This window comes from Winogradskyella poriferorum, from assembly GCF_036553625.1.
Taxonomy (GTDB): Bacteria; Bacteroidota; Bacteroidia; order Flavobacteriales; family Flavobacteriaceae; genus Winogradskyella; species Winogradskyella poriferorum.
Map to the genome: position 1 here is coordinate 57,672 of NZ_JAZHOU010000002.1, position 57,671 is coordinate 115,342.

Here is a 57,671-nt window from a genome sequence, read left to right on the forward strand (position 1 = left end):
TTTGAACAAGCAAAACAGTTTACTGCAGCTACAGAAGTAACGTCTTTGGCAGTTACTAAGTTAGACGGAACTGCAAAAGGTGGTGTTGTTATTGGTATTAGCGATCAATTTAAAATTCCTGTAAAGTATATTGGAGTAGGCGAAGGTATTGAGGATTTGCAAGTATTTAATAAATACGAGTTTGTAGATTCGTTTTTTAAGTAGATTTTCTGCAAAAAAGTGGTATTTTCATAAAAATGAATTTTTACTCACTTTTAAATATAGAGCATACTTCAAATCTTGATATACCAAGTGCTAAAAAAATTGAGCTTATTCTAAATGAAATTCTAAGTCCGCAACTAAACCAATTAGGTTATAGTAATAAGTCAAAGAAGTACATCTGGCAAACGGAATACAATCCTGCTGGAATTAAAAAAATAATTCAATTTACTTATAGAGGTACAACAGGAAACTTTTTTGTTGGAACCAATTTTAGATTCATTCCTTTCATTACTCAGAACAAGAAGTTGGCTTTTTATAACCATAAACTTCATGCGTTAGAGAGCAGTTCCTATTTTGATGATATGCCTATATCCTTGTGGAATGAAACATTTTTTAGAAAAAGCTTAAAGAAATATTTAGATAAAAATTTACCGAGAATATTAACTTTTTTAAATAATCTTGAAACCTTGGAGTCTAATATTGGTTTAGTTGAAAGACAGTTGAATAGTGGTAAATTTCATTATGCAATTCAAGATCCAAATCTTAAATATGTCTTAGCCTATCTGTATAATGAACAAGGAAATATAGATGATTCAAAAAAAATGAAAACATTGTTTTTAAAAGAGTTTACTGATTTTGACAGTCAAATTTTTAAAAATTGACTAAAGCCAATTCAGTATTTAATTAAGTTCGCTTGAAGTAAGGAAACAATTAATGAAAAATAAAACTCAAACAGATTCCAATAAAGTTTCCAGAATCATCACCATAATAAACTTAATTGTTTCTTCGATAATTGTATTAGGCGGACTTCGGAATATTTTGACAAATGCTTTAAATGCATATAATCATAAGCTAATTCCTAACTACTTATTTTTCTATTCCTCGTTTGTACCATTTATAAGCACTACATTTTTTACAATAATATTTTTATGTTCAATTCGCATATTGCGAAATAAAACATATACCATACAAAAAGCCACTTTTTTACTAGGATTTATAGTTCTTTACACAATTTTTGCAAGTAATATCTTTGAATTTTTGATGTATATCAATCCTTTTGGGTCATAATTGTTTTCGTATTTTTATAAAAAATACAGACTATGCGCTACATCCTATCACTATTAGTTTTATTATTAATTTTCTCTTGTAAAGATGAAAAGGCTCGAGAAGCCAGAGAGCCAATTTCAAAATCAGAAACAGTAGAAACTACAAAAGCAACTGATGATGATTCAGGATTAAGTGCCATTTCTACTAAAGATTTCAGAGAGTTTAAAGTTTTGGATTCAAAAAATCTAACTAAAGCTGAAATTTGGGCAGAAATCAATCCACAGATGGAAGACTTTACAGAGTCTGACTATAATCGCTTAAAGCCTTATATCTTAGAAAGAGATATACCAACGCTTCAAAAAAATATTGCAATTGGAGATCTTAATTATGAAAAATTAGTAAAATTTTATTTATACCGAATAAGAAAATTTGATAGAGAAAATCCGTTATCATTAAATTCCGTAATTTCTATTAATCCAGAAGTAATTCAACAAGCTAAGATAGCAGACAAAACTAATTTCATTCAAGATCCGCATCCTATTTTTGGCATGCCAATACTTTTAAAAGATAATATTAATGCTAAAGGTATGGCAACAACGGCAGGAGCAGTAGCTTTAAAAGATAATGTTACTGATGATGCGTTTATTGTGAAGCAATTAAAATCAAAAGGTGCTTTAATCTTAGGTAAAGCAAACCTAAGTGAGTGGGCTTATTTCTTTTGTGGAGAATGTCCTAGTGGGTATTCTGCGATTGGTGGCCAAACCTTAAATCCTTATGGAAGACGCACAATAGACACTGGTGGCTCAAGTTCTGGTAGTGGAGTAGCTGCTTCTGCAAATTTTGCGGCAGCAACCATTGGTAGCGAAACCGCAGGTTCTATATTGTCTCCAGCAAGTCAGAATTCGGTAGTTGGCTTAAAACCTACCATTGGTTTGGTAAGTCGTAGTGGAATTGTGCCAATTTCTTCAACTTTAGATACAGCAGGTCCAATCACCAGAACGGTTACAGACAACGCTATAGTTTTAGATGCAATATATGGTGAAGACAAGTCTGATTCTAAATCAATCTATGCGTTATGGGAGCCAGGATTTTATACCAAAGATTTAAAGATTGCAATTGTAAGAGGTAAACGCTTTGGTGCTCCAAAACGCTTGTTGGAAGATTCTTTGTATACAAAGGCTTTAGACGTTTTAAGACAGCAAGGAGCTGAAATTGTTGAGATAGATGAAGAGCAATTAGGTTTGCCAAACTTTATAAACCTTCTTAATCTCGATATGAAAAAGGATTTACCAGCTTATGTGGATGCTCATGCCAATAAAAATATTCCAATTAGAACAATTTCTGATGTCATAGAATTCAATCTAAAAGATTCTATTAAAATCATGCCTTATGGACAAAGTTTATTTAAAGGTATTGTTGCTGATAAAGGTAATTCTGAATACTTAGTAAGAATTAAAGACACTTTAAGTCGAAATGGTAAACAATATTTTAACTTACCAATGCAAAAACACAATCTAGATGGCTTTTTATCTATAAATAATTATCATGCGGCATTTGCTGCTGTGGCAGAATATCCTGCTATTACAGTTCCAATGGGTTATACGGATAAAGGTGTGCCAAAAGGTTTAACGTTTATAGCTAAACGACTTCAGGAAAAACAATTGTTAGAATGGGCTTATGTCTATGAGCAAGCATCTAAAGCGCGAGTTGCACCAAAAAAGTATAATTAATTGGTTAAGGCATTAATCTTTTCCCACAATTCATTATCAAAATTTGAGAGTGCAAAGTTTTCATCATCTGCAGCATCTCCCATTCTTATAATTACCAATTTTTTACTTGGTACTACATAAATTTTTTGATCATTTTTTCCAAGTGCAGCGTACATATCTTCAGGTGCATTGGGAATAAGTTCATCAGGAAATTGAATTTGAGATTGTGGTAATCTGTAAGAAGATTTTCCGTTTAACCACCACATATAACCATAAGATAGATTAAGATTTTGAGATGTGTTAACGGCATCATTTAAAAAGCTTTCGGGTATTATTTGTTCACTTTCCCATTTTCCATCTGCATAGACTAACAATCCAAATCTAGCCATACTTCGTGTTGTACTCCAATAGACACTAAAATCACCTGTTTGAATCCATGCGCCAGACATACCAATTTTGTTCTTCAATTTATTATCAAAATAACTTGACCAATCCTGTCCGCTAGCTGTTGCAACAATATCTTGAAGTTTTACATAAACATTATGATAAGCCCAACGTGTGCCAGCATCAGCTAAGTATTGTAAATTTTCAGGTTCTACACCATCACCTGCGCTGTCATCCAAACCAGAAGACATTGATAATAAATGCTTGCAGGTAATCAGATTTTCTTTTTCTAAAGGTGCACTTGTCCATCCTGTGCCTAAATAATCAGAGGCTTTATCATTTATATCTAATAAACCTTCATTTTCAGCAATACCAGTCATAGCTGTAGTTAATGTTTTTCCTGCACTTGCGCAATACCATGGAGATGTACTAGAGTGGCCATCGAAATAAGCTTCAATCACTATTTTACCTTCGTGTAATACCATAAAGCTTTTAGTATTCTTGTTTTCTAGATAATCTAGAAGTGGCTGTAATTCTGTCTCATTCCAATCTAGTTCTGATATGGATTTTGTTTCCCAAGTATCAGAATTTAAAGGTGGAAAGTAAATAGCCTCATTTTGAGGATCAGAATCTTTGGGTGAGTCATCGTCGCTAGAGCAAGATACTATAGTTAATAAACCAAAAAATACAAGTACTATTTTTGGTAATTTCATGGTTAAGTTTTTATATAAGACACATAAATATACAAAAGGTTTAATTTCCGTTGTATCTTTGCAAACTGAATTTACGATAAGGCATGAGAACTAAAACACTGAAGAAGAATAGAATTAATGTTGTAACACTTGGTTGTAGTAAGAATGTTTACGACAGCGAAGTCTTAATGGGACAGCTTAAAGCTAGCGGTAAAGATGTAGTGCACGAGCAAGAAGGAAATGTTGTTGTTATAAATACCTGTGGTTTTATAAACAATGCCAAAGAAGAAAGTGTGAATACTATTTTGCATTACATGCAAGAAAAAGAAGAAGGCAATGTAGATAAAGTGTTTGTCACTGGTTGTTTGAGTGAGCGTTACAAGCCAGATTTGGAGAAGGAAATTCCAAACGTAGATCAGTATTTTGGTACAACAGAATTACCAGGTTTACTTAAAGCTTTGGGTGCAGATTATAAGCACGAATTAATAGGTGAGCGCTTAACCACAACACCAAAAAACTATGCCTATTTAAAAATTGCTGAAGGTTGTGATAGACCATGTAGTTTTTGTGCTATTCCTTTAATGAGAGGAAAACATAAAAGTACACCAATTGAAGATTTGGTTATTGAAGCAGAAAAATTAGCGGCTTCTGGTGTAAAGGAATTGATTATTATTGCACAAGATTTAACTTATTACGGACTCGATTTATATAAAAAAAGAAACCTTGCAGAATTACTTGAAAATCTTGTAAAAGTTGAAGGCATAGAATGGATACGCTTGCATTATGCATTCCCAACGGGTTTTCCGATGGATGTGTTAGATATAATGAAGCGTGAGTCTAAGATTTGTAATTATTTAGACATTCCGTTGCAACACATTTCAGATTCTATTTTAAAAAGTATGCGTCGTGGTACTACACAGGCCAAAACCACAAAACTTTTGAAAGATTTTAGAGCTAAAGTGCCTGAAATGACTATAAGAACAACCTTAATTGTTGGTTATCCTGGAGAAACAGAAGAGGATTTTCAAACTTTAAAACAGTGGGTAAAAGATATGCGCTTTGAGCGTTTGGGTTGCTTCACATACTCTCATGAGGAAAATACACATGCCTATAACCTTGAAGACGATGTGCCAGAAGATGTAAAACTTCAACGTGCTAATGAGATTATGGAAATTCAATCTCAGATTTCTTGGGAACTTAATCAGGCAAAAATAGGTAAAGAGTTTAAAGTGGTTATTGACAGAAAAGAAGGCAATTACTTTGTGGGCCGTACAGAATTTGATTCGCCAGATGTAGACAATGAGGTCTTAGTAGATGCTTCAAAAACCTATCTAAAAACAGGAGAATTTACTACAATAAAAGTAACAGAAGCTGAAGATTTTGACTTATATGGCGAGGTTGTTCTATAATTAATAACCAATTAACTATTTAGTTGGGAAACTATTAACGTAAGCAAAACTCTGCTCAAAATATTTGACCATTATAGGTTTGTTGTTCCATAGTGATTCTGGTGCTAAGACGTAATCCTTCATTTTTGCACCATAAGAATAGTAATGACCTGTGTCGTATTGTTCCATAAATTTAGTAGCTTCTTCTTTTGGTAGCCGAATACCAATTTCACCAGCCTTATTCAATAAGGTAAACATATAACCATTAGATGATGTGTAAATCATTTTTTTACCCTTTCGCTCAAAACCGTTACATGATTCTACAATAGTATCGTAAATCTTTAATGAGTCTTCCCAAGTCATTTTTAATTTCTTATTGTTCATTTTATTGAATTCGTCACTTCGAGTGATTCTGAGATTATCGAAATCAAAATATATTTTGATTGAAGATACTTAAGCAAAGCTTAAGGAATTGTATCGAGAAGCATTTAGTTAAGTTGTTCTCGATACAAATTTTTCTCATTCTAATCGAAAAATCCACTCGAACTGACGTCTGAAATTATATTGAATATACAATTTATATATGTTGATCTACTAAAATAGCATTGCCATCAGGGTCTAAAACTACAAAACTTGCAGGTCCTGTTGTAGATTCGTCGGCTTCGTTGGTAAAAGAAATTCCTTTAGATTTTAAATGTTTTTGAATATCACGAACATCATTATATTCTTCTAACGTGCTGGCATCTTGATCCCAACCAGGATTAAAGGTTAAAATATTATTTTCAAACATACCTTGAAACAAACCTATCAGCGTAGATTCATTTTTCATGATGAGGTAGTTTTTCTCTAAATCTCCTGCAAATACTTTAAATCCTAAAGTTTCATAAAATTCTTTTGAGACTTTGATATCTTTTACTGAAAGACTAACAGAGAACGCGCCTAGTTTCATGTTTTAATACTTTTATTCTAAATTTTCTTTACTTTCATTTAATAACACAGGCTTCCCAAAACCTAAAGCTTCTAATTTATCTAATTGTGTTTCTGCATCACCAACAATGAGGTAAATCATTTGGTTAGGCTTAATATAGCTTTCAATTAATGCTTTAACGTCTTCAACGGTCATGTTTTTTACTATAGCTTCACGTTGTTTAGCATAGTCATCAGATAGACCATAATTACTAATACTACTCAGCATATCTAATTTAGCACTAAGTGTCTCAAAGGCTCTTGCAGTACTTTTTATAGTGAAACCTTTAGTAACTTCTAAATCTTTTTCGTTATAGTTTTTACCATAATTCTCTAGAATTTCTTTTACTAATGCAGCAGATTCATAAGTTACATTACTTCGTACACCACTACTAATAACAAACTCTCCTTTATTTGCAGTACCATTAAATCGAGATCTTATTCCATATGTATAGCCTTTTCCTTCTCTTAACTCTTGTGTTAATTGTGACGCAAAACTACCACCTCCCAAACGGTAATTCATTACGGAAGCAGGATAATAATCTTTGTGTGTAGCTTTTAGTGCAGGATACCCAAAACGGATTACAGATTGTTTTGCTCCAGGCACATCATAAAAGTATACAGTTGATTTTTCAGGATATAATGGTAGGGCCAATTCAGGAATAGTAATGTCCTTTGGTTGCCAATTTGCATCAATTTTGCTTAAAGCATTAACAACATCAGCTTCTGAAATAGCACCTACAATATGAAAATTGGCAAGTTGCGGAGATAAGTTTTTATTGTAATAATCTTTTAAATCCATTATATCTATACTATTTACTGAAGCTTCAGTGCCATTGTTATTGTAAGCTAAAATATTATTATTACCATAAAGTAATTTTGAAAACTCATCAGAAGCTATTGAGTTAGGATTCGCTTTACTACGCTGAATACTGCTAATTGTACTCTGTTTTAAAAGTTCAAATTCTGTTTCGTCCCAGCGAGGTTCTAATAATATTTCAGTTACTAATTCTAGTGTTTTGTCAAAATGTTTAGAAAGTGTAGTGCCCGAAATGATAATATTTTCTTCTGTCGCATAGCTATAAATACTCGCTCCAATACTTTCTATTGCATTCTCTAACTCTTCTGTGGTTTTGTTTTTTGTGCCTTTTGTCATTAGTTCAGCCAAAAGGTTAGAAACACCAACTTTGTTTTTGTTTTCTAATAGTAAACCTCCAGCAATCTGAATTTCAAATTGAACAAGGGGAACCTCATTGTTTTCAATTCCGTATACTTTAATACCAGAGTCTAGATCTTTTTTCCAAACTGTTGGTATATTTAACTCAGGACTTGGGCCATAAGGTGGTTCTATACTTCTGTCGAAACTACTAGGTGTTTTTTCATAAGTAGCAGCTATGCTAGCATCAAAGGTTTCTTCAGCGCCTTCAATGATTTTTTCTTCTTTAATTGTAGCCAGTTGAGAGTTATCTAAAACTAAATTCTTTTGACCTTTAGGGACGAAGCTAGTTGCTACAAAATTCTTGTCTTTTATATATGTATTGTAAACTCTCATTACGTCTTCTGGTGTTACGGCAAGTATGTTTTTAACATCCTGATTAATAAAACCTGGGTCTCCTGTGAAAATCTCGTATTGTGCTAACTGAAACCCTTTGCCTAAAACACTAGATAAGCCTCGATAGAAATCTGTTTCTTGTCCGGCTTTAATTCTATTCAGGTCTTCTTCAGAAATACCATTTAGTTCAAAATCTTTTAATCCATCTTTTATTGCAGAAGCAACAGCGTTTAAGTCGGTTTGGTTAAATGCAGTTACAGTAAGCATTAGTTGTCCTGCTAATTCTGAGTTGTATTGATAAAATGATACATTATCAGTAAGTTTTTCATCATTAATCAGCACTTTGTTTAATGGTGCTTTTTTTCCATTTGATAAATAGTTGGTAAGTACACTTAATGCATAGGAATCCTTATCATATTCTGGTACACCTGGCCAAGTCATGGTGAGTCTTGGTGCTCTAGCAAAATTGTCTTCGTAGAATAAACGTTTTGAAGACTTTAAAGTTACAGGTTGTTTTTCTAATTTAGGAATAGCTTCACCTCTTGGAATTTCATCAAAATATTTTTTAACCCAGGCTTTTGTCTGTTCCACATCAATATCTCCAGCAATTGTTAATGTTACATTGTTTGGTACATACCAGCGTCTAAAAAATTCTTTAACGTCTTCTAAGGTTGCGTTTTGTAAATCTTCAAGAGAACCTATAACTTCCCAACTGTAAGGGTGACCTTCAGGATACAAATTACTATTGATAACAGCAAAATTATGACCATAAGGTTGATTGTCTACACGTTGACGTTTTTCGTTCTTAACGACTTGTTTTTCTTTTGCTAAAACAGGTTCTGTAACGGTGTTGATAAAGAAACCGAGTTTATCGGCTTCTGCCCAGATCATTTTTTCTAAAGCATCTTTTGGTACGGTTTGAAAATAATTGGTTCTATCTCTGTTTGTTGAACCATTAGCTCCAGAACCTCCAATACGAGCACTCATTTGGTCGAGTCCTCCTTTGCCTAAGTTTTCGGATTCTAAAAATAATAAGTGTTCAAAAAGGTGAGCAAAACCTGTTCTGCCTTCCTTTTCTCTTGCAGAACCTACATGTGCTGTTAACGCTACTGCTGCAACAGGATCTGATCGGTCTACATGAAGTATGACTTGTAAGCCGTTGTCTAAAGTGAATTTTTCAAAATCAACTTTAAATTCTGGTGTGGTTTCTTTGGTTTGGTTTTGTTTACAAGCTGATATAGCTATTAAAACGAATAAATTTAGAAATAAGGATTTAATTTGTTTCATAATGTATTTTGATTGATGATAATTATAATTCGTAAGCATTATTGTTCACAAAGAAAACGGAGTTCACCAAGAATAATTTTCCGTTTTCCCAAAAACTTCTAAATAAGGTATTATCCACAAAGTAGATGAAACTACCATTACCTTTGCGTTCTTCACCAAAAACTAAAGTGTTATCTAAATTGGCTAAAGCATCTTTACCAGCAAAACCAGAATAGACTTTAGTGTCAGATAAATGTCCAACGTTGTAGCCGCTACTCAATAAATCATAAGCAGAACTTCCTAGTTTTAAAGTAAAGTAGTCGTTGTTATAACCAAAAGCCATTGGGTGTGTGTTGTCTATTTTAGTTTTAAAAATAGCACCAGTAATAAGGTTATTGGTGTACTCGCGCTCGCGCTCAGCATAAGGTGTTAGATTGTCATTACTGCTATTGTTGTCTGACGATTTATATTTTAAACTAAAACCATCTTTGCCAGCAAAACTTCTAAGAGCTCCGTCGATGGCAATGACTTTTCCTCCAGCTTGTACCCAATCATTAATTTTCTTCATATTATTCTCATTAAGTACACTTCCATAATAGCCGTTTGGAATGATAAGAACATTGTATTTGTTGAGGTTGGTTCTGCTTAAATTGTCTGTATTGATAGACGTTAAAGGATAATGTAATTGCTGTTCAAAGAAATGCCAGATTTCACCATAACTCAAAGACGATGTGCCTTCTCCAGATAGTACGGCGACTTTTTGTTTGTTTACAAGTTTAATGTCTGGAGAGCCAATATCTGGAGTAGTTTGAGAAAATCCTGAGTTGATTTGAGTTAAGTGCTGTTTATGTTTCTGCTTGATTTGATTTAGAGTCCCAAGAAAATCTTCAAGGTGTTTATTATCTCCTTTTGTGATTATTAGAGAACCTCTATCAAATTTTTCACCATTAGAAGCAAATGGTTTTTCAGTAAATCTTACTTTAAAATCATGCTTTAGTAAATCTGCTAAAAACTGAGCGTCTTTTAATGAGTTCCATTTGCTTACGTAGCCATAAGCTTTGGATAATACAGTCTGCATTTTGCCTTCGTAAGTCTTAGTACTGCTGACTTTAGACGTGCTGGCAATGGCATCTAAACCGTAAGCATATGGTACAGACCAAGCCGTAATATCATAAGTTAGTGAGTCGTTTAATTTGGCGTTAGGCTCAAACAAAACTTTAACCATTTTGCCTTTTGGTTGATTGGTGTGAATTACTAGAGAATTGGCATCAACCGACATAGTGCCTTGTTTGCCAGTGGCATAATCATAACCTGAAACTTTCCCATTATTGGTATTTTCGTATTTAATGTCATGTTTGCTTAACAAGCTTTTAAGGTTGTTCAGTTTGTCTTGGTTGCCTTTCACTACATAGCTTTTATATTTTAAATCACTATTGTCAAAGAATTTTGCAAACTCAGTATTTAGTTGTTTTGCATTTTTTGAAGCAATTTCAACCGTTGAAAGTCCTGTAACTGTATGGTGCGTCAAACGCTCTACCAAAGTGAGTACATGACCTTCATCGTTTAAAATACCTAAGCCAGACATACCATGACCACCTTGTTCGTAGGTCATTCCAATGGCTCCCATATATGTAGGGTAGGTGTCACCATAACTTGGATAAAACAAATCGAAACGTTCTCTGGTAAAGAATAACCAACCTTCAGCATCAAAATACTTAGCGTGGTTTTTACCAATTTGAGTCTGAAAATCACGTTGCCAATCGCTAATAATTTCATGGAATGGTTCTGCAGCTGGTGCAAAATAATAGGGCTCATTAGGACCTTGCTCATGAAAATCGACATGAATATGAGGCATCCATTTATTATAAACTTTTAAACGTTCTTGAGTTTCAATTTGTGTTGCCCAAGCCCAATCTCTATTTAAATCAAATAAGTAATGGTTTGGTCGTCCTCCTGGCCAAGGTTCTTTGTGCTCACTCGCTTGCTGGTCAATGTCATAAGGCGTGCTTTTGGTTTCGTTATACCAGTTTACATAACGATCGCGACCATCTGGATTAATACCAGGATCTATAATAACTACAGTGTTTTCTAACAATTCTTTTCGTTCTGTGAGTAGTTTGTATAGTGTTAGCATAGCAGCTTCAGAACTCGACGCTTCGTTACCATGTACGTTGTAGCTTAGCCAAACAATAGCAACATCAGTGTTGGTTGGGTTGCCTTCTAAAAGTCCAGTATTTTTTAAGTTGTTCTCACGGATTGTTTCGAGGTTTTCTATGTTTTCTTCAGAAGAAATGTAAGCTAATACAAGTGCTCTGCGCTCATTTGTAGTTCCGTATTGTTCAACTTTTACATTATTTGGAACAGCCTCAGCAACCGTTTTAAAATAATCAACAACTTGATGGTGACGACTAAATTGTGTGCCAATTTTATACCCTAAAAATGCGCTAGGTGATTGAAGATTTTGAGCCGTTGTTAAGGTAAAGCAACCAAGAACGACCAATACGACTAAAAGAATTTTTTGCATTAAATACGATGTTTTTTGTTTGAAAGCTAGTAAAGATAGTTCGTGAAATTGAATTAACTAAAAATTAGCAGTTAAAAAATAGAAGTAGCTTATCTTTATGCCATAATTATGATTTTTATGCCAACTGACTGTATTCCGTTTAGAGCAACCGGATATTTCTCTGATTTTATTTGCGATTATTTAGATCAAAAACCTGAGCTTAAACCATTATATAATCGTTTCCCAACTTTAGAAAACTTTAAAGCACAGATTGAAGAAAAGCGCCATTCAGAACATGTTTCAGAATCTAGTCGAAAGGTGCTTTCTGAAACTTTGGTAAATCAATATGCTAATATTGAAGCTTCAGAATTAACCCTAAATAATATTGAAAGCTTAAAATCGGAGAATACATTTACCATTACAACAGGCCATCAGTTAAATTTGTTTACAGGACCTTTATATTTTCTGTATAAGATTATTTCAACTATAAATCTTACTGAAGAATTAAAATCAGAATATCCTGATTACAATTTTGTACCAGTATATTGGATGGCATCTGAAGATCATGATTTTGATGAAATCAATTACTTCAATTACAAAGGCAAAAAGATTCAGTGGAATTCGAATCAAACAGGTGCTGTTGGTCATTTTAATACAAAAGGATTAGAGGATGTATATGAGGTTGTTGCGGCAGAATTTGGGTCAGGGAAATTTGCTGAACAACTAAAAGTTTGGTTCAAAAATGCTTATCTCAATCACAATAATTTAGCAGATGCCACACGATACTTGACAAATGAGATTTTTGGTGACTATGGATTGGTAATTATTGATGCAGACGACAGAGAGTTGAAGCGTTTGTTTATACCACAAATGCAAAAAGAATTGGTTGAGCAACCAGCTTTTAAAACAGTTTCAGAAACCAATAAAACCTTGGAAGATTTAGGGTTGAAAATTCAAGTAAATCCTAGGGAGATTAACTTATTTTATATTCATGATGGTTTGCGTGAACGTATTGTTGAGATAGATGGTATGTTTTCGGTTTTGGATTCACAATTTCAGTGGACTAAAGAAGAATTGATAGCGCATCTGAATGAATATCCAGAACGTTTTTCGCCAAATGTAATAATGCGACCTTTATATCAGGAAGTGATTTTACCAAATTTATGTTACATAGGTGGCGGAGGAGAAATGATTTATTGGTTACAGATAAAATCTAATTTTGAAGCGCAAGATGTTACGTTTCCTATGTTGTTACTAAGAAATTCTGCTTTAGTAAAAACAAAAAAACAAGCTGAAAAATTGGAGAAACTCAATATTTCTGATGCTGATTTATTTTTGAAAAGAAGCACCTTTATAAATAAAAAGGTAAGACAGATTTCTAATATTGATATTGATTTTTCGGATCAGATAAAACATTTAGAACAGCAGTTTGAGGGTTTATTCAAATTGGCAGAACAAACAGATAAATCGTTTTTAGGTGCGGTAAAAGCTCAAGAAGTAAAGCAAATAAAAGGTTTGAAACATCTTGAAAAACGTTTGCTTAAAGCACAAAAGCGAAAGTTAAAAGATGAAATAGAACGCTGTACAGACTTACAAGAGCAATTATTTCCAGGACAAAGTCTACAAGAACGAAATACAAATTTCTCTGAGTTGTACTTAGAATTTGGTGATGATTTAATATCTGAATTGAAGAAAGCCATGCAACCACTTAAAAATGAATTCACGATAATTACTTTGTAAATAAGTCGTTAAAAAAATATCTAAAAAAGTTGACAACTCAAATCTTCAATGTGAGCGCATTTGTTATTTTTGCACATGCTACACAACAAAGTCCTTATTTTAGATTTCGGATCGCAGTACACACAGCTTATTGCGCGCCGCGTTAGAGAGTTGAATATCTATTGTGAAATTCATCCATTCAATAAAATTCCTTCAGATTCAGACAGCTTTAAGGCTGTAATTTTATCTGGTAGTCCAAATTCCGTTAGAGGCGAAGATGTACTTCATCCAGACCTTTCAAATATTAGAGGTAAAAAGCCTATGCTTGCCGTTTGCTATGGTGCGCAGTATTTGGCACATTTCTCAGGAGGAGAAGTGGCTGAATCTAGTACTAGAGAGTATGGTAGAGCAAATCTGGCATTCATAAAAAGTGATGAAGATTTTTTCGAAAATATTCATGAAGGTAGTCAAGTATGGATGAGCCATAGTGATACTATTAAAAAATTACCAGAAGGTGGCGTTTTACTAGCAAGTACCGAAGATGTAGCAAATGCTGCATACAAAATTGAAGGTGAGGATACTTATGCGATTCAGTTTCACCCAGAAGTGTACCACTCAACAGATGGCCATCAATTACTTCAAAATTTCTTAGTTAAAATAGCTAAGGTCAATCAAGATTGGACACCAAACGCATTTGTAGAAGAGACTGTTGAAGAGCTTAAAGAAAAACTTGGTAACGATAAAGTAGTATTAGGTTTATCTGGTGGTGTGGATTCTTCAGTAGCTGCTATGCTGTTGCATAAAGCTATAGGTGAAAATCTGTATTGCATCTTTGTAAATAACGGTTTACTTCGTAAAAATGAATTCGAAGATGTATTGCATCAATACGAAGGCATGGGATTAAACGTTAAAGGAGTAGATGCTTCGGCACGCTTTTTGGATGCCTTAGCAGGAAAGAGCGATCCAGAGGAAAAACGTAAAACCATTGGTCGTGTTTTTATTGAGGTTTTTGATGATGAAGCTCATCTTATACAAGATGTAAAATGGCTGGCACAAGGAACCATATATCCAGATGTTATAGAAAGTGTTTCTGCAACAGGAGGACCAAGTGCAACAATAAAAAGTCATCATAATGTTGGTGGTTTGCCAGACTTTATGAAACTAAAGGTTGTTGAGCCTTTAAAGGCATTATTTAAAGATGAAGTAAGGCGTGTTGGTGCTTCGATGAATATGGATTCGCACTTATTAGGTCGTCATCCATTTCCAGGTCCAGGATTAGCAATTCGTATTCTTGGAGATCTAACTCGTGAGAAAGTTCGTATATTACAAGAAGTAGATGCTATTTTTATTAATAACCTACGTTCTTGGAATTTGTACGACAAAGTATGGCAAGCAGGTGCAATGTTATTACCAGTTAATAGTGTAGGTGTAATGGGAGATGAACGTACCTATGAAAAATGTGTGGCATTAAGAGCTGTTGAGAGTACGGACGGTATGACGGCAGATTGGGTAAATTTACCATATGAGTTTTTGCAAAAAACCTCAAATGAAATTATAAATAAAGTAAAAGGTGTTAACAGAGTGGTATACGATATTAGTTCTAAACCACCTGCAACAATAGAATGGGAATAAAATAGTGACGTTATAGTTGATTTTGTTTCTAAAAAAAAACAGGAAAAGCTAAATAAAAATAAATGAAGAAATTAATAACCGTTATAGTAATCATTTTAGGTCTTAATCTAAGTGCTCAAAACTATATTGAGCATAAGATAAAAGAAGGCGAAACCATTGAGAGTATTTCAAAAAAGTACTTGGTAACACCTTATGATATTTATGCTTTAAATCCTGATGCAAAAACTAAATTTCAGACTAACACGGTTTTAATTATCCCAAATTCAAAAATTAAAAATGAGCCTATTAATGAGGAGTCAAAAGAATTAATAGGTTATAAAACACATAAAGTAAAGCGCAAAGAGACACTATACGGCTTATCAAAAAAGTATGGAGTTTCAGAAGACGACATAAAAAAGGCTAATCGCTTTCTGTATTCCGAGAATCTCAAGAAAGGAGATAAAATTAGAATACCTAGATATAAAACGTTTGTGTCTAAAGTAAGTCTTAAAAACACAGTTAAAAAGTATAAAGTTCAACCTAAAGAAGGAAAATGGCGTGTCGCATATAAATTTGGAATTACTGTTGAAGAACTTGAAGCTTTAAATCCAAATATGAAACCTATTCTACAGCCAGGAGATGAACTTAATGTGCCTAATATTGAAGACAACGATGAAAAACCTATTGAAGCAGAGTACGATTATTATGAAGTACTACCAAAAGAAGGTTTTTATAGGCTAAAAATAAAAACAGGGCTTACACAAGAAGAATTAGAAAACCTAAATCCAGAGTTAAAAGAAAGTGGTTTAAAAGCAGGTATGGTTTTAAAAATACCGGCTACTGCAGAAGTGACTTCAGGATTAACAGATGTAGAAACTACTAAGCTAGCGTCTAAAATCAAAAACTATGAGGTTAAAAAAATAGCATTAATGCTGCCTTATCGTCTGCATAGAATTGATGTAGATTCTGTTGAAGAAGCAAAAGAGCAGATAAAAAACAATAAATTGTTATCTACTATTTTAGATTTTCATGTCGGTGTAAGAATGGCCTTAGATTCTGCGAAGCAACTAGGAATTTCTACGGACTTAAAAGTTTTTGATACCGAATATCAACCATCAACAGTAAGTAAGATACTTTCAGAAAATGATTTCTCAGATTATGATGCTGTTATTGGACCTTTACAAGAAAAGAATTTCGATAGAGTTGCAAATAGTTTAAGAAGTGATAGAGTTCCTGTTATAGCAGCATTAAACAAGCCAAAAGAAGTTTATGCTAATGTGTTTCAGACCATTCCAGAGGATAAATTATTGCAAAAAGCCATGGTAGACTTTATTAAGGCAGATAGTTTAAAATCTAAAGTGGTTGTTATTGCAGATCAGTCTCACAAAGCTGTTAGCGAAATGCTTAAAAGAGAATTCCCTACAGCAACTCAGATTTACTCACAAAAGAGTAAAAAGACAGGTAAGGATGCACATTTTATTTACCCTGTTCAATTAGAAAATGTTTTTAAACCAGGAAAGACTATAGTGTTTTTGGAGACTAACAATGGTGCTTTCGCATCAAGTGTTATAAGTATGCTTAATGCATTAGTTGTTGATAAAACGGAAATAGTTTTAGTAACTCTAGATAGAAATAAAGCTTTTGAAGGAAAGGACATTGATAATAATAATTTATCTAACCTTAAATTTCATTACCCATCAATTAGAAAGGAATTTGATGAGTCTAAATCAAAAGGTTTTGTAAGCGCTTACAAAGAGAAATTTGGTGTTTCACCTAGTAAGTATGCAGCTCGTGGTTTTGATGTAACTTTAGACATATTGTTGCGTCTTGCTACTGATGATAATTTATATGAAGCTTCTAATGAGGTTTTTGAAACTGAATATATAGAAAACAAATTTAGGTATACAAAATCATTGTACGGTGGTTATGCTAATGAAGCCGTATATATAGTAAAGTATGATAACCTAAGAATCATTGAAGCTAACTAATCTATGACTTCTAAAGTAACTTATCTCGGTAATCTTAGAACAGAAAGTACACATATAAAGTCTGGTAATACATTTATAACAGACGCACCAACAGACAATAATGGTAAAGGAAAAGCGTTTTCTCCTACAGATACTGTTGCTACAGGATTAGCAAGTTGTATGTTAACGGTTATGGGTATAAAGGCCAGAGATTTGGATGTTGATATGTCTGGTGCAACCGCAGAGGTTACTAAAACTATGGCTAGTAATCCAAGACGTATCTCTAAAATTAAGGTGATTCTCAATTTTCCGTTTAAGGCAGATAACAAGACTCAAAAAGTTTTAGAGCATACTGCAAATACTTGTCCTGTACATTACAGTTTACATCCAGATATCGAAAGAGATATTACTTTTAACTGGCAATAAATGCAGATAAAGCATCTTATATTTTTAGTTTTTTTATGCTTTGTTGGAAACTCTTCTAATGATGAAACTATTAAATGGAGTGATACCAAAAAGCTAACGTGGGAAGATTTTAAAGGTAATCCAAATCCTCATTCTGATGCAGTAGCATTAACAGCCTCTGGTATTACTTTCGGATATTCAGTAAAAACATCCGGAAAACGTATCATTGATTATTCAACCTCAGTAGAAGCTCATTTTTATCCAAACAAGTCTTGGTATCTTTCTGAAAAAGCAGACGATCACATCCTGGCGCATGAGCAATTGCATTTTGATATTACGGAACTTTATGTAAGAAAGTTTAGAGAGCAGTTAGAGCGTTTGGTTGTTAACCAAAATATAAAGATTCAGATGAATCAGATTCATGTAGCAATTAATGAGGCTTTAGATAATACTCAGAAAGTTTATGACGAGCAAACCAACCATTCTATAAATATTGATGCCCAAAACTACTGGGAAAACTACATTAAAGAAGAGCTTAAGAAGTTAGAAAAATATAAGTCGCAATAAGTTGGAAGGAAATAAAGAAGCACTTATAGAACTTGCCCATTATAAAATGCCTTTTGGGAAATATAAAGGCGAATATTTAGTAGATATCCCAGAGTATTACTACACTTGGTTTAAACAGAAAGGATTCCCTGAAGGAAAACTGGGCAGAATGATGATTCAAATGCACGACATAAAAATCAATGGCCTAGAAGAATTGATTTATACCATTAGACGCGATTTTTCCAAACAAAAATTCCCAAACAAATAAGGTTAAGAAAAGTCTGTTGATATTCGCAGAGTTTTAATTGCACATAAGCAAATTTTTATTGTAAATTTGCCTGCGTTTAACAACGTAACATGACCACAAACCCTAAGTATATTTTTGTAACAGGCGGAGTGTCTTCTTCACTAGGAAAGGGCATTATCGCTGCATCTCTCGCCAAATTATTACAAGCCCAAGGTTACAGAACTACCATTCAAAAATTAGATCCATATATTAATATAGATCCAGGTACATTAAATCCATATGAGCATGGAGAGTGCTATGTCACAGATGATGGTGCAGAAACCGATTTAGATTTGGGGCATTACGAGCGTTTTCTTAATGTACCAACATCACAAGCTAATAACGTTACAACTGGTAGAATTTACCAGAGTGTTATTGATAAGGAACGTCGTGGTGAATTCTTAGGAAAAACAGTTCAGGTTATTCCTCATATCACAGATGAAATTAAACATAGAATTCAAATTCTTGGTAATTCTGGAGATTATGATATTGTAATTACAGAGATTGGTGGTACAGTAGGAGATATTGAGTCCTTACCATATATCGAAGCAGTACGTCAATTACAGTGGGATTTAGGAGAGCATAATGCTTTGGTTATTCATTTAACGTTAATTCCTTATTTATCAGCTGCTGGCGAATTAAAAACAAAACCAACTCAGCACAGTGTTAAGACGCTAATGGAAAGTGGTGTACATGCTGATATTTTGGTATGTAGAACGGAGCATGAATTACAAGAAGGCTTAAAAGAGAAACTAGCACGTTTTTGTAATGTAAAAAAAGAAGCCGTTATCCAATCTATTGACGCTTCAACAATTTATGATGTGCCAAATTTAATGCTGGACGAAGGTTTGGATAAAGTTGTGCTTCAAAAGCTAGATCTTAAAAGTGATGTGCCAAACTTAGACCGTTGGAATGAGTTTTTAAAACGCCATAAAAACCCAAAAAGTGAAGTTACTATCGGTTTAATTGGAAAATATGTAGAACTTCAGGATTCCTATAAATCTATATTAGAAGCTTTTATTCATGCAGGCGCAGAGAACGAAGTAAAAGTTAATGTAGAGCCAATTCATTCAGAATTTTTGAATGAAGATAATATAGATTTTAAGCTTGGTCATTTAGATGGTGTTTTGGTAGCACCAGGATTTGGTGAGCGTGGTATCGAAGGTAAAATTGATGCGGTTAGGTTTGTAAGAGAAAACAATATTCCATTTTTAGGCATCTGTCTAGGAATGCAAATGGCTGTTATAGAATATGCCAGAAACGTTCTTAATCTAAACAATGCTAATTCTTTAGAAATGGATGAGCATACACCACATCCTGTTATTAACCTTATGGAATCTCAGAAAGATGTTGTTAATAAAGGTGGTACTATGCGTTTAGGTGCCTGGGATTGCGATATTGCTGAAGGAAGTATTGCACATAAAGTTTATGGTACAACAAATATAAAAGAACGTCACAGACATCGTTTTGAATTTAATGATAACTATAAAGAACAGATTGAGGCTGCTGGTATGAAAGCTACAGGATTAAACCCAGAAACTGGACTTGTAGAAATTGTAGAAATACCAGAACACAATTGGTTTGTTGGCGTACAATATCACCCAGAATATAAAAGTACAGTTGCTAATCCACACCCTTTATTTGTGGCATTTGTAAAAGCAGCATTAAAATACAAGAAGAAAAAGTAATATGCCACTTTGGCGTAAAACGAAATTTGGATTGCTTTTTGGGATACCCAAAGCATTAATCAATCAATCGTAGCGTACGAACTAAATTATGGAAGAAAAGAAACTCGATGTTAAATCAATAATAGGATTCGTTCTTATTTTTGGAATCCTGGTGTATATGATGTATCAAAATGCACCAACACCAGAGGAGGTTGAAGCACAAAAGAAAGCTGAGCAAGAGCAAGTTGAAGCAGAGAAAAAGAATAGTAAGCAAAACGAAGCGGTTGTAACTACTTCAGAAGATTACAGTAGCACCCAAGTTGTAGATTCAACACAACGTGCTGCACTTCAAAATAAATTAGGAGCAATATCTTATGCTTCTACCTTACCAGGTTCTGAGTTTACAACTGTAGAAACTGATGTTTTTAGCTTAAAATTTAAAAGAAAAGGTGGTCATTTAGCTGAGGTAAAGCTTAAAAAGTTTGTAGACTACGATTCAGTACCTGTTTACCTTGTTAAAGACAATAATAGTGATTTTAACATCACATTTAGTACTACAGATAGCCGTACGCACAACACTAAAGATCATCCGTTTCAACCAAGTGTAACTAAAAGTGGTGATAATACGGTTGTATCTATGAAGCTTAAATTTTCTGAAACGGAATATTTAGAGTATAGATATGAGTTAAAACCAGATGATTACATGATTGACTTTTCAATCAAGTCTCAAGGTTTAAGTGGAGTATTTAATACTTCTCAGCCAATTACTTTAGATTGGAAACAAAAGGGAATTAGACATGCTAAGAGTATTAGCTATGAAAACCGCTATACGCGTTTAACATACATGCACGAAGAAGATCGTGTAGAAAAGTTATCTCAAATGGGAGATGATGAAGAAACGGTTGAAGATGTAGAGTGGTTATCATACAGACAACACTTTTTTAGTTCAATTTTAGTTGCTAATGACAAGCCGTTTTCTAAAGCAGAATTAACTTCTCAAAATTTAGTAGAAGATGAAGAGGTAGATTCGCTTTATACAAAGTTATACACCTCAAAAATGCCTTTAGCGTATAATGGAGGTGAGGTAAGCAAAAGTTTAGGTCTATACTATGGGCCAACTGACGCTAAGGTATTAAAGGCTTACGATAAGAATTTACAAGAAAGTATACCTTTTGGATGGGGAATTTTTGGATGGATAAATAAAGCATTATTTATCCCATTATTCGGATGGTTAAGTAGCATGTTACCTTACGGTATTGCTATTATTGTAATGACAATTTTAGTAAAACTAATGTTGTCTTTTGTACAATACAAGCAGTTCTTGTCTCAGGCTAAAATGAAAATTTTAAAGCCAGAATTAGAAGCCATTAGAGAAAAGTACAAAGACAATAAGTTAAAAGCACAGCAAGAAACTATGGCGTTGCAGAGTAAGGCAGGCGCAAGCCCTCTAAGTGGTTGTTTACCTGGGTTAATGCAAATTCCTGTGTTCTATGCGTTGTTTATGTTCTTCCCAACAGCGTTCGATTTAAGACAAAAAAGTTTCCTTTGGGCAGACGATTTAAGTTCTTATGATTCTATTGCTGATTTACCATTCAATATACCATTTTATGGAGATCACGTAGCATTATTCCCAATATTAGCTGCTATTGCTATTTTCTTCTATATGAAGATGACCACAGGACAACAAACTGCTATGCAAGGACCACCACAAGAAGGCATGCCAGATATGAGTAAGATGATGAAGTACATGATTTACTTTTCACCATTATTAATGTTAATTTTCTTTAATAACTATGCTTCTGGTTTAAGTTTATATTATTTTATTTCTAACTTAATTAGTATTGGTATTATGTTAGTGATTAAGAACTATATAATCGATGAAAAGAAGGTGTTGGCTAAAATAGAAGTAAGTAAGAGTAAGCCTAAAAAGCAAAGTAAGTTTCAGAAAAAAATGGCTGAAATGATGGAGCAAGCAGAGCAACAAAAAAAGGCACAGCAGAAACGTAAAAAGTAAAAGTCTTATATGCAAGATTAACTTTTATAAATAAATGAATAATCAAAAAACCCAGACCATATGGTCTGGGTTTTTTACTACTAACTAAATCAATCAATATAAAAATGAGGTAATCAGCCTCGCTTTTTCTTTTTAATTTGAGGATGGTAACATTACTTTATTTAATACGTGAATAACACCATTTCCTGCTTGTACATCAACAGCTACTATTCCAACATCAGTGTTTCCTGCTCCATCTTCTACATCTGCAATCGCTCCATTAGTACTAGGCAAAGTAATTATTATATCATCTCCTTGTAGTGTTGGTAAGGTAGTTGCTCCACTAGGATTAAGATCTCCAGAAACTGCATTCCCAGCAGTAGAGACATGATGTGCTAAGACACTATTCAAGAGTGTGTCATCCAAATCAGCTACTGTAGCACCATCTAATAAGTCTGCAAATGCTTGGTTGTTTGGCGCAAATACAGTAAAAGGTCCATCGCCTTGAAGTGTAGGAATGTACATTGGATTAGCACTACTTCCGTCTGCCTCAGATAATGCCGCTACTAAATTGCTAAAATTAGGGTCTGCCAAAGCAAATGTTACAACAGTTGGAACATCAATAACAGCGTCTACAACATGTATAACACCATTTGTTCCTACGATATCAGTGGCAGCTACTTTTGGACCTCCATTGATAACCACGTCATCACCAACATTAAAATATAGACTTAAGTTTGTCGCATCATTATCAACTAAATCTGTTGGGCCGTTAGCTAAAGTTTTCTGATATCCTGCACCTGCATTTACTAAATCAGTAGCAACAATAAAGTCATCAATTACATGATTTAAAAGAATGCTAGATAATGCATTAGAATTTGGATTTGTAAAGTTACCAAAGGCAGTATTGTCTGGTGCAAATACAGTAAAGGGACCATCGGCTTGTAAAGCACCTACTAAATTTTCTGATCCTAAAGCACCAGTTAAGGATGTGAAATTATCATTATTTAAAGCATGGTCTACAATATCAGGTAATCCAATTACGGCATCAACTATGTGAATAATGCCATTAGATGCCATTACATCTGGAGTAGTTACATCAGCACCAATACCATCAACAACATCAGAACCACCATTAAGTTCAACAACACCGTTGTCAACATTATAATAAAGACTAATAGTAGATCCATCAACTGGTCCAGGTGAAGCCGTCGAAGCGTATCCAGAGCCAGCACTAATTAAGGTTGAAGCAGGAATCTCTTGTCCAACTATAACGTGGTTTAATAAAATATTAGTAACCAATTCTTCTTGTTCTGGAGTTAAACTATTAAGGTTTAAACCAGTAGCGTTCAATAAATCATCGAATGCCTCATTTGTTGGGGCAAATACTGTAAATGGACCAGCTCCTTGTAACGTAGTTACTAAATCCGTCGCTTCTAATGCAGCAGCTAAAGAAGTAAAACCATTTGCCAAAGCAACATCTACAATTGTGTTAGACTGCGGATTGCTAACATTGTTGTCATCATCGTCACTACATCCAGTTACACCTAAAACCAATAGAAATACTGTAAGTAATTTGAAAGTTTTTGAAATAATTTTCATTTTTTTGAGTTTTTAAATTGTTCAACATTACACAAACTTGGTTAGTTTGTTTAACGAATTTACAAAATGATTAAACAAAAAGTTTATTTCAGTTATATTTTTACAATTATTTTAACAATAGCGTATGCGCAAAACCCAGTAAATCAATTTGATAAAAATGGCAAACGTCACGGTATATGGACAAAAAACTACCATAAGACTGATCAAAAACGTTACGAGGGTCAATTTGTTCATGGTAAAGAAGTTGATACTTTTAAGTATTACACCCTTTCTAAGGGTAAAAGCGTACTAAGCGCTACAAAGGTTTTTAATCTAAAAGACAGTTTGTCTGATGTGAAATTCTTTACTTCTAAGGGGAAGATTATTAGCGAAGGCAAAATGAATGGTAAGCGTTACATTGGGCAGTGGGTGTTTTATCACAAAGATTCTTCAGCCAAAATGATCGTAGAAAATTATAATGACAATGGAGAACTAGATGGAGCTAGAACCGTATTTTATGAAAACGGTTTGGTGGCAGAAGAGACTTACTATACTAATGGTAAATTAGAAGGTCATTGCAAATGGTTTACTGAAGGTAATTTACTTTTAAGAGAATCGGAATATAAAAATGGTGAACGCAATGGCAAGACCATTAATTATGATGCTAATGGAAATAAAGTTTCCGAAGGTGAATATACTAAAGATTTAAAATCAGGTATTTGGAAGTATTACGAATCCGGAAAACTCAAAAAAGAAATAGACCATACCAACAATAAAGTCATTAAAAAGTATAAATAGATTTCAACTATTAATAAGATAGTTTTTAGGAATAGCAGTCTACTTTAGATTGCTATTTTTATTTGTAATTTTGCCGAAGTTTTTCAGACAATATAGTGAGAGACTAAAATTAAGTTTATAAATTTTTATTCATTCCGTCACTTCGAGTAAAATTCAATTTTATGGAATTTTGTATCGAGAAGTTTTTGAGTTATAGAAGATTCTTGACACAATTCCCATCCTTGGGATTACTGTTACTGAAGTGTGAATAAATAAATTAATTAAAGAGATTCCTGCCTGCGCAGGAAGTTGATATGAAACGAGTTATAGTAGGACTTTCAGGTGGTGTAGATTCTAGCGTTGCAGCCTATCTTTTAAAAGAGCAAGGCTACGAAGTTATTGGCTTGTTTATGAAAAACTGGCACGATGATTCTGTAACCATTTCAGATGAATGTCCTTGGTTAGAAGATAGCAACGATGCGATGTTGGTAGCGGACAAATTAGGTATTCCGTTTCAAACGGTAGATTTAAGCGTGCAGTATAAAGAGCGTATTGTAGACTATATGTTCAACGAATACGAAAAAGGACGCACACCAAATCCTGATGTGTTATGTAATCGCGAAATTAAGTTCGATGTCTTTATGGACATTGCTATGGACTTAGGCGCAGATTACGTGGCTACAGGACACTATTGTCGTAAATCTACAATCGAAAAAGACGGAAAAGAAATTAATCAGCTTTTAGCTGGAAAAGATAACAACAAAGATCAGTCTTACTTTTTGTGTCAGTTGTCGCAAGATCAATTGGCAAAAGCGTTGTTCCCAATAGGTGAATTAACCAAGCCTGAGGTTAGAGAGATTGCCAAGGCTCAAGATTTAATTACAGCTGAGAAAAAGGATTCACAAGGCTTATGTTTTATTGGTAAAGTAAGACTTCCAGACTTTTTACAACAACAATTAAAGCCAAAAGAAGGAGTCATAGTTGAGGTAGAAGATTCCCTTGAAGTTTATAACCAAGAGCAACCAGAGTTTACTTCAAAAGAAAATGAATTGGCATTTTTAGCTAAAAAACCAGAGTACGCTTTATCTGACGGAAAAGTAGTAGGCAAGCATCAAGGTGCACATTATTTTACCAAAGGGCAGAGAAAAGGCTTAGCAGTTGGAGGTACAAAAGAACCATTATTTGTCATTGAAACTGATGTTGAAGAAAACGTGATTTACACAGGTCAAGGTAAAAATCATCCTGGTTTACTTCGTAATGTGTTATTTGTGTCTAATGATGAATTGCATTGGATCCGTGAGGATTTAGCCTTAAATGAAGGTGAAACTATGGATGTGATGGCAAGAATACGTTACAGACAACCTTTAGAAAAAGCAACACTTCATAAAGTTGCTTCAGGATTATACGTGGAATTCCAAAACAAACAATCTGCTATTACCGAAGGTCAGTTTGTGGCTTGGTACAACGACGATGAGTTGTTAGGTTCAGGAGTTATTTCTTAATAATATTCCTGCGAAAGCAGGAATCTCTCATAAATAATTGTGTTGAATCGTCACTTCGAGTGATTCTGAGATTATCGAAATCAAAATATATTTTGATTGAAGATACCTAAGCGAGGCTTAAAGAATTGTATCGAGAAGTTTTGATATGAGAATAGTTCTCGATACGATTTGCTCGCGCACTCACAAATCACTCGAACTGACGATTGAGTTTCATTTTAATATATTACGTCAGTTCGAGTGCTTTTAATCGATTGCAATGAGATTAAAAATGTATCGAAAACCCTTTTTTGTTTTAGATTCTGAATCAAGTTCAAAAAGACAAGTATATATACACTTTATCAGTTCGAGTGTCCGGACAGCAATCTTCTAGATGCATCAAGAACACTCTAAAAATTCCCAACAAATCCTTAACTTGCAATAAAAGAAAAAGCTATGAATAGAACATTACCATTGCTTTTATTGTTCCTCATCACAATAAAAAGCTATGCACAAGAAGATGCTTGGGTTTATCTTACCGACAAACCTAATGAAGCTACAGCTTTAGCAAATCCAATATCCATACTTACTCAAAAAGCGTTAGATAGAAAACAAAATCATGGCATTGCCATCGATGCCAGAGATGTGCCAGTACATGAGCCTTACATTACAGCGCTTAAAAGTCAAACAGGCATTACAGTTATGGCAAAATCTAAATGGTTTAATGCTGTACACGTCAGAGGAACAGAAACCGATATTTCAGCATTACTAAATCTAAGTTTTGTAGATAATATCGACTTTGCCGATAATGGATTGGATTTAGGTTCACGTTCAGCAGCACATCAGGATAAATTAAATATTGAAGACGAGAGCATTGTGTTTACTTATGGAGACACTCAAAATCAGGTAGAGATGATTAATGTGGACGATTTGCATTTGGCAGATTATACAGGTGAAGGTATTACCGTTGCTGTTTTAGATGCTGGTTTTCCAAACGTTAATACCATGTCAGCTTTTCAACGTTTACGAGATAATGGAGATTTGCTAGACGGCTACGATTTTGTAAACCGAACAGATGCGGTTTATGATAATGTTGCCAGTTCTCATGGTACACGTGTATTGAGTACTATGGCAGCATTTGTTCAGGATGAATTTGTGGGAACAGCTCCAGATGCATCGTATTATTTGTTTATTACCGAAGATGCTACTGGCGAAAATCCAGTAGAAGAAAGTTATTGGGTAGAAGCCGCCGAACGTGCAGATAGTTTGGGTGTCGATTTAATTAATACCTCTTTGGGTTATACGGAATATGATAATCCGAATTACAATTATACACCTGCAGATATGAATGGTCAAACCGCATTTATTACCAAAGGAGCAACTATTGCTGGGGAAAAGGGGATTTTAGTGGTTGTGAGTGCTGGAAATTCTGGTGCCACAACTTGGCAAACTATAAGTGCACCAGCGGATTCTCCAGATGTGTTAGCTGTTGGAGCGGTAGATGCAAATGGAGATTATGTGGCATTTAGTTCTCAAGGTAGTGCTGCACAAGTCGGTTATCAAAAACCAGACGTTGTTGCTCGTGGTGGAGCTGCTTATGTGGTTAGTGAAAATGATGTCATTACCCAAAACAATGGAACATCGTTGAGTGGACCTATTTTATGTGGTGGTATTGCTTCGTTATGGCAAGCTGTACCAGAATTGTCACCAACAGAGGTGATGGATTATGTAAGGCAATCGGCTTCGCAATACACAATGCCAGATGATTTTTTAGGGTATGGTATTCCAGATCTAGCATTGGCAAGAACTTTAGGAGTAGAAGAGGAGGCTTTCAACAGTTTTAGCGTTTATCCGAATCCTGTGAAAGATGAATTAAAATTTAATATACCTGTTGAAACTAACAATCTAAACATTACCATTTACACTTCATTAGGTCAGGAAGTGAGAACAGTGAAGTTAGGCCAGAATGTTTCTAATATTAACGTGGCGAATTTATCATCTGGAATTTACATGATGAAAGTTTCTACACAACATCAATCCAAAACATTGAAGTTTATTAAGGAATAGAATCGAGTGTCACTTCTAGTGATTCTGAAATTATCGTATCAAGAGTTTGCAATCGAAATAGTTCTCGATAGTTCTGCTGAGCTTGTCGAAGTACAAATTTTATTCGCTATCGCAACTAAAATTCACTCGAACTGACGGACTAGGTTTAATTTTTAATTGTTACGTCAGTTCGAGTGTTTTTAATCGATTGAAATGAGATTAAAAATGTATCGAGAACTAATAGTAGTTAAATTCTTATTCTCGATACAAATTTCACTCATTTCCATTCGTGAAATTCACTCGAATTGACGAATTTTATCAAAACAATTCATTGTCATGCTGAGCGCAGTCGAAGCATCTTAAAAATAAATCATCAATAATGGCAAACAGAATCACAGAATTATTCAATATACAATACCCAATCGTACAAGCAGGCATGATCTGGAACAGCGGTTGGCGACTTGCCTCAGCAGCAAGTAATGCTGGCATTTTAGGCTTAATAGGAGCAGGTTCTATGTATCCAGATGTGTTACGCGAGCATATCCAAAAATGTAAAGCTGCAACCGACAAACCTTTTGGAGTGAACGTGCCTATGCTATATCCAAACATTGAAGAAATTATGGATATTATTGTTGAAGAAGGAGTAAAGATTGTATTCACCTCTGCCGGAAATCCGAAAACATGGACCAGCTGGTTACAAGAGCGTGGCATTACTGTGGTACATGTGGTGAGTAGTGTAAAGTTTGCACTCAAAGCGCAAGACGCAGGAGTTGATGCTGTGGTTGCTGAAGGTTTTGAAGCAGGAGGACACAATGGTAGAGACGAAACTACGACGCTCACTTTAATCCCAATGGTAAAAGAACAGTTAGAGATTCCGTTAATTGCCGCAGGAGGTATCGCCACCGGAAAAGCCATGTTAGCTTGTATGGTTTTGGGTGCCGATGGAGTACAGGTTGGTAGTCGTTTTGTGGCGAGTAAAGAGTCTTCAGCACATCAAGATTTTAAACAGGTTGTGGTAGATGCTAAAGAGGGCGATACACAATTGACCTTAAAAGAACTCGCACCTGTAAGATTGGTGAAAAACAAATTCTTTAACGATCTACAAGAGTTGTATAAAACTGCACCAACACCAGAGCAGCTTAAAGAACTTTTAGGACGTGCCAGAGCCAAACGTGGTATGTTTGAAGGTGATTTAGACGATGGTGAACTAGAAATTGGGCAAATCGCAGGTCTAATCCACGATATCAAGCCTGTTGCCGAGATTGTAAACGACATGGTGACTGAGTTTGAGGAAGCTAAGAAACAGGTTTCATCGTTTTAATTTAATAATTACAATGTCTCATGGGTAAACTATTAGGCAAATTTGATTTTGTCTTAATCCTTTTGCAATGTTTTGGATTACAGTTTGTATTTACAGGAATATATAGGTTGTATGTAGCCTACAATGCGGAAGAATGGGACGCACTTTTAGGTAAATCAACTAATACTTATCAAACTATTATAGAAGCACGTTTGGGTGAGTTTTTAACAAACGATTTGTATAGTAAGTTAATTATTGCGATCTCTATCATAGCTTTAGTTCTAGTTTTAAACAGAATATATAAAGTTGGTATTGTAAATAATGTAGTAGTCTTAATATTGACATTGATTTTTACACGTACCTTGTTTTTTGTGTCACCCTATTTTATTTGGAAGATAGAATATTTCAGCCAACTACTTGGTGAAAGTATTAAGTCTACTTTTTTAATGAGTGGACTCTTTTTTCTTGTTTTAGGCTTAGCAGTAATATGGAAATCTCTCGTTTTAAACGTAACAAGTAGACAGAATACACAATAAAATTGTGTTGAAAAATACGTAAGGTTACGTATTGACTTATCGACTTAAAACAACGAACTTCGCTTATTGTCTGATATAAGTCATTAAAACGGACTCATATCCAAATCGATAAGCATAACTCTTTTTTGAGAATAAATAATCCTCAAACCTAAACCCAAAACCACTACCTTCGCGGTATGGTTTTAAGTAACTACACCAGGGAATTTCAATACAACCTAAAACTGGCATCACCAGTGATGTTAGGTATGCTTGGGCATACCTTTGTGAGCTTTGTAGATAATGTGATGGTTGGCCAATTGGGCTCGGCAGAATTGGCAGCTGTGTCTTTGGGTAATAGCTTTATTTTTATTGCCATGTCTTTGGGTATTGGCTTTTCTACAGCCATTACACCTTTGGTAGCAGAAGCAGATACAGAGCAAAATTTCGTGAAAGGGAAATCGGCTTTTAAGCATGGGTTTTTCTTGTGTACGGTTTTGGGTATCCTTCTGTTTTTATTAGAGTTGCTTGCCAAACCGCTTATGTATGTTATGGATCAGCCTGAAGAAGTGGTAGAGCTCGCTATTCCGTATTTAGATTTGGTAGCCTTTTCTTTGGTACCGCTTATCGTGTTTCAGGCATTTAAGCAGTTTAGCGATGGCATGTCCTTAACTAAATATCCGATGTATGCCACATTAGTAGCAAATATTCTAAACGTGGCCATTAACTATGTGCTTATTTTTGGGAAATTCGGGTTTCCACAAATGGGTATTGTTGGTGCTGCAGTTGGCACTTTGGTGTCACGCTTTGCCATGTTGTTTTTCTTATGGTGGTTGTTGGCAAAACGTCACAGATCTAGAGCATATGTTACCAATATAAAGTTTTTTAAACTGAGTAAACAACCTCTAAAAAAGCTCACCAACTTAGGGTTGCCAAGTGCCATGCAGATGTTTTTTGAGGTGGCTATTTTTACTGCAGCCATCTGGCTCAGTGGTCTTTTAGGTAAAAATGCACAGGCTGCCAATCAGATTGCACTCAACTTATCATCCATGACTTTTATGGTGGCTATGGGACTGAGTGTTGCGGCTATGGTGCGTGTTGGTAATCAAAAAGGACTAAAGGATTATAAAAACCTAAAACGCATTGCAGAATCTATCTTTTTTGTTGGGTTTATTTTCGCTGTCATTTTTGCGTTGCTATTTGTGATTCTTCATAAAGCGTTACCGGAGTTGTATGTGGATTTAGACGATCCTGCTAATGCCATGGACACAGCTGAGGTGGTTAAAATCGCAGCGACTTTGTTATTGGCTTCGGCAGTGTTTCAAATTAGTGATAGTTTGCAAGTTATTGCGCTTGGTGCACTTCGTGGTTTGCAAGATGTTAAGATTCCGACCATCATTACCTTTATTTCGTATTGGGTGATTGGTTTTCCGATTAGTTACTATTTAGGCAAAGAAGATGCTTATGGTAGTTTGGGTATTTGGCTAGGCTTATTGGCTGGCTTAAGTGCTGCGGCTTTGTTGCTCTTTATTCGTTTTCATTTTTTGACGAAGAAGTTGATTTCGCAACAAGCTGAATAACTAGTCAACGTCACTTCGAGTGATTGTGAAATTATCGAAATTAAAATATATTTTGATTGAAGATACCTAAGCGAAGCTTAAAGGATTGTATCGAGAAGTATAATCAAATCTAGTACTGTATCGAGAAGTCTTGTTATCTAAAAGGTTCTCGATACTAATTTTATTCGCTATCGCAACTAAAATTCACTCGAACTGACGATTAAGGTTTGATTGTTACGCTTTACTTCACTTCGAGTGATTCCGAAGTATTGTTATCTAAAAGGTTCTCGATACTAATTTTATGCGCTACCGCAACTAAAATCACTCGAACTGACGAGACACTTTGTTAATTTATCATTAAACATTAAGCTTTAATTATGGCATGGCTTGATAAATTAAAGAAATGCATTACTTTTGCACCCAATTAAAAAATTACACATGGCAACTAACAGAACATTTACAATGTTAAAGCCAGATGCTGTTGAAAAAGGACACATTGGCGCAATATTAGAAAAAATTACAGCTTCAGGATTTAGAATCGTAGCAATGAAGTTAACTCAAATGACTAAGGCAGATGCTGAGGAATTTTATGGTATCCACAAAGAGCGTCCATTCTTTGGTGAACTAGTTGAGTATATGACACGTGGCCCAATTGTTGCAGCAATCTTAGAAAAAGACAACGCTGTTGAAGATTTTAGAACGTTAATTGGTGCTACAAATCCTGCGGATGCTGCAGAAGGTACTATCCGTAAGTTATATGCAGCTTCTATTGGTGAAAACGCTGTACATGGTAGTGATAGTGATGAAAACGCTGCTATTGAAGGTGCGTTTCACTTTGCTGGTAGAGAGATGTTCTAAGAACAGACACTTTATATAAAATTGAAAAGACCATCTGTTAGGATGGTCTTTTTTTGTTTTGTGATTTTAGAAATAGGCGAGGACAGCGCCATTATTTGTAGCCATTATAGGTATCAGTTTTTATTCGTTATATGGGTCCATTATATTAATCGCATTATGACCTTCTTTTCTTTCTTTATCCATTTGTTCTGGATTTATAAAAGCAATTATTTCATTAGAAACAATCGTATTATCTTCTAATTCCAATTTATAACGTAGCGTTGTTTTAAAACTTCCCTTAAAAATTGGTTGCACAAACTCCCAATATTCGTCTGAACCAAGTGTAATTGTATGATAACTATTTCCACACCAGCTAGATGGAAGATAAGTGATTTCAGTCCATAAGCCAACTTTAGATTTAACTTCTGCTTTTATGTCAAGTCGACTATCTTGAGCGGATAAATCAACATTTTTATCAGTAGTATTAATTAAATAAAGTGTATGGCCAATATTGTTTTTATAAACTTTTTGTAGTTTATTTTCGCTCAAATAAAGTCCAAACAATCCTTTTTCAAACTTACCATTGTTGGGTTTAGCTATATTCTCTGAATGTGCTTCACCATTTGATTTTTTAGCATTTTTTTCACTGCTAAATGCATAACAATTACCTCTTAATTGGAAATCAATATCTAAACTGTCTAAATGCTTTAAGCTGTCAGTTTCAATTTTTGGTTTTCCGTTATAAGCAATTCCATTTGATATATCAACTTTTCTTTTGCAATGGGAGAAACAAATCAATCCAATTATTATAAGTATGATTCTCAGTATTTTTTTCATTTTGATTTTGTCGAATTTACTAACAACGTGATTGTTAAGATTTGTTGTGTGTCTAAGTACCTAATTTAGCAAACACAAACTGAATAAAAAATCCGCGAGGATTTTCAGAAGTAGGTGATAACAAGTAATTGCTTTTAAGCATTTTAGCACCAGTTTTTATTCAAATTTATTATGGTTTTTAGTCCAATATTTTTCGATGAACTCCCATTTTCCATCCCAATATCCTTCTTCTCTGGGTGTAAATTTAATCTGCTCTAATTTCTGACCATTTACTTTGTTTATGTAAATGCCATTCTCATTGTCAATTCCACAACCTATACCTTTTATATTGCCAAAACGAATGGCTTTATTATCAATTATTTTAAACAAATCGCTATCCCAATTATTATCAGCGCATCCACTTCTATGGTACGAATAATAAAAATCTGTTCCTTTTATCTTAATTGCGGAGGGGAAATTTGTGAAGCCAACAATTCTTTCAAAATCATTCTTTTCTGGATTAAAAATCAAAAGTTCTTTGATTCCAGGAACATTAGTAAAGTAGTCTAATAGGATGTCTGAAAAGCCATCTCCATTAAAATCCGAAAATTCAAATTCTGCTGGATTATCTTCATGTTCATAAACAAGTTTTTTGTCGGAATTTATAATTGTGAAATTTCCAGGCCTTTTTATACAAGCTTTAAATTCAATTCCATTTATTGATTTTTTTTTGCAGTTTAAATAAAATTTATCTTCTTGAGTTTCCTCTGCTTGTTCAATCACTGATTTTTCCAATTTCCCTTTTTGTTCATTACATGAACTAATAAAAATTAGAACTAAAAATATTGATATGCTGATTGTGTTTTTCACAATGGTGGAGAACGGTTTTGTGTATTGCTCATTGCGGAAAAATCCGCAGGATTTTTTCAGCCGTAACCGAAAGATAGCAAATTGTAATGAAACAAGCGTAGAGAACTTGCGAAGCAATTCCGATTAGAAATTCCGCTGCAATGAACTATAGCCGATGTTGTGAGCTGGCTTTTTTCTGTTCGTATTTTGGTTTTATTTCGTAAAGGTCAATTCCTTTTGGTTTATTCTTTAATATTTCGTCAATCAATTCCGATTTTCCACCAATAAATGTCATTGGACAGTCGTAATCTGTAATTATAAACCAATCATTTCCATTTGTCGGATAGATTGCACTTGGGCTATCTCTAATTTCGGGTTCAAAGTCCCAAACTTTTGGTAATTCAGATAAATTTCCACGCAAAATTTTGTCCTCATTAATCTCTTTGGTTTTCATTAAAGTATAATAGAAGTCAGATTCCAAGTCTCCATATTTTTTAATCAATGATTGAGTGATAAATTCCAAGTCAGATAATTCAGCTTCTCCCTCGGCTGGATACCAAATATATTTTGGCCAATCATTGTTTCTTCTTAAATACTTATCCGCAATTTTTTCTTTTACTTTTTTCGCTGTTTCTAAATTAAAATTTTCGTCATAATTTTTAAAGAATTCCGAGTAAGTTAATCTTTCAAATTCTTCTTCTTTGACATCTTTTTCTCTTAAAAAGTCAACTGTTTTATTTAGTTCTTTTGCTTTATAGTTTATCCAAAAAGGATGTAGTAAAATCAGATATTTTTCAAAATTTGGCGGACTACACATAGCCTGTAGGTACCAAAAAAAATTGTCGTCATTAATTTTCACGTCAAGCTCAATTCCTGGTCCTAATTCAGCATATGGTTTAATCCATTTAGGTATGTCGTCTTTTACAAAGTTCATTTTTTCAGCTTGCTCACAACGGTCTCGGCTATGAGTAGTTGCGTGGTTTAGCACTTAACTTTGCAAGTACACACCAAACTGAAAATCCGCAAGGATTTTCAGAAGTAGGCGAGAACAAGCAATTACTTATAGCCATTGTTGTGCAACGTTTTTATTGTTTCTATACTGTTTTCCAGTTCTGTCGAAAGACTTTTTTCCATTCCTAGGTTATCTCCTGTCAATAGAATAACATTCCCAATAGCATCATAAGTTGTCGATTGAGAATTGATATTTGCCATTCTATTATTTATTGAGTTTTGAAAATTTGATTGGGAATTTAATTTTTTGTAAATCTTTGATATTTCCTGTATCAAATCAATATCCATACTTTGTAAAGTTCCGCTCATTTTTGATACTTCAAAAGCAGTATCGTCAAATTCCGTAAATCCATTCCCACTCCAGTTTTTTATATAAATAAATTTGAACTTTTTATTTTCAAAATAGGTTTCACTTAAAGCCTCATCAGGAATAGTTTTAAAAAGACTATCTAAACTTGTCTTAATCAATTCGTGATAACTTATTGTACTTTTTAGGCTTTTATTGTTGTTCTCTAATTCATTTATGATATTTTCTATAGCTTTGTTTTGGTTTAAATCAGACTTTTTATCAGTTTCCTTATTATTAAGATATATACCAAGAAAAACTCCAAACGCAACAATTACAAACTCAATTAAGTATTTAATCAAGTTCTTTTTTGTTACTATTTCCATCTTTTTACTCATTATTTTGTTAAATGTTGCACAACAAATGGATATACATATTACGTATATCCAGATTATATTTTAATGTATTTAGTGTTTTCAAATTTAACTCGAAAAATCAGTCTCTTATATACGTACCCTTACGTAATTTTTAGAAAATTACAATTCGTCATTAAAAAGTGACAATTCGGTAATTGCTATTTTAAAAAGCCAGTGTTGTGTAAGATATTTGTCTCGTAATCATAAAACGTCAATCAAAATATCATGAACACATTAGTAAAAATCGTAGTAATATTGGTTTTGAGTTTAGTAAGTCGCCAGGCTACAGCACAAACCAATTTTGAAAAAGGAATGTCTAAAGCTTTTGAACTTTGGGAAGCAGGCAAATGGGACGATGCCGAAAATATGTTTGAGCGCATTTCAAAAGCCGAAGAAGAAGAGTGGCTGCCAAACTACTACATTGCACAAATGAATAGCTTAAAAAGCTGGAATGAAAAGGACGAAACCGTTTTAAAAGCTCAGTTAAAAAAAGCACAAGAACATTTAGATATTGCAATGGCCAGAAGTGAAGACAATGCAGAATTGTTGGTAATGCAAGCTCAGGTATATACCAATTGGGTGGCTTTCGATGGTGCTACTTATGGTATGAAGTATGCTGGCAAGGTTGCCGAACTATACGCTAAAGCAGTGAAGTTAGATCCAACAAATCCCAGAGCAGCATATTGTAAGGCAGATTGGGGAATGGGAAGCGCTAAGTATTTTGGTCAGGATACAGAACCATTCTGTAAAGAAATTGAAGCATCATTAGAACTTTTTGATACCTTTAAGCCAGAGAGCGATTTTCATCCTAATTGGGGAAGAGAGCGTGCAGAACAAGTATTAGCTGAGTGTAAAGAATAAGTTATTTCAAAAATTTATGTCAAAGTCAATTAAAAATATTGTTACCACATTTCTTATAGGTTGTGTAGTCTTTGTATTAGGATCGTACTTTTCTACAGGATTTGATTTTGAAAGTGTTAATCGGTTTTTAATATACTTTGGTATTTATCAACTATACACTTTTGTTATCAGCTACGTTAACACTTTGGTCTTTGAATTTTTAGAAAAGCGAACGTACAAGTCGTACAATGTTATTAAACGTATTGTGTATGGAATTTTAGGGAGTACAATAGTAACTTTACTAACCATCTTTGTACTAAGGATTATCGTTCAGGTTGTCATTTTTGGAGATTCTTTTGATCATTTTATTGAAAATGAAACTTGGAGCGGTTATTCTTTTGGGTTGTGGATTACCTTGACTATAGTTTCGGTATTCTATGTTATTTACTTCTACAATCACTATCAAAAGAGTAAAATAAAAGAACAAAAGGTTATTGCAGGAGCTGCCAGTGCTAAGTTCGATGCTTTAAAGAATCAATTAGATCCGCATTTTCTGTTTAATAGTCTTAACGTGTTAACCAGTTTAATTGAAGAAAATCCGGATAGCGCGCAGAAATTTACAACAGCATTATCTAAAGTGTATCGCTACGTTTTAGAGCAAAAAAATAAAGAGTTAGTAACGGTAGATGAGGAGTTGAATTTTGCCAGAACGTACATGTCGCTTTTAAAAATGCGATTTGAGGACAGCATCATTTTTGAAATACCAGAAAAGGCTTCAAATCCTGAAAGTAAAGTTGTGCCTTTATCACTACAATTATTGTTAGAAAATGCTGTAAAGCATAATATGGTAACCTCGAGTAAGCCATTGCATATAAAAATTTATGAAGACGGAAATCACTTAGTAGTGATGAACAATCTTCAACCAAAACAAATTGTAAAGAAGAGTAGTGGAGTTGGTTTAGAAAATATAAAGCAACGCTACCAACTTCTTACAGAACGAAAAGTTTACATCAATCAAAGAGAGAAGGATTTTGCAGTTGCAATTCCGATGCTCACAAAACAAGTATCAATCATGAGAACAGCACAAAAATCAAAAGAGCGTCTTAACGACGACTATGTGAGAGCTCGCAAACGTGTAGATGAACTAAAAGGGTTTTACTATAGTTTAATATCGTATGTCTTTGTTATACCATTTTTAATTTTCATTTGGTATAGATATTCGCAACATACCATTCAATGGTTTTGGTTTCCAATATTTGGATGGGGAATTAGTTTAGCCTTTCAAGCCTATCGTGTATTTGTAGATAATGGTGCTTTAGGTGCTAAGTGGGAACAACGCAAAATTGAAGAATATATGCGTGAGGAAGATGAAAAAAACCGTTGGAATTAAAATTAAAAGTTATGCAAGATCAGAATTTAAATTACATAAAAGCCAAACGAAGAGTTGAAAAAGAGAAAGGGTTTTACACACACCTTATTATTTACTTTTTAGTAAACACAGTGCTTACTGTAGTAAAAGTTTGGGGATATTTTAATAGTTGGGACAGCTTTGTTGATGCGTTTTTAACCATTAACGTTTTAAGTTCTTGGACTATTTGGGGAGTGTTTTTAATCTTACATTTTGTGTCTTATAAGTTTGGTACAAAATGGGAAGAACGCAAGATCGAAGAATACATGAAAAAAGAATTGTCTAACGATTCACATTAAAAAATTAAAGAGATGGAAAAATATAGTTTAGAACCTTATAAAGATAAAGACGAGGTTTCAGATTTTAGAAAAGAAGAAGCATATTTAAGAGCAAAGAAAAAGGTCGACGCCTTAATTGGGTTTTACTGGCATTTTGCGGTTTATGTTGTTGTCAACGTATTTTTAATTTTGTTGATAGGACTTAACTCAGAGCAAGGGTTCAGAGGTTTTGGTCCATATGCTACAGCGGTTTTTTGGGGCATTGGATTAGTGTTTCACTTTATAGGAGTGTTTGGTCCAGATTTCTTCTTTGGTAAAGACTGGGAAAAGCGTAAGCTTAAAGAGTTTATGGACAAGGAAGAACGTAATTGGGAGTAGTTACCAATAAAGACAGAAGTTTATGGAATCTCACAATAATGAAGAACAAAAATTACTAAACGCTAAGAAGCGCTTAAGACGCTTAAAACTGTTTTACATTCACCTGGCAGGTTACCTTATTGTTGTGGCATTATTAGTATATAACCTTTACATTGTAGAAGGTGTTTATAAGAATGATATATTTAGTCTTAATCTCTCTGTATTAGTATTTTGGACAATGGCTATAATAATACATGCCTGGAAAATTTTTAAAGAAAAAACAGTGTTTAGGAAAAGCTGGGAAGACAAAAAGATAGCGTCTTATTTGAAGAAAGACGAGACTGAAGAAACCAAAATGTGGGAATAAAACTAACCAACCATACAAAATAACCATACAAAATGAACGTAATCATTATAGAAGACGAGAAACCATCAGCAAGACGATTGCAACGTATGCTAAAATCTCTGGATGTAGAAGCAGAAACAATGTTGCACTCTGTTGAAGAATCCTTAGAGTGGTTTCAAAACAATGAGCATCCAGATTTAATCTTTTTGGATATACAATTGAGCGATGGGCTTTCTTTTGAGATTTTTGAAACCTTGGATATAAATTCTGCTGTTATTTTTACCACAGCTTATGATGAATATGCGCTTCAGGCTTTTAAACTCAACAGTATAGATTATCTGTTAAAACCAATTGACGATGACGATCTAAGAAATGCGGTCAACAAGTTTAAAGGAAGAACACCACAAAAACAAGCTGTAACCTTAGATTTTAATGATATCAAGAAGTTGTTAGTCAACCCAATAGAGCGTGAATATAAAAAGCGTTTTTCGGTAAAAGTTGGCCAACACCTAAAGCTTATTAATATTGAAGATATAGAGTGCATCTATAGCGAAAATAAAGGAACATATGCGTATACTAATGAAAGTAGAAACTACCTTTTAGACTTAACTCTAGATCAGCTAGAAGAAGAGTTAGAGCCACATGTGTTCTTTAGGGTAAGCCGAAAATTTTATGTAAACATCAATGCAATAAAAGATATCATTAGCTATACCAACTCCAGATTGCAAATTAAGCTCAGTCACTTTAATGAGCAAGATATTATTGTAGCCAGAGAGCGCGTAAAGGATTTTAAAAACTGGTTAGAGTAAAAAATCGGATAAAAGGTTTTTTAAATATATCCGATAATTGTACCTTTGTGATGTGTGGGATGTAGATACAAAATATAGGCAAGATTTAGAACAGACCTTTGCAAGGTTGTTAGATAAGCTCGAGGTTTTAAATGTGGCAAGACCTTTGCCTAATATTGTATTGCAAAATATAAAAGAAGCTTTTCTTGTAGAGTGGACCTATAACAGTAACAGTATTGAAGGCAATACCTTAAGTTTAAGAGAAACACAAATGGTGCTTCAAGAAGGAATAACCGTAAAAGGAAAATCTCTACGAGAGCATTTTGAAGCTAAAAACCACGAGTTTGCCATTCTTAAATTATATCAATTAGTTAAAGACGATTATGTCTTAAACGCTAAAGATATCTTAGATCTTCATGGTTTGGTTTTACGTTCTATAGAAGATGAGTATGCTGGTAGATTGCGTAACGGAGGAGTTCGCATATCTGGTGCTAATTTTGTGCCACCAAATGCTCGTAAAGTTTCAGAGTATCTAGACGATTTAATAGATTATATTAATACCAATCCTCAAGGGTTAAACCCTGTAGAGTTGGCTACTGTTTTTCATCACAAATTTGTATGGATTCATCCTTTCTTTGATGGTAATGGTCGTACTGTTCGTTTGGTTATGAATTTGCTGTTAATGCGTTGTGGTTTTCCGCCTGCAATCATTCTGGCTAATGATAGAGCTAAGTATTATGCCGCACTAAACCAGGCTAATAATGGTAATTATGCTAAGTTAATGTTGCTAATGTGCCAAGCTACAGAGCGCTCATTAAACATTTACTTGAGTGCTATTCCTGGTTCAGATAAAGATTATCAAGCTATTTCATCTATTGTAGAAGAGCCAGAGATTCCTTATGGTCAAGAGTATGTTAGTTTATTAGCAAGACAAGGAAAAATTGATGCTCACAAAGAAGGTAGAAACTGGTATACTACAAAAGAAGCAGTACTCAATTACATACAGAATAAAGGGAAATAGGTTTAATCTTCGTCTTCCTCTTCAATTCTATTATCATCAAAAGCAGAAGGCAATAATTTTGGAATTATTTTTACAAAAAGAGGCAATAAAATAGCACCACCTGGTAGCATAAAAATAGCCAAACTTGGTATAGATTTAAAAATATCTAGTAGTTGTTGCTGTATCTTTTTTTGCTCATCGTCATTGAGTGTTCTGTAGGTAGAAGCGGTTAAAAGTTTCATAGCTTCTTTACTCTCAGACAATTCTTTTAGAAGACGTTTTTTGTTACGATTAACAAGTTTAGATACAAGCTTACTGCTATTGTCATAAAAACTCTGCGCTAAGTTTTTAGAACTCAAAAACGCAACTTCTTCCTTGTGCTCATCATAAAAAGTGTTTATAGATTCAATGGATTTGTCAATGGCCTCTTGTTCTAAGTTGAGGTCATTTTTCATTTTATTTAGAAAGTTCTGTTCAGCAGTATCAATGACTTTATCACTCCACGATGCCATACAAACCAAATCTACAAGGTATTGCTTTTCTAAAGGATGATTTATAAGTTTAATTACATCATCATAGGTGTTGATATCTGTATCTTTTTGACGCATGGAGCTTTCAAAAAGCTTCATTAAATTTTCGTCGTAATCAGACTTCTTAGATTTAGTGTCCATTACAGAAATGACTACAGATTCTAGAGCAGACTCTAAGTTGTTTACGTAGGTCTTAATGTCTTTTTTTCCATTTAAAAAATGAATATACCCTAAGACATCTATAAAAAGTAAGGCATTAACTAAAAAGTAGTTGAAGCTCTTAGAAATAAAATTATCATCTATATGAATGCGCTTGTGAATCATTTTTTCCAGCAATTTATCACCAGAAGATTCGCCAAAAAGCTCTTCAAAAAAAGAACGTTCGTTTTCACCAACAGTTTTGTAATAAGTCACAAGCTTATCTATAAAAGTATCGTTAGAATGTCCTTCACTTAAATGAATATGATAAAAACAAAGAAGCAGATTTATTTTGCTTCGTTCTTCTTCTGTAAAATCAAAAGATTGATCTATAAATTTTAAAGTAGAAATATTACTGCCATAAATAAAACCTGTTTGTCTTAGTTTTTCATAAAATTCTAAGGTGTCTATATCAGCCAGATTGTTGTCTGATATGTCTTTTAATAGTTTTTTTATCCAGCCTTTTGCTGATGGGTTCATGGCACTGTTATTATGATATAAAGATACTTTTTATATCCAAAAAACAACCACATTTCAAACTTTTTGAAAAAAATATAAAACCGCCTTATTCATTTTTCCGTAGGTAGAACAGAGACACAATAATTAACAAAATCTCAAATTATGAAAAACACAAAATTTTTAATGGCAGCAGCAATTGTAGCAATTGCAACTTTTGTTGCTATTGCAGCAGATCATATCGATGCACCTGCTGTACAAGGTGGTACTAGCGATATCACAGATTTTTATGCCTTTCAAGGTGAAAACACATCAAATATTGCTTTTGTAGCAAACGTACAAGGACTTTTGGGTTCTGGTAGCGATACACAAAATGCAGCTTTTGATGAAAACGTATTAATCGAATTCAACATTGATAATACAGGAGACAATGTAGAAGATTTAGTAATTCAGGCCATTGCCAGAGATGGGAAAATGTATGTTTTTGGTCCTACAGCGCCTTCTCAAACAGGTTTAAATAGCACCATTGCAAGTAATGCAACCAATCAACTTTCTGTAGATATTACACCTTACGGACAATCTGCAATTGTAGAAAGTTCTGGTGGAATGATGGCTTTTGCTGGCCCAAGAGATGATCCGTTTTTTATGGACTTTGCACAATACGGACAAATTATAGCAGGTAATGCTACAAGTTTTAATAATCCTGGTGCAGACACCTTTGCAGGTACTAATGTGCTTTCTGTTGTGATTGAGGTTCCTAAATCTGCGATTGGTGGTTCAGGTACAATAAATACTTGGGTAGAATCTAAAAGAAGACAATAACAAACTTAAAATTTACGATGATGAAAACTAATAATATAAAACTATATGCTATTGCAATGCTAATGTCTTTAGTGGCATTAAATTGTAATAATGATGACGACTCAATCTCGCAGCCAATGGGACCTGATTTCTCAGGAACTTACGCGCAGCAAGACCAAATGGGAAGACCTGCTGTAAATACAGTATTTGTGTCTTCTGGTATGAAAGATGCTTTTAATACCACGACACCTTCTGACCAAGGTGCAGCTTTCCAAGCAATGTTCCAAAATAATTTAGAAGGCTTAAGTCCTGCATATGCAAATCCTGGTGATACTAATGCTTTAGGTTTAGATGCAGCAACCTTTACTGGATTGTTAGCAACAGATGTGCTTAATGTGTCTTTAGATGGCACAACAACATTTTATGATGGTACTAATGTGTTAACAGGGAGAGCATTAGCAGATGATGTTATAACCGTTGAGTTATTACTGATTTTTGGTGGTGAGGATTTCTCAGAAAATCCAGGTTTATCTAATGATAATGTAGATGCCAATGACAAGACGTTTTTAACGTCTTTCCCTTACTTAGCTTCGCCTTGGTAAGATACTGAACCCAATTCCTGAGGTAGATTATTTATCTGCTTCAGGAATATTTTTAACAACAAAAACTCGCAAACCATGATACTCAAAAAACTCCTTCCCCTCACTATAGTGTTGCTATTGTTAGGCTGTGGTAAAAACACAGTAACAAATAGTAACGATTATTCAAAATACCTTTCAGAAAAGGCAGACAAATCAGCGCTTATAGCTAACGCTCAGCAATGGACAGATAAGCTTAACGAAAACCCAAATCAATATCCTTATTTAGGAAAACGCGCAGCTGCTTATACTACAGTTTTTGACGCTACAGGAGATATAGATTATCTAATAAAAGCAGAAAAAGACTTAAAACAAGCCGTTGAAATTACTAAAGGAAAAACCACATCATACCTAAAAAGTTTAGCCTCAAATTACATTTCTCAACATAGATTTAAAGAAGCGCTTAAATTATTGAAACTAGCAGAAGAAAATGGAGATAAATTAACAGGGACTCAAAAAATGCTTTTTGATGTGCATCTTGAGTTAGGAAATTATTTAACTGCTGAATCCTATTTGAAGGATATTAAAAATATGTCTGACTTCGATTACCTAATTCGCTTGGCAAAATGGGAAGATCATAAAGGGAATTTAGAAGGTGCTATTACTAATATGGAAAAAGCAAAAGCTATAGCTGAAGCATCTAATCTAAAAGGTGTGAAACAGTGGTCTTATACTAACCTTGCAGACTTTTATGGTCATGCAGGTGAAATAGAAAAATCTTACAATCTTTATTTAAAAGCTCTAGCGCTAGACCCTACAGATGCGTATGCAAAAAAAGGTATTGCATGGATCACTTTTTCTTATGAAAATAATCCTATTATTGCGCAAAATATAATAGACTCTGTGAAGACATATTACACTGCACCTGATTATGAGTTGTTAATAGCAGAAATAGCAGAGTATAATGAAGACGAATCAGCTAAAAATGCTGCTATAGGTCGCTACAATGATATGGTAAGAGACAAAAATTATGGTGACATGTATAACGCTTATAATGTTATAATGTATACAGATGAAATGTTATTACCTGAGCGCGCCATAGAGGTAGCAGAGCTTGAGGTAAAAAACAGACCCACACCACAATCTTACGATTTATTAGCTTGGAGTTATTTTAAAAAAGGAAACATAGAAAAGGCAAATGCAATCATAGAAAAGCATGTAGAAGGACAGACTTTTGAGCCAGCTGTTTTGTACCACATTGCAGAGATCTACAAAGCGGTGGGCAAAACAGATCAAGTTTCAGAATTAAAAAATGAGTTGGTCGCCAGTCTCTATGAACTTGGGCCTACAATGGAATCTAAAATCAATCAATTATAATCATGAAAAACCTAACATTATTTTCCATTTTTTTAAGCCTATTTGTGTTTGGTTTACAAGCACAGAATATAAAAGGAGTTGTTTTAAATGAATTAAATCAACCACTTGAAGCAGCTTATGTATATAACTTAAATTCAGAAACTCACGCACATACTTCAGAAAATGGTTTGTTTTTTATAAGCCAGACTAAAGCAGGAGATTCATTAAAGATTGGACTTTTGGGCTACAAGACATCTATAGTGCAAGTGACTGATGCGAATGATCTAAACATAATTCTTGAAGAAAAAGTATTTCAGTTAGATGAAATGGTTATACGAGAAGAACTAAATCCTGTAAATACCATTTCTAGATTAGATTTAAATGTTACACCAGTAAATTCTTCACAAGAAGTGCTAAGAAAAGTACCAGGTTTATTTATTGGTCAGCATGCTGGTGGAGGTAAAGCAGAGCAAATTTTTCTTAGAGGATTTGATATAGATCATGGTACAGATTTAGCGATAGGTGTAGACGGAATGCCAGTAAATATGGTGTCTCATGCACATGGCCAAGGCTATAGCGATTTACACTTTGTAATACCAGAAACAGTAAATAAAATAGATTTTGGTAAAGGAGCTTACTATGCTTCAGAAGGTGATTTTAATACTGCAGGTTATGTAAACTTTAAAACCAAAGATTATATAGATGAAAGTAGTGTGTCATTGTCTCTTGGACAGTTTAATACACTACGAACAGTAGGTTTATTCGATTTGTTAGAAAACACCAAAAATCAGAATGCCTACATGGCTATGGAATATATAGCAACCGATGGACCGTTTGATTCTCCTCAAAATTTTAATCGTCTAAACTTATTTGGAAAGTATATAATGTACTCTCCAGAGAATGATAAGTTAACACTTACTGCATCACATTTTACGAGTCGTTGGGATGCTTCTGGGCAAATACCACAGCGCGAAGTTGATAACGGTAATATTACAAGATTTGGAGCTATAGACGATACTGAAGGAGGTGAAACCTCTCGAACAAATTTAAATGTAACGTATGATAAATATATTGCAGACAATACAACATTAAAAGCTAACGCTTACTACTCTAAATATGCTTTTGAGTTGTATTCTAACTTTACATTTTTCCTTGAAGACCCAGTAAATGGCGACCAAATAAAGCAGAAAGAAGACAGACAGATTTTTGGAGCAAATGCTGCGATAAATTATTCAACGTTTTTAGGTAGTACAGAGTTAAATTTAACTTCAGGCTTTGGCTTACGACATGATATTATTGATGATGTAGAATTGTCTAGAACGTTAAACCGAACTACAACATTAGAAAATATTCAATTAGGTGATATAAATCAAACTAATATTGATGCCTTCGTAAAAGCAGATTTTGAGTTTGGTAAATTCAGAGTAGCACCTGCTTTACGCTTAGATCATTTTAAGTTTATGTATAACGATGAATTACAGACCAATTATGAAACACAATCTGAAACAAAGACAATAGTTAGCCCTAAGTTAAATTTCTATTACAATGCTAAAGATAATCTGCAATTGTACTTAAAGTCTGGTTTAGGATTTCACTCTAACGATGCCAGAGTAGTTGTTGCTAATAATGGTAAAGATATTTTACCACGTTCTTATGGAGCCGATTTAGGAACTATCTGGAAACCATTTCCAAAATTGGTAGTTAACTCAGCGTTATGGTATTTATTCTTAGAACAAGAATTTGTTTATGTAGGTGATGCAGGTATTGTAGAACCAAGTGGTAAAACAAGACGTTACGGACTAGATTTAGGGTTAAGGTATCAGATTAACGATTGGTTATTTTTAGATTCTGATGCAACGTATACACATGCTCGTAGCATAGATGAACCAGAAGGTGAAGATTATATTCCATTAGCACCAGATTTTACTTTTACAGGTGGTTTGTCAATAGATGATTTAAATGGATTTTCTGGCGGATTGCGATTTAGGTATTTGAATGATAGACCAGCGAATGAAGACAATTCTATTGTAGCAGAAGGCTACACTGTAGCAGATTTTAATCTTAATTACAGAATGAAGAATGTAACGCTAGGTGTTATGGTAGAAAACTTATTTGACGTAGACTGGAATGAAACTCAGTTTGCAACAGAATCTCGTTTACAAAACGAAGCAGAATCTGTAGAAGAAATTCACTTTACACCAGGAACGCCATTTTTTATAAAAGGCATTATAACCTACAATTTTTAGGGGTCAACCTTCAATTTGTGGGGAAGCAAATTAAGGTTGATTGATTGGTTGCTAACAAGAAAGACTAACTGCCGATTACAGTTAGTCGGTATCATAACAGATTTTGATACTTTTTTGAGTTTTTTTGTTAGTTGAAACACCTACACGAAAGTGTGGGTGTTTCTAATTAAAAGCTTTTCTAAGTTCTTGTTAATCTTTGATCTAAATCTATGTTTTAGCTAATTTCGTTTGAAGACTAGCATCAAAAGTAATATTAGAAGTTTTTTTATTTTAAATAAATTTAACTGTTATTTGTGCAATAATTAAAATTGATGCTAAATCTCAAGGCGACAAAGTTTTATGATGACGTTTTAAAAGAATTAAACTATCCTTTTGCGGATATTTTTATTTTTAAAGGCTACGTCATTTCTGAAATAAAAGAAGGAGTTGTTTTTTCTTGGGAAGAACATGCTAAAATAATTGTTAAAGATGTCACATCTTTTACCAAAACAGATGGTAGTAATTTAGTTTACTTATCTCATAGAGTAAACTCGTACTCTCTAAAACCAATGGATTGGTTGTATTTTTATAAAAACAGTTTCAACCTAAAAGGTTATGGTGTAATAGGCTATAATAGTTTTAGTTTTTTAAATACTGTTGTAGAAAATTTATTTTTCAGTAAAAAAATTAGGCGCTTTGGTGATTTAGAAACAGCCGTTCAATGGGCTAAAAGTAGAGTTTTAATTAATGTTAATAATAAGGATTAAAGATTTAACCTTTTTTAGACATTAAAGCAATTTGTTTTCCAAAAACAGCTGCTATTCCAGCAGTTAATCCTCCTATTATTCCAGTAATAAGCATTAAAATAAACGGATTTCCGTCAAGAGGTAATAACACAGCTATTCGTTTTGCTAGAGTATAGTCATTAGCACTACTAAGTATAAAGCTATAAATTCCCCAAAACACTAAAATTGCTAAGAATGGAACAAAAAACACAGCAGCTTTTTTTAGAGGAATAAATAATGAGGTCGCTAATGCAGCTGTCATTATAGACCACCATGGTAAAACAAATGATAGTACAAAAGCTATTATAATTGTGGCAAAAAAGTTGTAGATATTATTTTTCATTAGTTCTTTGGTGTTAGAGTTAGGGTACTGATTATAGCATCTGTAGCTTGGCTAGATTGTAAAAAGTTAAGTTGAAGATATTTTCCCTCAGCCCAATCGTCTATAAGGTTGTCATAGTACTTACTTCCGGGATTACCCGATTGTCCGCCAGGATATATGCCAAGAGCAGTAGGAGGTGAACTCATCTCAACAATCATTCGCCATGAAGGTCCATGATTTTCAGATGTAGCATTAACAATATTACGATCTCCACCAATAGGAATATCAAATCTAGAAAACGCAGGTAAGGCTTGTAACAAGTGACCAGCATAAGTTGCTTTGTAGTTAGCCCATTTGTAGTTGCCTTTTTCTTCTCTAATTTCAATTAGCTTAGATACTGCACTTCTAAAAGCAATCAAAATTAAATCTTTTGCTGTTTCTACTTTATCTTCAGTTTTAACGATATCCATAAACTTGTGTTCTCCATGATTCTTTAACAAGTATATTGTTTGATACGTGAAAGGAGAGCTTAAAGCTGTGTCTTCAGAAACAAACTCATCCCAAACCAAATTATAGAGTTTTCCATACCATTGTCTAAAAATACTTGGACCAACTTCGTCTATGTCGTTATTAAATTTCCATGCTTTTATTTCATTGTATATAGACATTTCTTCTTCGTCTAGCGGAGAAGTATCCATGTGTTCTAGCATGTATGGTACAATTTCGGCAGCTTTAAGATTGTAATTGTTGTTGTGCAAATTTTTGAAATCCTCAATACTGAACTTCTCTTTAGAATTAAAGTAATCATTAATAACTCTGTTTCTATACGTTTCGTAGCCATCATTAAAAACATAAAAAGGATAGTTTTCGTCTACAGGATGTTGATTTGCAGAACTCACAAAGCCACGATCAGGATTTTTAGTGTGTGCATTAAATTGCTGAGGTATGTAGCTTTGCCAATCATTTTCAGGATTGCTGCCATCCATTAAAAATTTTCCCTGACCTTCCCATTTATTCGGGAATTTTCCTTGTATCCATAAGGCAATATCTCCTTGGGTGGAAGCAAATACAAAGTTTTGAGCAGGAGCATTCCAGTATTGCAATGCCTGCACATATTCATCGTAATTTTTTGCTTTATTAAGCTCTAAGAATGTTTTTTGATTGTTTCCTCCTTCGTGTCCAATCCACTTCATGGCATAGCCAGCCAATTCCATATCAGACTTAAAGTTTTTGTCATATACCACAGGACCATGGTGTGTATAGAGTACTGTGTCTTTATAGTTTTCTTTTCCTCTTATTTTAATGTCTTCAACGCGTATGGAAACATCTTTCCATTGGCCATCATACTTATATTTAGTTCGGTCTTCATTAAATTCAACCTTGTACCAATCAATTACATCTCTTGTTGCGTTGGTTTCTCCCCAAGCTATGTGTTGATTGAACCCAGATATAACACTCAGCGCACCAGGAATAGTAGCTCCAAAAGCATTGTGTTTTGGAGTGCTTAGTTGCATAACAAACCAGATAGATGGCAGGTTAAGCCCAAGATGCGGATCGTTTGCCAGTATAGGATTTCCGGTTGCTGATTTTGTACCTGAAATAGCCCAGTTATTACTGCCATTATCTGGATGTGGTTTTGAGATTGTCTCTGTAATAGTGTCTAATACAGCCTTGCTATTTGGTAAAGGAGTCTGAGGTACGTCTATAAAACTCCAATCGGTTTCTTTTGGTATTACGGGATCTGTAATATCGAAAAAATCAGGAAACAATAAATCGAAATTATCTTTGCCGAGTAGGCGCAACGTGTTTGTGTATTCTAAATCATCATCATAACCAGCCAGCATTTTGGTCATATACATTAGTAGTAATGTTGTCTTTTTTGGTGTCCAAGCCTCTGGTTTATAATCAAGTAATTTATATTCAACCGGATAATCTTCAGGTTTTAGTTGCCTAATGTAAGCATTAACTCCATCTGCATAATCTTGAATATATCCTAAGGTTTCTTTATCGTGCTCTTTCATATAAGCTATAGCTTGGTCTGCACCATAACCCATACCTCGTCGCCTTTCTGTACGGTCATAATCTAGAGCCTTTTCGCCAATAATTTCAGATAAACGTCCAGATGCCGCAAAGGTCTGAAACTCGAGTTGCCACAAACGATGTTTGGCTGTTAAATACCCTTGCGCTTTGTATAGATCACTTTCGTTTTGAGCAAAAACATGTGGAATTAATTGGTCATCGTAATGTACCGTTACCTTGTCTTTTAATCCAGGAATACTAATATCTCCAGAAGTGGTTTCTGTTTTTTCGTTTTGCCAAATGCCAGAATACGGATTTAAAAATTTACCAATTGGCGGAATAGAACCTAATTTGGTGTTGAGGATAAAGAATACAGTAATGGTTAATACGAAGGAAATGATGAGTTTGGCGTATTTCATAAAGCTCGAATAATTGCTTTTGAAAAATACTAAATAATTCTGAAGCCTAAAAAATTGATTTTATTAACGAAGAACGAGTTTTTTTATAATCTCTTTGCCAACAGACTCATTAAGCATTTTTACAATTTTTTCGTTTCCGTAGCTTAATTCTTCACGCAACACGCTAGAGCTTAGTTGTACATAAAGTGTTTCGTGTTTAAGCTCTATAGCAGTGGTGTAATTGTTAACTCCATTTCCCATAAGATTTGCCCAAGCTTCACGAATGTTTACTTTGTCTAAACCAGCTTCTAAATTATTGGTTTGTACAAATTCTTTTAGAATTTCTTCAATTGGACGGTTATCGTTGTTTCGTTTTGACATGTTGTTATTTCAGTGAAATATGAGATGCTATTTTTTTTGTATTAAGCGTCATTAATACAATAGTTATAGAATATTTCTGCTAATTTTTCATCAGACAAACCTTTATTTGCCTTAGATTCATTTATAAAATCAATAAAATAATAAAAATCAATTAGATTATAATACTTAACGTTATCAATTTCATACTCAATATTACCTTGAGTTTTTTCAATTTCAAAAAAACTTATTTCATTGTTAATATTAAAAGGCTTACACATGTATATTTCAACAACTTCTGAATCAGTTTCAAGAGAATTGTTTTTAAAAAAATCTTCTTGATTTCCATTAGTTCTAAAGTAGTGTATTAGTTCTATTATAGTCATTATTGGAAATTACTCAATTATTCAACGTCTAAGTGTATAGGAGTGTAACGCTTATATAGATATATAGCGTTGTTTTCATTCCTTACTTTTAAATGCTTTTCAGAAGCTTCTAAAACTGTTTCTTTCCACTCAGCATAAGCCGTCTTATAGTAGATTTTGAGTTGGTTGTCTTCAATCTTTAATGTAATCGCTTCAGCATCGTCAGAGGTAAAATAGGTATCGTTAATACCTGGTTTTAATTTTTTTCTGTATCCTTTTAGGCTATCGTTAATGCTTATATAATCTATGGTTTCGCTAAATTGATATTGCTTTTTTGTGCCATTTTCTAAAGTGACTTCTTCAATCTCCCAATAGCCATTAAGGTATGTTAAGAGTGTTTCAGGATTTTTAGAACAGCTAAAGATTAGAATTAGCAGGATAATGCCATACTTTTTCATAGTTTAAAAATTTTGTAAGATTGATGAATTTGCTTAATCACATTTTCTGTTCGGTCAGCATGCGTATCACTAATAAAAATCTGACCAAAATGGTCATTATCTACCAAACTGATAATTTGTGCTACTCTGTTTTCATCTAACTTATCAAAAATATCATCGAGTAGTAGAATAGGAGAGACACCACTTTGTTGCTTTATAAAATCGAATTGAGCCAGCTTTAAAGCAATTAAAAAAGATTTTTGCTGTCCTTGACTTCCAAATTTCTTAATCGGAAAATCATCGATTGTAAAGACCAAATCATCTTTGTGTGTACCCACACTTGTGTATTGTAGAGCTTTGTCTTTATTAAGGTTGCTTTGTAGTAGATTGATTAAATCACCATCAAACAAATCGCTTTTGTATTTTAAGTTTATGGCTTCTTTGCTTTGGCTAATGGCTTCGTATCGTTCTTTAAAAATAGGAATAAATACTTTTAAGAATTCATCTCTTTTTTTAAAAATCTCTGCACTATACGTGTTTAGTTGTTCATTATATATAGCAAGTGTGTCTGCATTAAACGTGTTATTGAGTGCAAAATATTTTAAAAGTGCATTGCGTTGCGAAAGTACCTTGTTATAAGAAATAAGTGCAGATAAATACGCTTTATCACTTTGCGAAATCACACTATCTATAAACTTGCGTCTGGTATCACTGCCTTCTATAATTAAATCTCTGTCTGCTGGAGATATAATAACTAATGGTATAAAACCAATATGGTCACTAAATTTATCGTAAGCTTTACCGTTACGTTTTATAACTTTTTTTTGCCCTTTTTTTAACGAAACAATAATTTTTTCTGAACGCTCATTTTTAGTGAAATTACCATCAACCACAAAAAACTCAGTACCATGTTTTATGTTCTGTACGGCAACAGGATTAAAATAACTTTTGCCAAAAGCCAGATGATAAATAGCGTCTAGAGCGTTTGTTTTTCCGATGCCATTAGCGCCAACAAAGCAGTTTATTTTACTGTCGAAATCAAAAACCTGACTCTCAAAATTCTTGTAATTAACTAAAGATAATACGTTTAGAACCATAAAAAACTGATGTTCTTTGCTCGAATTTAGTGGTGTTTTAATGTAATGAATATTCTCGCAAATTATTGAAAAATAACAAATAATTAAGCTTTTAAATCCCAATAAAAATTTTATTTTTGCGCACGCATTAATAGACAAGATATGGCAACGTATAAGAAAAGAGGCTATAAACCAAAAACTAAAAAAGAAAAGGAAGTAGTTGTTGAAGAAAACTCAACAACAGCAGAGGTGTTTAATACTTTAGACGAGGGAGCTTCTAAGACCGAAGAATGGTTTGTTAAAAATCAAAAATATATTATTGGTGTAATTGCAGCAATAGCAGTTGTAGTTTTAGGCTACATGGGTTATAATAAGTTCATTGCAGAACCACACCAAAAGGAGGCTATGAACGACATGTACCAGGCTAGAACTTATTTTGAGGAGGCTGCAAATGGTATTTCATCAGACTCACTTTATAATATGGCTTTAAATGGTGGTAACGGTAAATTTGGAATGGTAGATATTGCTAAAGAATATAGTGGTACACCTGCTGGAAATCTTGCAAATTACTATGCTGGTATATCGTATTTAAACCTTAAAGATTACGAAAAAGCAATAAGCTACCTTCAAGAATTTACTAGTGATGCTTCTATTCCTGGTCCAATAGTTAAAGGAGCTATAGGAGATGCATTTGTACAATTAGAGCAGTATAAAGAAGGCTTAGACTATTACGAAAAAGCGTTTAAAGCGGATTTAAATAACTATACAACTCCAATGTTTTTAATGAAGGCAGCTCGTATAGCTATTAGATTAAACGAAAACCAAAAAGCTTTAGATTACTTAAAGCGTATTAAGAATGAATTTGACAGTTCCACAGAAGCTACACAAGTTGATGTTTTAATAGGTATGGTTGAAGCTAAAATGCAATAAATGGCTACTGCAAATCATAATTTATCGAATTACGATAAAACAACAATCCCAAACGCGAAAGACTTTCGGTTTGGGATTGTTGTTTCAGAATGGAATGACACTATAACAGAAGGCCTGTGGCAAGGTGCATTTGATGCATTGACAGATTGTGGTGCATTAAAAGAAAACATAGTACGTTGGAATGTGCCAGGAACATTTGAACTTACCTATGGTGCTGCCAGAATGTCTAAAAGCATTTATGCCGAATCTGGCATGTTAGACGCTATTATTGTTATAGGTTGCGTTATACAAGGTGAAACAAAGCATTTCGATTTTGTTTGTGAAGGTGTTACTCAAGGTATAAAAGATCTTAATTTGTCTGGTGATATTCCTGTTATCTTCTGTGTGCTAACAGATAACACCATGCAACAATCAATTGATCGTTCTGGCGGAAAGCATGGTAACAAAGGCACAGAAGCTGCCATAGCGGCAATTAAGATGGCTCAGCTTAGAAAAGAGACGAAGTAGTTTTCAGTATTCAGTTAAAATAAAGTTTCAAACTTCGACTTCAAATTCATCTTCCAATTTAAAGTGGCATCCTTTTTGTTGATAATTTTAAGGAATCCTTAAACGTTTTTTCCTAGTATTTTAAGTACTTTTGAGACTATCAAGGTTTTAATATATAAGACAACTTGTTTAATCAAAGAAAAAATAAACAGTTTAATTATAAGCCACGCTTTCAGGATTCTGAAACCGAAAACCATCGGGAAGAGTCGAAAGACGACTTGGAGCGTAAGTGGAGTGAAATGAAAGGTAATACCAAGCGAAAATCTAATAAGTTATTTTCCTTACCTGCTTTAATCATAATGCTCATAGCGCTTTTTGTTTTAATGTATGTTCTTGAAGGATATATTTAATAGGGTTATTATGGGATTAATGAAATTGAAAAAAAATAGAAAGTATAATTATAAGCCGCGTTATTATAAAGGTGATGGTAACCCTTATGAATTGAAGCACAAATTTGACGAATACCGTAAAACTATAAATCCACCAAAAGGAATTAAAGGAAAATGGAACGCGGCAATGGATGAATATAAAAATAATAGAGACGAAAACGTGAACAGACGTGTCTTTATCATTGCTGGTATTTTAATTCTGTTGTTTTTGTTCTTATTTGGTTTTGATTTATCTATTTTTTCTTCCCAAAGCTAATGACAGATATCATTCAACTTTTACCAGACCATGTTGCTAACCAAATTGCAGCTGGTGAAGTGGTACAACGTCCTGCTTCTGTAGTTAAAGAGCTTTTAGAAAATGCAATTGATGCTGATGCAGATGACATAAAACTCATTATAAAAGATGCTGGTAAAACACTAGTGCAAGTTATAGATAATGGCAAAGGTATGAGTGTTACCGACGCACGTTTAAGTTTTGAACGCCATGCCACATCAAAAATAAAATCTGCCGAAGATTTATTTCAGCTTAATACCAAAGGATTCAGAGGTGAAGCTTTAGCAAGTATTGCGGCTATTGCACATGTAGAGCTGAAAACCAAGCGACCTGATGATGAATTGGGCACAGTCATAGAGATAGAAGGTAGTACAGTAAAATCTCAAGAAGCTACTGTAATACCAACAGGGACATCTGTTGCTGTTAAAAATCTATTTTTTAATATTCCTGCAAGACGAAACTTTTTAAAATCTGACACTGTAGAGTTAAGACATATTACAGATGAGTTTCATCGTGTAGCGTTAGCGCATCCAAGTATAGCCTTTGCTTTTTATCATAATGGGAGCGAGATTTTTAATGTGCCTAATGAAAACTACAGACAACGTGTTGTTCATATTTTTGGAAACAAAACCAATGAAAGATTGGTGCCTGTAGAAGAGGATACTGAAGTTTTAAAAATATCAGGATTTGTAGGCAAGCCAGAATATTCTAAGAAAACACGCTCAGAGCAATTCTTTTTTGTAAACCAGAGATTTATAAAAAGTCCGTATCTAAATCATGCTATTAGTGCTGCATTTGAAGGTTTATTAAAAGATGGTTACCATGCTAGTTATTTTTTAAATCTTACGGTAGATCCTAAAACTATAGATATTAATATTCATCCTACAAAAACCGAAATTAAGTTTGATGATGAGCATACGCTTTACGCTATTTTAAGATCAGCTGTAAAGCATAGTTTAGGACAGTTTAACATAGCGCCTGTTCTAGATTTTGAACAACAAAGTAGCTTTGATACACCTTACAGCTACAAAGATAAAGCAGGCAAAGCCCCAACGATAGAGGTAGACAGAAGTTTTAATCCATTTGCAGATGAAGGTAGTAAATCTGGTAACTCGTCTTCTAAAGCTTCTTCAACTAGAGCAAGTTTTAAATCCGCACCAGCAGCAAACTGGGAAAGTTTATATGTTGGTTTGGAGTCCAAGGGCAATAGAAGACAAGGAGATGATATTGAAGTGAGTTTTGAAAAAGACGTTAAAACTGAAACAATTTTTAGTGATGCTTCTGTAGAAACGAGTAAAACTACATTTCAACTCCAGCAAAAATATATTGTAAGTACACTAAAATCTGGTATGCTTATTATTGATCAGAATAGGGCACACCAACGTGTTTTGTATGAGGGCTTTCTGAAGCATATTACCATTAAAGAGGCTACAAGTCAACAATTGTTATTTCCTTTGCAGTTGAGTTTTACACCTAACGAAATGAATATTATTTCAGAACTACAAGAGGATCTGGAACATACAGGATTCGTGTTTTCAGACGTTAAAGAAGATGCAATAACTATTACAGGAGTTCCTGTTGGAGTACCAGAGAGTGAGGTGTCTATAATTTTGGAGCAACTCATTAGCGATGTAGAAAATGATGTGCCAGATGCAAGTTTTAGTGCAGCAGATTTGTTAGCCAAATCTATGGCTAAGAGTTTAGCAATAAAAAACGGACAAGCTTTGAATAATACAGAGCAGGAGCATTTGGTAAACTCTCTGTTTGCTTGTAAGGAGCCAAATATTTCTCCAACCAACAGACCAACGTTTATAACAATGTCTACAGACGACATTGAAAAGAAATTTATGTAGTATGAGACAAGGAATATCAGATGCGGTAAAGCATCTAATTATAATAAATGTAATTTTTTGGATTGGAACATTATCCATAGGAACTTATGGCGATGTATTTACAAATTTATTTGCTGAGCATTTTCCTCTGAACGATGAATTTAAGCCTTGGCAAATTATTACGCATATGTTTATGCATGCCTCTTATGTAAATACAGGCAACGGAATGAATATCTTTTTCTTACATATTCTATTTAATATGTTGGGTTTATGGATGTTTGGTACACCAATAGAGCAACGATTGGGTACAAAAAAGTTTCTCTTCTTGTATTTTAGTGCAGGTTTAGGTGCTGTGCTACTTCCTTTGGTAATTAATTTTTATAATTTTCAATCGATATTAGGTGATTTAACCGCAGCAGGTTTTGAGTCAGATCATATTTTAGCAACATTAAATGAAGGGAAGTATTATCAAGGTTGGGTTGATGTCATTGGAGCAGAACGTTTTCAGGATTTTACAAGAATTTTTAATACTACCTCTGTAGGTGCTTCAGGATGTGTAATGGGATTATTGGTAGGCTTTGGTATGCTGTTCCCTAATGCATCACTTATGCTAATTTTCCTTCCTATTCCTATAAAGGCTAAATATTTTATCCCTTTATTGTTGGGTTACGAAATTATATCTGGTATTACAGGCGGAAGTTCTATGTTTGGTTTTAATGTAGGCCATTTTGCACATATTGGCGGAGCACTTGTAGGATTCCTTTTAATGTGGTATTGGAAAAAGAATAGTATGGATAAATACCGTTGGAATTAAGAATGACGATTGTTGAAGATTTAAAATACCGTTATAAGAATCTCGATGTTTTTGGTAAAATAATAGCCATTAACGTTATTGTATTTATAGTAGTTGCGATATTAACAAATCTATTAAAACTAGATATTGTAACTTATTTTAAGTTGCCTTCAATTTTTGGAAAGTTTATTTTACAGCCTTGGTCTTTAATTTCTTATGGATTTCTTCATAATGATTTTTTTCACTTGTTGTTTAACATGTTGTTTTTGTTTTATCTGTCTAGAGCAGCATCTAATTTGTTTAGAACCAAGATGGTTTTAAATATTTATTTGTTAGGTATTATAGCAGGTGGTTTAGCGTATTTGGCTGTCTTTAATTTAATTCACTTTGATTTTTTTGGCCCTAAAAACAGTATTATGGTTGGTGCATCTGCAGGTGTTAGCGCATTGCTTATGTTTATAGCTATTTACATGCCTAAATCTGAAATTAGATTGTTTAACACGTTCAATGTAAAATGGATTCATATTGCTGTTTTCTTTGTGGTTATGGATGTTTTTAGGTTAATGTCTGGTGTTAATCAAGGAGGTTATGTAGCGCATATTGGAGGTTATGTTTTG

General features: G+C 33.9%; 55 protein-coding genes (2 of these 55 cut by a window edge). 38 read left to right on the forward strand and 17 right to left on the reverse strand.

Annotated features, from left to right (window positions below; genetic code table 11):
* The 3 genes from ftsY to V1468_RS06370 form a co-directional block, all read left to right on the forward strand.
* A protein-coding gene (gene ftsY / locus V1468_RS06360) for a signal recognition particle-docking protein FtsY (RefSeq protein ID WP_331809400.1) crosses the window boundary here: on the forward strand, positions 1-204 show its 3' end. 771 nt of this gene lie to the left of the window's left edge; only the last 204 of its 975 coding nucleotides appear in the window; its start codon lies off the left edge, out of view; the stop codon is at positions 202-204.
* Between the two features lie 32 nt (positions 205-236).
* Positions 237-863, forward strand: coding sequence for a hypothetical protein (locus V1468_RS06365; protein ID WP_331809401.1), 627 nt, complete (start codon positions 237-239; stop codon positions 861-863).
* A gap of 438 nt (positions 864-1,301) precedes the next feature.
* Complete coding sequence (locus V1468_RS06370; protein WP_331809402.1) at positions 1,302-2,978, forward strand: amidase family protein; 1,677 nt, start codon at positions 1,302-1,304, stop codon at positions 2,976-2,978.
* On the opposite strand, the gene V1468_RS06375 is transcribed toward V1468_RS06370, so the two are convergent.
* A complete protein-coding gene (locus V1468_RS06375; protein ID WP_331809403.1) occupies positions 2,975-4,054 on the reverse strand; it encodes a serine hydrolase domain-containing protein in 1,080 nt (359 codons plus the stop codon). The genes V1468_RS06370 and V1468_RS06375 overlap by 4 nt on opposite strands.
* 83 nt (positions 4,055-4,137) lie before the next feature.
* On the opposite strand from V1468_RS06375, the gene rimO reads away from it, so the two are divergent.
* Positions 4,138-5,442 carry a 30S ribosomal protein S12 methylthiotransferase RimO gene (rimO, locus tag V1468_RS06380; RefSeq protein ID WP_331809404.1) on the forward strand — a complete coding sequence of 435 codons (1,305 nt, stop codon included), beginning with the start codon at positions 4,138-4,140 and terminating at the stop codon, positions 5,440-5,442.
* A 15-nt stretch (positions 5,443-5,457) separates the two neighbouring features.
* On the opposite strand, the gene V1468_RS06385 is transcribed toward rimO, so the two are convergent.
* From V1468_RS06385 to V1468_RS06400, 4 genes are all read right to left on the reverse strand, one after another.
* Positions 5,458-5,805, reverse strand: a complete 348-nt coding sequence (locus V1468_RS06385) for a hypothetical protein (RefSeq protein WP_331809405.1) — start codon at positions 5,803-5,805, stop codon at positions 5,458-5,460.
* A 193-nt stretch (positions 5,806-5,998) separates the two neighbouring features.
* On the reverse strand, positions 5,999-6,370 hold the full coding sequence (locus V1468_RS06390) for a VOC family protein (RefSeq protein ID WP_331809406.1): 372 nt from the start codon (positions 6,368-6,370) through the stop codon (positions 5,999-6,001).
* Positions 6,371-6,382: 12 nt separating this feature from the next.
* Positions 6,383-9,226, reverse strand: coding sequence for a M16 family metallopeptidase (locus V1468_RS06395; RefSeq protein ID WP_331809407.1), 2,844 nt, complete (start codon positions 9,224-9,226; stop codon positions 6,383-6,385).
* A 22-nt stretch (positions 9,227-9,248) separates the two neighbouring features.
* Positions 9,249-11,729 carry a M14 family zinc carboxypeptidase gene (locus V1468_RS06400; protein WP_331809408.1) on the reverse strand — a complete coding sequence of 827 codons (2,481 nt, stop codon included), beginning with the start codon at positions 11,727-11,729 and terminating at the stop codon, positions 9,249-9,251.
* A 117-nt stretch (positions 11,730-11,846) separates the two neighbouring features.
* Between V1468_RS06400 and bshC the strand changes: the two genes are divergently transcribed.
* From bshC to yidC, 8 genes are all read left to right on the forward strand, one after another.
* Positions 11,847-13,448, forward strand: a complete 1,602-nt coding sequence (gene bshC, locus V1468_RS06405; RefSeq protein ID WP_331809409.1) for a bacillithiol biosynthesis cysteine-adding enzyme BshC — start codon at positions 11,847-11,849, stop codon at positions 13,446-13,448.
* Between the two features lie 75 nt (positions 13,449-13,523).
* A complete protein-coding gene (guaA, locus tag V1468_RS06410) occupies positions 13,524-15,059 on the forward strand; it encodes a glutamine-hydrolyzing GMP synthase (protein WP_331809410.1) in 1,536 nt (511 codons plus the stop codon).
* Between the two features lie 62 nt (positions 15,060-15,121).
* The gene (locus V1468_RS06415) at positions 15,122-17,026 is read left to right on the forward strand and encodes a LysM peptidoglycan-binding domain-containing protein (protein WP_331809411.1); all 1,905 of its coding nucleotides are present in this window, start codon (positions 15,122-15,124) and stop codon (positions 17,024-17,026) included.
* Between the two features lie 3 nt (positions 17,027-17,029).
* Complete coding sequence (locus tag V1468_RS06420) at positions 17,030-17,431, forward strand: OsmC family protein (RefSeq protein ID WP_331809412.1); 402 nt, start codon at positions 17,030-17,032, stop codon at positions 17,429-17,431.
* The gene (locus V1468_RS06425) at positions 17,432-17,977 is read left to right on the forward strand and encodes a DUF922 domain-containing protein (protein ID WP_331809413.1); all 546 of its coding nucleotides are present in this window, start codon (positions 17,432-17,434) and stop codon (positions 17,975-17,977) included.
* Between the two features lies 1 nt (position 17,978).
* Complete coding sequence (locus tag V1468_RS06430; RefSeq protein ID WP_331809414.1) at positions 17,979-18,224, forward strand: DUF3820 family protein; 246 nt, start codon at positions 17,979-17,981, stop codon at positions 18,222-18,224.
* 89 nt (positions 18,225-18,313) lie between these two features.
* The gene (locus V1468_RS06435; protein WP_331809415.1) at positions 18,314-19,930 is read left to right on the forward strand and encodes a CTP synthase; all 1,617 of its coding nucleotides are present in this window, start codon (positions 18,314-18,316) and stop codon (positions 19,928-19,930) included.
* A gap of 88 nt (positions 19,931-20,018) precedes the next feature.
* On the forward strand, positions 20,019-21,923 hold the full coding sequence (yidC, locus tag V1468_RS06440) for a membrane protein insertase YidC (RefSeq protein ID WP_331809416.1): 1,905 nt from the start codon (positions 20,019-20,021) through the stop codon (positions 21,921-21,923).
* 132 nt (positions 21,924-22,055) lie between these two features.
* Here the strand turns inward: yidC and V1468_RS06445 are convergent, their stop codons facing one another.
* Positions 22,056-23,504, reverse strand: a complete 1,449-nt coding sequence (locus V1468_RS06445) for a fasciclin domain-containing protein (RefSeq protein ID WP_331809417.1) — start codon at positions 23,502-23,504, stop codon at positions 22,056-22,058.
* Positions 23,505-23,570: 66 nt separating this feature from the next.
* Between V1468_RS06445 and V1468_RS06450 the strand changes: the two genes are divergently transcribed.
* The 7 genes from V1468_RS06450 (at position 23,571) to V1468_RS06480 (ending at position 32,013) form a co-directional block, all read left to right on the forward strand.
* Positions 23,571-24,281 (forward strand): toxin-antitoxin system YwqK family antitoxin, encoded by a 711-nt coding sequence (locus tag V1468_RS06450; RefSeq protein WP_331809418.1) that lies wholly within the window; start codon positions 23,571-23,573, stop codon positions 24,279-24,281.
* Positions 24,282-24,574: 293 nt separating this feature from the next.
* Complete coding sequence (mnmA, locus tag V1468_RS06455) at positions 24,575-25,762, forward strand: tRNA 2-thiouridine(34) synthase MnmA (protein WP_331809419.1); 1,188 nt, start codon at positions 24,575-24,577, stop codon at positions 25,760-25,762.
* Between the two features lie 432 nt (positions 25,763-26,194).
* Positions 26,195-27,805: a S8 family serine peptidase gene (locus V1468_RS06460; protein WP_331809420.1), complete on the forward strand. Its 1,611-nt coding sequence runs from the start codon at positions 26,195-26,197 to the stop codon at positions 27,803-27,805.
* A 358-nt stretch (positions 27,806-28,163) separates the two neighbouring features.
* Positions 28,164-29,105, forward strand: coding sequence for an NAD(P)H-dependent flavin oxidoreductase (locus tag V1468_RS06465; RefSeq protein WP_331809421.1), 942 nt, complete (start codon positions 28,164-28,166; stop codon positions 29,103-29,105).
* Positions 29,106-29,125: 20 nt separating this feature from the next.
* Positions 29,126-29,620, forward strand: a complete 495-nt coding sequence (locus V1468_RS06470) for a hypothetical protein (protein ID WP_331809422.1) — start codon at positions 29,126-29,128, stop codon at positions 29,618-29,620.
* A 176-nt stretch (positions 29,621-29,796) separates the two neighbouring features.
* The gene (locus V1468_RS06475) at positions 29,797-31,176 is read left to right on the forward strand and encodes an MATE family efflux transporter (protein ID WP_331809423.1); all 1,380 of its coding nucleotides are present in this window, start codon (positions 29,797-29,799) and stop codon (positions 31,174-31,176) included.
* A 417-nt stretch (positions 31,177-31,593) separates the two neighbouring features.
* On the forward strand, positions 31,594-32,013 hold the full coding sequence (locus V1468_RS06480; protein ID WP_331809424.1) for a nucleoside-diphosphate kinase: 420 nt from the start codon (positions 31,594-31,596) through the stop codon (positions 32,011-32,013).
* A 120-nt stretch (positions 32,014-32,133) separates the two neighbouring features.
* On the opposite strand, the gene V1468_RS06485 is transcribed toward V1468_RS06480, so the two are convergent.
* From V1468_RS06485 to V1468_RS06500, 4 genes are all read right to left on the reverse strand, one after another.
* A complete protein-coding gene (locus tag V1468_RS06485) occupies positions 32,134-32,829 on the reverse strand; it encodes a hypothetical protein (protein WP_331809425.1) in 696 nt (231 codons plus the stop codon).
* Positions 32,830-32,985: 156 nt separating this feature from the next.
* Positions 32,986-33,678: a hypothetical protein gene (locus V1468_RS06490; RefSeq protein ID WP_331809426.1), complete on the reverse strand. Its 693-nt coding sequence runs from the start codon at positions 33,676-33,678 to the stop codon at positions 32,986-32,988.
* Positions 33,679-33,823: 145 nt separating this feature from the next.
* Positions 33,824-34,591: a hypothetical protein gene (locus V1468_RS06495; RefSeq protein WP_331809427.1), complete on the reverse strand. Its 768-nt coding sequence runs from the start codon at positions 34,589-34,591 to the stop codon at positions 33,824-33,826.
* A 122-nt stretch (positions 34,592-34,713) separates the two neighbouring features.
* Positions 34,714-35,352, reverse strand: a complete 639-nt coding sequence (locus V1468_RS06500; protein ID WP_331809428.1) for a hypothetical protein — start codon at positions 35,350-35,352, stop codon at positions 34,714-34,716.
* A 243-nt stretch (positions 35,353-35,595) separates the two neighbouring features.
* Between V1468_RS06500 and V1468_RS06505 the strand changes: the two genes are divergently transcribed.
* Genes V1468_RS06505 through V1468_RS06535 form a run of 7 tightly spaced genes read left to right on the forward strand, consistent with a single transcriptional unit; the run spans position 35,596 to position 40,408 of the window.
* On the forward strand, positions 35,596-36,231 hold the full coding sequence (locus V1468_RS06505) for a tetratricopeptide repeat protein (RefSeq protein ID WP_331809429.1): 636 nt from the start codon (positions 35,596-35,598) through the stop codon (positions 36,229-36,231).
* A 16-nt stretch (positions 36,232-36,247) separates the two neighbouring features.
* Complete coding sequence (locus tag V1468_RS06510; RefSeq protein ID WP_331809430.1) at positions 36,248-37,600, forward strand: histidine kinase; 1,353 nt, start codon at positions 36,248-36,250, stop codon at positions 37,598-37,600.
* An 11-nt stretch (positions 37,601-37,611) separates the two neighbouring features.
* Entirely contained in the window at positions 37,612-37,917 is a 306-nt protein-coding gene (locus tag V1468_RS06515; protein WP_331809431.1) for a 2TM domain-containing protein, read from the forward strand.
* Between the two features lie 12 nt (positions 37,918-37,929).
* On the forward strand, positions 37,930-38,274 hold the full coding sequence (locus V1468_RS06520) for a 2TM domain-containing protein (RefSeq protein ID WP_331809432.1): 345 nt from the start codon (positions 37,930-37,932) through the stop codon (positions 38,272-38,274).
* A gap of 22 nt (positions 38,275-38,296) precedes the next feature.
* Complete coding sequence (locus tag V1468_RS06525; RefSeq protein WP_331809433.1) at positions 38,297-38,620, forward strand: 2TM domain-containing protein; 324 nt, start codon at positions 38,297-38,299, stop codon at positions 38,618-38,620.
* A 32-nt stretch (positions 38,621-38,652) separates the two neighbouring features.
* Positions 38,653-39,408, forward strand: coding sequence for a LytR/AlgR family response regulator transcription factor (locus V1468_RS06530; RefSeq protein WP_331809434.1), 756 nt, complete (start codon positions 38,653-38,655; stop codon positions 39,406-39,408).
* A 52-nt stretch (positions 39,409-39,460) separates the two neighbouring features.
* Positions 39,461-40,408 (forward strand): Fic family protein, encoded by a 948-nt coding sequence (locus V1468_RS06535; protein ID WP_331810008.1) that lies wholly within the window; start codon positions 39,461-39,463, stop codon positions 40,406-40,408.
* 2 nt (positions 40,409-40,410) lie between these two features.
* Here the strand turns inward: V1468_RS06535 and V1468_RS06540 are convergent, their stop codons facing one another.
* Entirely contained in the window at positions 40,411-41,595 is a 1,185-nt protein-coding gene (locus V1468_RS06540; protein ID WP_331809435.1) for an LETM1-related biofilm-associated protein, read from the reverse strand.
* A gap of 141 nt (positions 41,596-41,736) precedes the next feature.
* Here V1468_RS06540 and V1468_RS06545 point away from each other — a divergent pair, with 141 nt between their 5' ends.
* The 5 genes from V1468_RS06545 (at position 41,737) to V1468_RS06565 (ending at position 47,298) form a co-directional block, all read left to right on the forward strand.
* The gene (locus tag V1468_RS06545) at positions 41,737-42,393 is read left to right on the forward strand and encodes a DUF4331 family protein (protein ID WP_331809436.1); all 657 of its coding nucleotides are present in this window, start codon (positions 41,737-41,739) and stop codon (positions 42,391-42,393) included.
* Between the two features lie 20 nt (positions 42,394-42,413).
* On the forward strand, positions 42,414-42,974 hold the full coding sequence (locus V1468_RS06550; protein ID WP_331809437.1) for a DUF4331 family protein: 561 nt from the start codon (positions 42,414-42,416) through the stop codon (positions 42,972-42,974).
* A 75-nt stretch (positions 42,975-43,049) separates the two neighbouring features.
* Positions 43,050-44,327: a tetratricopeptide repeat protein gene (locus V1468_RS06555; protein WP_331809438.1), complete on the forward strand. Its 1,278-nt coding sequence runs from the start codon at positions 43,050-43,052 to the stop codon at positions 44,325-44,327.
* A gap of 2 nt (positions 44,328-44,329) precedes the next feature.
* Positions 44,330-46,552, forward strand: a complete 2,223-nt coding sequence (locus V1468_RS06560) for a TonB-dependent receptor (RefSeq protein ID WP_331809439.1) — start codon at positions 44,330-44,332, stop codon at positions 46,550-46,552.
* A 311-nt stretch (positions 46,553-46,863) separates the two neighbouring features.
* The gene (locus V1468_RS06565; protein ID WP_331809440.1) at positions 46,864-47,298 is read left to right on the forward strand and encodes a hypothetical protein; all 435 of its coding nucleotides are present in this window, start codon (positions 46,864-46,866) and stop codon (positions 47,296-47,298) included.
* Positions 47,299-47,302: 4 nt separating this feature from the next.
* Here the strand turns inward: V1468_RS06565 and V1468_RS06570 are convergent, their stop codons facing one another.
* The 6 genes from V1468_RS06570 to recF form a co-directional block, all read right to left on the reverse strand.
* Positions 47,303-47,659, reverse strand: coding sequence for a hypothetical protein (locus V1468_RS06570; RefSeq protein ID WP_331809441.1), 357 nt, complete (start codon positions 47,657-47,659; stop codon positions 47,303-47,305).
* Positions 47,659-50,076, reverse strand: coding sequence for a penicillin acylase family protein (locus V1468_RS06575; protein ID WP_331809442.1), 2,418 nt, complete (start codon positions 50,074-50,076; stop codon positions 47,659-47,661). Before V1468_RS06575 ends, V1468_RS06570 begins: the two co-directional genes overlap by 1 nt.
* 63 nt (positions 50,077-50,139) lie before the next feature.
* A complete protein-coding gene (locus V1468_RS06580; protein ID WP_331809443.1) occupies positions 50,140-50,436 on the reverse strand; it encodes a DUF721 domain-containing protein in 297 nt (98 codons plus the stop codon).
* A 41-nt stretch (positions 50,437-50,477) separates the two neighbouring features.
* Positions 50,478-50,798 (reverse strand): hypothetical protein, encoded by a 321-nt coding sequence (locus V1468_RS06585; RefSeq protein ID WP_331809444.1) that lies wholly within the window; start codon positions 50,796-50,798, stop codon positions 50,478-50,480.
* A 17-nt stretch (positions 50,799-50,815) separates the two neighbouring features.
* Entirely contained in the window at positions 50,816-51,235 is a 420-nt protein-coding gene (locus tag V1468_RS06590) for a lipocalin family protein (protein ID WP_331809445.1), read from the reverse strand.
* Complete coding sequence (recF, locus tag V1468_RS06595) at positions 51,232-52,311, reverse strand: DNA replication/repair protein RecF (RefSeq protein ID WP_331809446.1); 1,080 nt, start codon at positions 52,309-52,311, stop codon at positions 51,232-51,234. Before recF ends, V1468_RS06590 begins: the two co-directional genes overlap by 4 nt.
* 141 nt (positions 52,312-52,452) lie before the next feature.
* Here recF and V1468_RS06600 point away from each other — a divergent pair, with 141 nt between their 5' ends.
* The 7 genes from V1468_RS06600 to V1468_RS06630 all read left to right on the forward strand — a co-directional run.
* Complete coding sequence (locus V1468_RS06600) at positions 52,453-53,220, forward strand: tetratricopeptide repeat protein (RefSeq protein ID WP_331809447.1); 768 nt, start codon at positions 52,453-52,455, stop codon at positions 53,218-53,220.
* On the forward strand, positions 53,221-53,727 hold the full coding sequence (gene ribH / locus V1468_RS06605) for a 6,7-dimethyl-8-ribityllumazine synthase (protein WP_331809448.1): 507 nt from the start codon (positions 53,221-53,223) through the stop codon (positions 53,725-53,727). It abuts the gene before it with no gap.
* A 164-nt stretch (positions 53,728-53,891) separates the two neighbouring features.
* Positions 53,892-54,116 carry a hypothetical protein gene (locus V1468_RS06610; RefSeq protein WP_331809449.1) on the forward strand — a complete coding sequence of 75 codons (225 nt, stop codon included), beginning with the start codon at positions 53,892-53,894 and terminating at the stop codon, positions 54,114-54,116.
* A 19-nt stretch (positions 54,117-54,135) separates the two neighbouring features.
* Positions 54,136-54,411, forward strand: coding sequence for a riboflavin synthase subunit beta (locus V1468_RS06615; RefSeq protein ID WP_331809450.1), 276 nt, complete (start codon positions 54,136-54,138; stop codon positions 54,409-54,411).
* Entirely contained in the window at positions 54,411-56,282 is a 1,872-nt protein-coding gene (gene mutL, locus V1468_RS06620) for a DNA mismatch repair endonuclease MutL (protein WP_331809451.1), read from the forward strand. The genes V1468_RS06615 and mutL overlap by 1 nt, the downstream gene beginning before the upstream one ends.
* 1 nt (position 56,283) lies before the next feature.
* Positions 56,284-57,075, forward strand: a complete 792-nt coding sequence (locus V1468_RS06625) for a rhomboid family intramembrane serine protease (protein ID WP_331809452.1) — start codon at positions 56,284-56,286, stop codon at positions 57,073-57,075.
* Between the two features lie 2 nt (positions 57,076-57,077).
* A protein-coding gene (locus V1468_RS06630; RefSeq protein WP_331809453.1) for a rhomboid family intramembrane serine protease crosses the window boundary here: on the forward strand, positions 57,078-57,671 show its 5' portion. Its footprint extends 282 nt past the window's final position; only the first 594 of its 876 coding nucleotides appear in the window; the start codon lies at positions 57,078-57,080; its stop codon lies beyond the right edge, outside the window.

Coding starts and splice junctions, on each gene's coding strand:
- V1468_RS06420 (WP_331809412.1), top strand. CDS start 17,030: ATGACTTCTAAAGTAACTTATCTCGGTAATCTTAGAACAGAAAGTACA.
- V1468_RS06415 (WP_331809411.1), top strand. CDS start 15,122: ATGAAGAAATTAATAACCGTTATAGTAATCATTTTAGGTCTTAATCTA.
- V1468_RS06395 (WP_331809407.1), bottom strand. CDS start 9,226: ATGAAACAAATTAAATCCTTATTTCTAAATTTATTCGTTTTAATAGCT.
- yidC (WP_331809416.1), top strand. CDS start 20,019: ATGGAAGAAAAGAAACTCGATGTTAAATCAATAATAGGATTCGTTCTT.
- V1468_RS06600 (WP_331809447.1), top strand. CDS start 52,453: ATGGCAACGTATAAGAAAAGAGGCTATAAACCAAAAACTAAAAAAGAA.
- V1468_RS06450 (WP_331809418.1), top strand. CDS start 23,571: ATGATTAAACAAAAAGTTTATTTCAGTTATATTTTTACAATTATTTTA.
- V1468_RS06500 (WP_331809428.1), bottom strand. CDS start 35,352: ATGAGTAAAAAGATGGAAATAGTAACAAAAAAGAACTTGATTAAATAC.
- V1468_RS06560 (WP_331809439.1), top strand. CDS start 44,330: ATGAAAAACCTAACATTATTTTCCATTTTTTTAAGCCTATTTGTGTTT.
- V1468_RS06585 (WP_331809444.1), bottom strand. CDS start 50,798: ATGACTATAATAGAACTAATACACTACTTTAGAACTAATGGAAATCAA.
- V1468_RS06615 (WP_331809450.1), top strand. CDS start 54,136: ATGAAATTGAAAAAAAATAGAAAGTATAATTATAAGCCGCGTTATTAT.
- mnmA (WP_331809419.1), top strand. CDS start 24,575: ATGAAACGAGTTATAGTAGGACTTTCAGGTGGTGTAGATTCTAGCGTT.
- V1468_RS06435 (WP_331809415.1), top strand. CDS start 18,314: ATGACCACAAACCCTAAGTATATTTTTGTAACAGGCGGAGTGTCTTCT.
- V1468_RS06525 (WP_331809433.1), top strand. CDS start 38,297: ATGGAATCTCACAATAATGAAGAACAAAAATTACTAAACGCTAAGAAG.
- V1468_RS06590 (WP_331809445.1), bottom strand. CDS start 51,235: ATGAAAAAGTATGGCATTATCCTGCTAATTCTAATCTTTAGCTGTTCT.
- V1468_RS06465 (WP_331809421.1), top strand. CDS start 28,164: ATGGCAAACAGAATCACAGAATTATTCAATATACAATACCCAATCGTA.
- V1468_RS06520 (WP_331809432.1), top strand. CDS start 37,930: ATGGAAAAATATAGTTTAGAACCTTATAAAGATAAAGACGAGGTTTCA.
- V1468_RS06390 (WP_331809406.1), bottom strand. CDS start 6,370: ATGAAACTAGGCGCGTTCTCTGTTAGTCTTTCAGTAAAAGATATCAAA.
- V1468_RS06510 (WP_331809430.1), top strand. CDS start 36,248: ATGTCAAAGTCAATTAAAAATATTGTTACCACATTTCTTATAGGTTGT.
- mutL (WP_331809451.1), top strand. CDS start 54,411: ATGACAGATATCATTCAACTTTTACCAGACCATGTTGCTAACCAAATT.
- V1468_RS06555 (WP_331809438.1), top strand. CDS start 43,050: ATGATACTCAAAAAACTCCTTCCCCTCACTATAGTGTTGCTATTGTTA.
- V1468_RS06365 (WP_331809401.1), top strand. CDS start 237: ATGAATTTTTACTCACTTTTAAATATAGAGCATACTTCAAATCTTGAT.
- bshC (WP_331809409.1), top strand. CDS start 11,847: ATGCCAACTGACTGTATTCCGTTTAGAGCAACCGGATATTTCTCTGAT.
- V1468_RS06375 (WP_331809403.1), bottom strand. CDS start 4,054: ATGAAATTACCAAAAATAGTACTTGTATTTTTTGGTTTATTAACTATA.
- V1468_RS06570 (WP_331809441.1), bottom strand. CDS start 47,659: ATGAAAAATAATATCTACAACTTTTTTGCCACAATTATAATAGCTTTT.
- guaA (WP_331809410.1), top strand. CDS start 13,524: ATGCTACACAACAAAGTCCTTATTTTAGATTTCGGATCGCAGTACACA.
- V1468_RS06530 (WP_331809434.1), top strand. CDS start 38,653: ATGAACGTAATCATTATAGAAGACGAGAAACCATCAGCAAGACGATTG.
- V1468_RS06565 (WP_331809440.1), top strand. CDS start 46,864: ATGCTAAATCTCAAGGCGACAAAGTTTTATGATGACGTTTTAAAAGAA.
- V1468_RS06545 (WP_331809436.1), top strand. CDS start 41,737: ATGAAAAACACAAAATTTTTAATGGCAGCAGCAATTGTAGCAATTGCA.
- V1468_RS06540 (WP_331809435.1), bottom strand. CDS start 41,595: ATGAACCCATCAGCAAAAGGCTGGATAAAAAAACTATTAAAAGACATA.
- V1468_RS06475 (WP_331809423.1), top strand. CDS start 29,797: ATGGTTTTAAGTAACTACACCAGGGAATTTCAATACAACCTAAAACTG.
- V1468_RS06515 (WP_331809431.1), top strand. CDS start 37,612: ATGCAAGATCAGAATTTAAATTACATAAAAGCCAAACGAAGAGTTGAA.
- V1468_RS06400 (WP_331809408.1), bottom strand. CDS start 11,729: ATGCAAAAAATTCTTTTAGTCGTATTGGTCGTTCTTGGTTGCTTTACC.
- V1468_RS06385 (WP_331809405.1), bottom strand. CDS start 5,805: ATGAACAATAAGAAATTAAAAATGACTTGGGAAGACTCATTAAAGATT.
- V1468_RS06495 (WP_331809427.1), bottom strand. CDS start 34,591: ATGAACTTTGTAAAAGACGACATACCTAAATGGATTAAACCATATGCT.
- V1468_RS06480 (WP_331809424.1), top strand. CDS start 31,594: ATGGCAACTAACAGAACATTTACAATGTTAAAGCCAGATGCTGTTGAA.
- V1468_RS06625 (WP_331809452.1), top strand. CDS start 56,284: ATGAGACAAGGAATATCAGATGCGGTAAAGCATCTAATTATAATAAAT.
- V1468_RS06425 (WP_331809413.1), top strand. CDS start 17,432: ATGCAGATAAAGCATCTTATATTTTTAGTTTTTTTATGCTTTGTTGGA.
- V1468_RS06505 (WP_331809429.1), top strand. CDS start 35,596: ATGAACACATTAGTAAAAATCGTAGTAATATTGGTTTTGAGTTTAGTA.
- V1468_RS06460 (WP_331809420.1), top strand. CDS start 26,195: ATGAATAGAACATTACCATTGCTTTTATTGTTCCTCATCACAATAAAA.
- V1468_RS06485 (WP_331809425.1), bottom strand. CDS start 32,829: ATGAAAAAAATACTGAGAATCATACTTATAATAATTGGATTGATTTGT.
- V1468_RS06575 (WP_331809442.1), bottom strand. CDS start 50,076: ATGAAATACGCCAAACTCATCATTTCCTTCGTATTAACCATTACTGTA.
- rimO (WP_331809404.1), top strand. CDS start 4,138: ATGAGAACTAAAACACTGAAGAAGAATAGAATTAATGTTGTAACACTT.
- V1468_RS06580 (WP_331809443.1), bottom strand. CDS start 50,436: ATGTCAAAACGAAACAACGATAACCGTCCAATTGAAGAAATTCTAAAA.
- recF (WP_331809446.1), bottom strand. CDS start 52,311: ATGGTTCTAAACGTATTATCTTTAGTTAATTACAAGAATTTTGAGAGT.
- V1468_RS06550 (WP_331809437.1), top strand. CDS start 42,414: ATGAAAACTAATAATATAAAACTATATGCTATTGCAATGCTAATGTCT.
- ribH (WP_331809448.1), top strand. CDS start 53,221: ATGGCTACTGCAAATCATAATTTATCGAATTACGATAAAACAACAATC.
- V1468_RS06445 (WP_331809417.1), bottom strand. CDS start 23,504: ATGAAAATTATTTCAAAAACTTTCAAATTACTTACAGTATTTCTATTG.
- V1468_RS06370 (WP_331809402.1), top strand. CDS start 1,302: ATGCGCTACATCCTATCACTATTAGTTTTATTATTAATTTTCTCTTGT.
- V1468_RS06470 (WP_331809422.1), top strand. CDS start 29,126: ATGGGTAAACTATTAGGCAAATTTGATTTTGTCTTAATCCTTTTGCAA.